The 55,889-nt window shown below is 71.9% G+C and carries 57 protein-coding genes and 1 riboswitch (1 of these 58 cut by a window edge); of the genes, 24 read left to right on the top strand and 33 right to left on the bottom strand.

Annotated elements, in window-relative coordinates:
• Window positions 1–17 precede the first annotated feature (17 nt).
• Both IL992_RS08570 and IL992_RS08565 read left to right on the top strand, forming a co-directional pair.
• The gene (locus IL992_RS08570) at window positions 18–782 is read left to right on the top strand and encodes an alpha/beta hydrolase (protein ID WP_193202786.1); all 765 of its coding nucleotides are present in this window, start codon (window positions 18–20) and stop codon (window positions 780–782) included.
• 12 nt (window positions 783–794) lie between these two features.
• Window positions 795–1,301: a hypothetical protein gene (locus tag IL992_RS08565; protein ID WP_193202785.1), complete on the top strand. Its 507-nt coding sequence runs from the start codon at window positions 795–797 to the stop codon at window positions 1,299–1,301.
• Between the two features lie 84 nt (window positions 1,302–1,385).
• Here the strand turns inward: IL992_RS08565 and IL992_RS08560 are convergent, their stop codons facing one another.
• The 7 genes from IL992_RS08560 to IL992_RS08530 form a co-directional block, all read right to left on the bottom strand.
• On the bottom strand, window positions 1,386–2,585 hold the full coding sequence (locus tag IL992_RS08560) for a beta propeller repeat protein (protein WP_193202784.1): 1,200 nt from the start codon (window positions 2,583–2,585) through the stop codon (window positions 1,386–1,388).
• A gap of 138 nt (window positions 2,586–2,723) precedes the next feature.
• A complete protein-coding gene (locus tag IL992_RS08555) occupies window positions 2,724–3,476 on the bottom strand; it encodes an endonuclease/exonuclease/phosphatase family protein (RefSeq protein ID WP_193202783.1) in 753 nt (250 codons plus the stop codon).
• A gap of 4 nt (window positions 3,477–3,480) precedes the next feature.
• A complete protein-coding gene (locus IL992_RS08550) occupies window positions 3,481–4,422 on the bottom strand; it encodes an ROK family glucokinase (RefSeq protein ID WP_193202782.1) in 942 nt (313 codons plus the stop codon).
• Between the two features lie 332 nt (window positions 4,423–4,754).
• Window positions 4,755–5,195 (bottom strand): DUF5304 family protein, encoded by a 441-nt coding sequence (locus IL992_RS08545; protein ID WP_193202781.1) that lies wholly within the window; start codon window positions 5,193–5,195, stop codon window positions 4,755–4,757.
• Complete coding sequence (locus tag IL992_RS08540) at window positions 5,192–6,352, bottom strand: ArsA family ATPase (RefSeq protein ID WP_183539471.1); 1,161 nt, start codon at window positions 6,350–6,352, stop codon at window positions 5,192–5,194. Before IL992_RS08540 ends, IL992_RS08545 begins: the two co-directional genes overlap by 4 nt.
• On the bottom strand, window positions 6,349–6,786 hold the full coding sequence (locus IL992_RS08535; RefSeq protein ID WP_193202780.1) for an SRPBCC family protein: 438 nt from the start codon (window positions 6,784–6,786) through the stop codon (window positions 6,349–6,351). The genes IL992_RS08540 and IL992_RS08535 overlap by 4 nt, the downstream gene beginning before the upstream one ends.
• A gap of 14 nt (window positions 6,787–6,800) precedes the next feature.
• Window positions 6,801–7,568: a metallophosphoesterase family protein gene (locus IL992_RS08530; protein ID WP_193202779.1), complete on the bottom strand. Its 768-nt coding sequence runs from the start codon at window positions 7,566–7,568 to the stop codon at window positions 6,801–6,803.
• A gap of 237 nt (window positions 7,569–7,805) precedes the next feature.
• On the opposite strand from IL992_RS08530, the gene IL992_RS08525 reads away from it, so the two are divergent.
• From IL992_RS08525 to IL992_RS08510, 4 genes are all read left to right on the top strand, one after another.
• A complete protein-coding gene (locus IL992_RS08525; protein WP_193202778.1) occupies window positions 7,806–9,605 on the top strand; it encodes an AMP-dependent synthetase/ligase in 1,800 nt (599 codons plus the stop codon).
• Between the two features lie 304 nt (window positions 9,606–9,909).
• Entirely contained in the window at window positions 9,910–10,743 is an 834-nt protein-coding gene (locus IL992_RS08520) for an SAM-dependent methyltransferase (protein ID WP_193202777.1), read from the top strand.
• Between the two features lie 257 nt (window positions 10,744–11,000).
• Window positions 11,001–11,900 (top strand): manganese catalase family protein, encoded by a 900-nt coding sequence (locus IL992_RS08515; protein WP_193202776.1) that lies wholly within the window; start codon window positions 11,001–11,003, stop codon window positions 11,898–11,900.
• A gap of 227 nt (window positions 11,901–12,127) precedes the next feature.
• Complete coding sequence (locus IL992_RS08510; RefSeq protein WP_319018429.1) at window positions 12,128–13,414, top strand: Nramp family divalent metal transporter; 1,287 nt, start codon at window positions 12,128–12,130, stop codon at window positions 13,412–13,414.
• A gap of 12 nt (window positions 13,415–13,426) precedes the next feature.
• Here the strand turns inward: IL992_RS08510 and IL992_RS08505 are convergent, their stop codons facing one another.
• From IL992_RS08505 to IL992_RS08485, 5 genes are all read right to left on the bottom strand, one after another.
• The gene (locus IL992_RS08505) at window positions 13,427–14,536 is read right to left on the bottom strand and encodes a glycosyltransferase family 4 protein (protein ID WP_193202775.1); all 1,110 of its coding nucleotides are present in this window, start codon (window positions 14,534–14,536) and stop codon (window positions 13,427–13,429) included.
• Between the two features lie 150 nt (window positions 14,537–14,686).
• Entirely contained in the window at window positions 14,687–15,595 is a 909-nt protein-coding gene (locus tag IL992_RS08500; RefSeq protein ID WP_193202774.1) for a gluzincin family metallopeptidase, read from the bottom strand.
• A 103-nt stretch (window positions 15,596–15,698) separates the two neighbouring features.
• On the bottom strand, window positions 15,699–16,259 hold the full coding sequence (locus IL992_RS08495; protein ID WP_226872566.1) for a C40 family peptidase: 561 nt from the start codon (window positions 16,257–16,259) through the stop codon (window positions 15,699–15,701).
• Between the two features lie 74 nt (window positions 16,260–16,333).
• Window positions 16,334–16,488, bottom strand: a riboswitch (cyclic di-AMP (ydaO/yuaA leader).
• Window positions 16,489–16,802: 314 nt separating this feature from the next.
• Window positions 16,803–17,765 carry a C40 family peptidase gene (locus IL992_RS08490; protein WP_193202773.1) on the bottom strand — a complete coding sequence of 321 codons (963 nt, stop codon included), beginning with the start codon at window positions 17,763–17,765 and terminating at the stop codon, window positions 16,803–16,805.
• A 136-nt stretch (window positions 17,766–17,901) separates the two neighbouring features.
• Window positions 17,902–19,218: an NYN domain-containing protein gene (locus tag IL992_RS08485; protein WP_193202772.1), complete on the bottom strand. Its 1,317-nt coding sequence runs from the start codon at window positions 19,216–19,218 to the stop codon at window positions 17,902–17,904.
• A gap of 376 nt (window positions 19,219–19,594) precedes the next feature.
• Between IL992_RS08485 and IL992_RS08480 the strand changes: the two genes are divergently transcribed.
• From IL992_RS08480 to IL992_RS08470, 3 genes are all read left to right on the top strand, one after another.
• Window positions 19,595–20,164 (top strand): GNAT family N-acetyltransferase, encoded by a 570-nt coding sequence (locus tag IL992_RS08480; RefSeq protein ID WP_193202771.1) that lies wholly within the window; start codon window positions 19,595–19,597, stop codon window positions 20,162–20,164.
• 78 nt (window positions 20,165–20,242) lie between these two features.
• Entirely contained in the window at window positions 20,243–21,964 is a 1,722-nt protein-coding gene (locus IL992_RS08475) for a DEDD exonuclease domain-containing protein (RefSeq protein WP_319018428.1), read from the top strand.
• Between the two features lie 66 nt (window positions 21,965–22,030).
• On the top strand, window positions 22,031–22,318 hold the full coding sequence (locus tag IL992_RS08470; protein WP_079313341.1) for an Lrp/AsnC family transcriptional regulator: 288 nt from the start codon (window positions 22,031–22,033) through the stop codon (window positions 22,316–22,318).
• Window positions 22,319–22,470: 152 nt separating this feature from the next.
• Here the strand turns inward: IL992_RS08470 and IL992_RS08465 are convergent, their stop codons facing one another.
• The 3 genes from IL992_RS08465 to IL992_RS08455 all read right to left on the bottom strand — a co-directional run bounded on the left by IL992_RS08465 (window position 22,471) and on the right by IL992_RS08455 (window position 25,158).
• On the bottom strand, window positions 22,471–23,274 hold the full coding sequence (locus tag IL992_RS08465) for a sensor histidine kinase (protein ID WP_193202769.1): 804 nt from the start codon (window positions 23,272–23,274) through the stop codon (window positions 22,471–22,473).
• A 98-nt stretch (window positions 23,275–23,372) separates the two neighbouring features.
• Complete coding sequence (trpD, locus tag IL992_RS08460; RefSeq protein ID WP_193202768.1) at window positions 23,373–24,422, bottom strand: anthranilate phosphoribosyltransferase; 1,050 nt, start codon at window positions 24,420–24,422, stop codon at window positions 23,373–23,375.
• 340 nt (window positions 24,423–24,762) lie between these two features.
• Window positions 24,763–25,158 (bottom strand): response regulator transcription factor, encoded by a 396-nt coding sequence (locus tag IL992_RS08455; protein ID WP_079313344.1) that lies wholly within the window; start codon window positions 25,156–25,158, stop codon window positions 24,763–24,765.
• A 111-nt stretch (window positions 25,159–25,269) separates the two neighbouring features.
• Between IL992_RS08455 and ctaE the strand changes: the two genes are divergently transcribed.
• The 4 genes from ctaE to qcrB are packed head-to-tail and all read left to right on the top strand — an operon-like array spanning window position 25,270 to window position 29,469.
• On the top strand, window positions 25,270–25,938 hold the full coding sequence (ctaE, locus tag IL992_RS08450; RefSeq protein ID WP_449843665.1) for an aa3-type cytochrome oxidase subunit III: 669 nt from the start codon (window positions 25,270–25,272) through the stop codon (window positions 25,936–25,938).
• Window positions 25,939–25,955: 17 nt separating this feature from the next.
• A complete protein-coding gene (qcrC, locus tag IL992_RS08445; RefSeq protein WP_193202767.1) occupies window positions 25,956–26,765 on the top strand; it encodes a cytochrome bc1 complex diheme cytochrome c subunit in 810 nt (269 codons plus the stop codon).
• Window positions 26,762–27,841: a cytochrome bc1 complex Rieske iron-sulfur subunit gene (qcrA, locus tag IL992_RS08440; RefSeq protein ID WP_193202766.1), complete on the top strand. Its 1,080-nt coding sequence runs from the start codon at window positions 26,762–26,764 to the stop codon at window positions 27,839–27,841. Before qcrC ends, qcrA begins: the two co-directional genes overlap by 4 nt.
• A complete protein-coding gene (qcrB, locus tag IL992_RS08435) occupies window positions 27,838–29,469 on the top strand; it encodes a cytochrome bc1 complex cytochrome b subunit (RefSeq protein ID WP_193202765.1) in 1,632 nt (543 codons plus the stop codon). The genes qcrA and qcrB overlap by 4 nt, the downstream gene beginning before the upstream one ends.
• A 98-nt stretch (window positions 29,470–29,567) precedes the next feature.
• Here the strand turns inward: qcrB and IL992_RS08430 are convergent, their stop codons facing one another.
• Window positions 29,568–30,221: a response regulator gene (locus tag IL992_RS08430; RefSeq protein ID WP_193202764.1), complete on the bottom strand. Its 654-nt coding sequence runs from the start codon at window positions 30,219–30,221 to the stop codon at window positions 29,568–29,570.
• Window positions 30,218–31,417, bottom strand: a complete 1,200-nt coding sequence (locus tag IL992_RS08425; protein WP_193202763.1) for a sensor histidine kinase — start codon at window positions 31,415–31,417, stop codon at window positions 30,218–30,220. The genes IL992_RS08430 and IL992_RS08425 overlap by 4 nt, the downstream gene beginning before the upstream one ends.
• Before the next feature lie 109 nt (window positions 31,418–31,526).
• Between IL992_RS08425 and IL992_RS08420 the strand changes: the two genes are divergently transcribed.
• Together IL992_RS08420 and IL992_RS08415 are read left to right on the top strand one after the other, a co-directional pair.
• A complete protein-coding gene (locus IL992_RS08420) occupies window positions 31,527–32,621 on the top strand; it encodes an alpha/beta hydrolase (protein WP_319018427.1) in 1,095 nt (364 codons plus the stop codon).
• The gene (locus IL992_RS08415; RefSeq protein ID WP_226872564.1) at window positions 32,611–33,777 is read left to right on the top strand and encodes an acyltransferase family protein; all 1,167 of its coding nucleotides are present in this window, start codon (window positions 32,611–32,613) and stop codon (window positions 33,775–33,777) included. Before IL992_RS08420 ends, IL992_RS08415 begins: the two co-directional genes overlap by 11 nt.
• Here the strand turns inward: IL992_RS08415 and IL992_RS08410 are convergent.
• The 4 genes from IL992_RS08410 to ctaC all read right to left on the bottom strand — a co-directional run bounded on the left by IL992_RS08410 (window position 33,734) and on the right by ctaC (window position 37,862).
• Window positions 33,734–34,903 carry a L,D-transpeptidase gene (locus tag IL992_RS08410; protein ID WP_319018426.1) on the bottom strand — a complete coding sequence of 390 codons (1,170 nt, stop codon included), beginning with the start codon at window positions 34,901–34,903 and terminating at the stop codon, window positions 33,734–33,736. The two genes, IL992_RS08415 and IL992_RS08410, sit on opposite strands and share 44 nt — an antisense overlap.
• 141 nt (window positions 34,904–35,044) lie before the next feature.
• Window positions 35,045–35,440 carry a cytochrome c oxidase subunit 4 gene (locus IL992_RS08405; protein WP_193202762.1) on the bottom strand — a complete coding sequence of 132 codons (396 nt, stop codon included), beginning with the start codon at window positions 35,438–35,440 and terminating at the stop codon, window positions 35,045–35,047.
• Window positions 35,437–37,101, bottom strand: coding sequence for an aa3-type cytochrome oxidase subunit I (gene ctaD, locus IL992_RS08400; protein ID WP_319018425.1), 1,665 nt, complete (start codon window positions 37,099–37,101; stop codon window positions 35,437–35,439). Before ctaD ends, IL992_RS08405 begins: the two co-directional genes overlap by 4 nt.
• Window positions 37,098–37,862, bottom strand: a complete 765-nt coding sequence (ctaC, locus tag IL992_RS08395; RefSeq protein WP_449843664.1) for an aa3-type cytochrome oxidase subunit II — start codon at window positions 37,860–37,862, stop codon at window positions 37,098–37,100. Before ctaC ends, ctaD begins: the two co-directional genes overlap by 4 nt.
• 253 nt (window positions 37,863–38,115) lie before the next feature.
• Here ctaC and IL992_RS08390 point away from each other — a divergent pair, with 253 nt between their 5' ends.
• Together IL992_RS08390 and IL992_RS45935 are read left to right on the top strand one after the other, a co-directional pair.
• Entirely contained in the window at window positions 38,116–39,249 is a 1,134-nt protein-coding gene (locus IL992_RS08390) for a cysteine desulfurase family protein (RefSeq protein ID WP_193202759.1), read from the top strand.
• Window positions 39,250–39,341: 92 nt separating this feature from the next.
• The gene (locus IL992_RS45935) at window positions 39,342–39,563 is read left to right on the top strand and encodes a sulfurtransferase TusA family protein (protein ID WP_225898452.1); all 222 of its coding nucleotides are present in this window, start codon (window positions 39,342–39,344) and stop codon (window positions 39,561–39,563) included.
• A gap of 10 nt (window positions 39,564–39,573) precedes the next feature.
• Here the strand turns inward: IL992_RS45935 and IL992_RS08380 are convergent, their stop codons facing one another.
• Window positions 39,574–40,560, bottom strand: coding sequence for a carbohydrate kinase family protein (locus tag IL992_RS08380; RefSeq protein ID WP_193202758.1), 987 nt, complete (start codon window positions 40,558–40,560; stop codon window positions 39,574–39,576).
• A gap of 179 nt (window positions 40,561–40,739) precedes the next feature.
• Window positions 40,740–41,093 (bottom strand): iron-sulfur cluster insertion protein ErpA, encoded by a 354-nt coding sequence (gene erpA, locus IL992_RS08375; protein WP_036321717.1) that lies wholly within the window; start codon window positions 41,091–41,093, stop codon window positions 40,740–40,742.
• 195 nt (window positions 41,094–41,288) lie between these two features.
• Here erpA and nadA point away from each other — a divergent pair, with 195 nt between their 5' ends.
• Complete coding sequence (gene nadA / locus IL992_RS08370) at window positions 41,289–42,443, top strand: quinolinate synthase NadA (protein WP_319018424.1); 1,155 nt, start codon at window positions 41,289–41,291, stop codon at window positions 42,441–42,443.
• On the opposite strand, the gene IL992_RS08365 is transcribed toward nadA, so the two are convergent.
• Window positions 42,440–43,435, bottom strand: coding sequence for a LysR family transcriptional regulator (locus IL992_RS08365; protein WP_193202756.1), 996 nt, complete (start codon window positions 43,433–43,435; stop codon window positions 42,440–42,442). The two genes, nadA and IL992_RS08365, sit on opposite strands and share 4 nt — an antisense overlap.
• 112 nt (window positions 43,436–43,547) lie before the next feature.
• Between IL992_RS08365 and IL992_RS08360 the strand changes: the two genes are divergently transcribed.
• Complete coding sequence (locus IL992_RS08360) at window positions 43,548–44,468, top strand: zinc-binding dehydrogenase (RefSeq protein ID WP_193202755.1); 921 nt, start codon at window positions 43,548–43,550, stop codon at window positions 44,466–44,468.
• A gap of 90 nt (window positions 44,469–44,558) precedes the next feature.
• Entirely contained in the window at window positions 44,559–45,002 is a 444-nt protein-coding gene (locus IL992_RS08355; RefSeq protein WP_193202754.1) for a nuclear transport factor 2 family protein, read from the top strand.
• Between the two features lie 62 nt (window positions 45,003–45,064).
• Here IL992_RS08355 and IL992_RS08350 read toward each other — a convergent pair whose 3' ends face one another.
• The 5 genes from IL992_RS08350 to IL992_RS08330 are packed head-to-tail and all read right to left on the bottom strand — an operon-like array spanning window position 45,065 to window position 48,360.
• Window positions 45,065–45,817, bottom strand: coding sequence for a maleylpyruvate isomerase family mycothiol-dependent enzyme (locus IL992_RS08350; RefSeq protein ID WP_193202753.1), 753 nt, complete (start codon window positions 45,815–45,817; stop codon window positions 45,065–45,067).
• 15 nt (window positions 45,818–45,832) lie between these two features.
• Window positions 45,833–46,381 carry a PspA-associated protein PspAB gene (gene pspAB / locus IL992_RS08345; protein ID WP_193202752.1) on the bottom strand — a complete coding sequence of 183 codons (549 nt, stop codon included), beginning with the start codon at window positions 46,379–46,381 and terminating at the stop codon, window positions 45,833–45,835.
• Window positions 46,382–46,394: 13 nt separating this feature from the next.
• Window positions 46,395–47,285, bottom strand: coding sequence for a zinc metalloprotease HtpX (htpX, locus tag IL992_RS08340; RefSeq protein WP_193202751.1), 891 nt, complete (start codon window positions 47,283–47,285; stop codon window positions 46,395–46,397).
• Window positions 47,285–47,563: a PspA-associated protein PspAA gene (pspAA, locus tag IL992_RS08335; RefSeq protein ID WP_193202750.1), complete on the bottom strand. Its 279-nt coding sequence runs from the start codon at window positions 47,561–47,563 to the stop codon at window positions 47,285–47,287. Before pspAA ends, htpX begins: the two co-directional genes overlap by 1 nt.
• Window positions 47,560–48,360 carry a PspA/IM30 family protein gene (locus IL992_RS08330; RefSeq protein ID WP_204046826.1) on the bottom strand — a complete coding sequence of 267 codons (801 nt, stop codon included), beginning with the start codon at window positions 48,358–48,360 and terminating at the stop codon, window positions 47,560–47,562. The genes pspAA and IL992_RS08330 overlap by 4 nt, the downstream gene beginning before the upstream one ends.
• 147 nt (window positions 48,361–48,507) lie before the next feature.
• On the opposite strand from IL992_RS08330, the gene IL992_RS08325 reads away from it, so the two are divergent.
• Window positions 48,508–49,143, top strand: coding sequence for a DUF3043 domain-containing protein (locus IL992_RS08325; protein WP_193202748.1), 636 nt, complete (start codon window positions 48,508–48,510; stop codon window positions 49,141–49,143).
• A gap of 28 nt (window positions 49,144–49,171) precedes the next feature.
• On the opposite strand, the gene IL992_RS08320 is transcribed toward IL992_RS08325, so the two are convergent.
• Entirely contained in the window at window positions 49,172–50,332 is a 1,161-nt protein-coding gene (locus tag IL992_RS08320; RefSeq protein WP_193202747.1) for an SMI1/KNR4 family protein, read from the bottom strand.
• A 65-nt stretch (window positions 50,333–50,397) separates the two neighbouring features.
• On the opposite strand from IL992_RS08320, the gene IL992_RS08315 reads away from it, so the two are divergent.
• Window positions 50,398–51,396: an aldo/keto reductase family protein gene (locus tag IL992_RS08315; RefSeq protein ID WP_193202746.1), complete on the top strand. Its 999-nt coding sequence runs from the start codon at window positions 50,398–50,400 to the stop codon at window positions 51,394–51,396.
• A 97-nt stretch (window positions 51,397–51,493) separates the two neighbouring features.
• On the opposite strand, the gene IL992_RS08310 is transcribed toward IL992_RS08315, so the two are convergent.
• Window positions 51,494–51,700 carry a hypothetical protein gene (locus tag IL992_RS08310; RefSeq protein ID WP_193203047.1) on the bottom strand — a complete coding sequence of 69 codons (207 nt, stop codon included), beginning with the start codon at window positions 51,698–51,700 and terminating at the stop codon, window positions 51,494–51,496.
• A gap of 165 nt (window positions 51,701–51,865) precedes the next feature.
• Between IL992_RS08310 and IL992_RS08305 the strand changes: the two genes are divergently transcribed.
• The gene (locus IL992_RS08305; protein ID WP_193202745.1) at window positions 51,866–52,912 is read left to right on the top strand and encodes a bifunctional adenosylcobinamide kinase/adenosylcobinamide-phosphate guanylyltransferase; all 1,047 of its coding nucleotides are present in this window, start codon (window positions 51,866–51,868) and stop codon (window positions 52,910–52,912) included.
• Window positions 52,913–53,191: 279 nt separating this feature from the next.
• A complete protein-coding gene (locus IL992_RS08300; RefSeq protein WP_193202744.1) occupies window positions 53,192–54,133 on the top strand; it encodes an adenosylcobinamide-GDP ribazoletransferase in 942 nt (313 codons plus the stop codon).
• Between the two features lie 18 nt (window positions 54,134–54,151).
• Here the strand turns inward: IL992_RS08300 and IL992_RS08295 are convergent, their stop codons facing one another.
• Together IL992_RS08295 and IL992_RS08290 are read right to left on the bottom strand one after the other, a co-directional pair.
• On the bottom strand, window positions 54,152–55,081 hold the full coding sequence (locus IL992_RS08295; RefSeq protein ID WP_226872562.1) for a CPBP family intramembrane glutamic endopeptidase: 930 nt from the start codon (window positions 55,079–55,081) through the stop codon (window positions 54,152–54,154).
• On the bottom strand, window positions 55,081–55,889 hold the 3' portion of the coding sequence (locus IL992_RS08290) for a DUF1648 domain-containing protein (RefSeq protein WP_193202743.1). It continues 205 nt past the right edge of the window; 809 of the gene's 1,014 nt are visible here — the last part of the coding sequence; the start codon falls outside the window, past its right edge — the gene reads right to left on this strand; it ends in the stop codon at window positions 55,081–55,083. The genes IL992_RS08295 and IL992_RS08290 overlap by 1 nt, the downstream gene beginning before the upstream one ends.

Raw genomic sequence — 55,889 nt, 5'->3', positions numbered from 1 at the left:
TTTCACGGAGGTCACCCATGCCAGTGCTGCCCGGCGCGGAGCCGTACCACCACGAGGGCGGCGATATCGGCGTCCTGCTCTGTCACGGGTTCACCGGCTCGCCGCAGTCCCTGCGGCCGTGGGGTGAACACCTGGCCGGGGCGGGGCTGACGGTGTCCCTGCCGCGCCTTCCCGGACACGGAACGACCTGGCAGGAGATGAGCCGCACGCGCTGGGAGGACTGGTACGCCGAGCTGGACAAGGCGTTCGCCGACCTGCGCGGACGCTGCGCGGAGGCGTTCGTGATGGGCCTGTCCCTCGGCGGCTGCATGGCGCTGCGCCTGGCCGAGGTTCACGGTGACGCCGTCTCGGGCGTCGTGGTGGTCAACCCGTCCGTCGTCAACGACGTGCCGCTGCTGCGGCTGGCCCCGGCGCTCAAGTACGTCGTACGCTCGATCCCGGGGGTGGCGGGCGACATCAAGAAGGAGGGCGAGAGCGAGCTCGGCTATCCGCGCACGCCCGTCCGGGCCGCCGCCACGCTCCCCCGGCTGTGGAGGCTCGTCCAGTCCGACATCGCCAAGGTGACCCAGCCGGTGCTGGTGTTCCACAGCAGGGACGACCACGTGGTAAAGCCGGGGAGCGTCGCGTTCCTTCGGGCGAGAATGGGAAACAATCTGGAGGTCCGGGAGCTGGCGGACAGCTACCATGTCGCCACCCTCGACAACGACGCGCCTGTGATCTTCGAAGGGAGTCTGGAGTTCATCCGCTCCCACGCCTCGGTACCCTTGACGAAGGACTTGTGACCCGGGATCGACGTGACGCCGCAAAGTGACGAGGACGAGGTCTGGCGCCAGATCGTCGCCTCGTTCAACGAGACAGCCGAGGACGCCTCGGCCGAACAACCATGGCCTGACCGGGAGAACGTCACCGAGGAGGCCGACGCGGGCGACGGCGACGCCACCCCCGGCGGCGGGGCTCCCGGCGGCACAGCTCCCGGAGACAAGGCTCCCGGAGACGGGGTCCGGAACGACGACCGGACCGGCGAGGAGCAGGCTCCCGCCCCGGTCGGCGACGACGACCACTACATTCCGCCGCCCCCTCCGCCGCTTCCGCACGGCGACGCTCTCAGCCGGGCCTCCTGGCTGGCGCTGTTCGGCGGCCCCGCCTACCTGCTCCTGGCCGCTCTGCTGCACTGGCCCATGGACGGCTGGATCGTGTTCGCCGCGGTGTCGGCGTTCATCGCGGGGTTCGTGATCCTCGTCGTGCGCATGGGCGACGGCCCGCCTACCGACTCCGGCTGGGACGACGGCGCGGTCGTCTGACTCCCGGCGCACGCCCCCCGGCGCCGCACCCCGATCCGGCCGCGTCCACGCCCGGGGCTCGCCATGCTCGACGCCCCGCTGTTGTCACTCGGCTTCCGGGGCCGCCTTCACCGTGCCGCCGTCGGCGGGAGGCGGGCCGAACCGCTCCACGAGGTCGGTGTAGCGGCCCTTGTCGTCCAGCGTGTGGCCGACGGCCAAGGTGAGGTCGCCGACGTGCGCGACCGCCTGAAGCCGCACCGTGCGGTCCTCGGCCGGCGCCGGGCCCCGCAGCGTGGTCCAGCGCGACCCGTCGTAGCGGAGCAGGAAGCCCTCCGCCTCGTGCCTCGGGTCGTACCCGGAAATCCAGAACACGCCGTCGCCGTCCCCGGTGACGCCGTACAGTTCGGCGCGCCGCCCCGGCGGCGTCACCCGCTTCCAGTTCCTGCCGTCCCAGGCGAGGACCAGCGGGGCGATGCCGCCGTCGCTCTGGTAGACGCCGCCGACCGCGACCGCGCTCTTGCGGCCGTCCGCGTACACGTCCCGCAGGAAGCCGCCCTTGATCTCCGGCAGGTCGGCCTGCTTCCACCCGCTGCCGGTCAGGCGCATGGCCAGGGGCCCCGAGCCGGTGTCGCCCACCGCCCAGCCGTCCGACCGGCCCGCGAGCGCCACGCCGTACATCGCGCCCTCGGGGCCCTGGCCGGTCTTCCAGGTCGTGCCCTTGGCGGCGCCACTGCTGCTCATCAGGAACGCCTTGCCGTCCCGGCTGCCGACCGCGACCACCCGTCCGGACGACGCCGCGACCCCGCCGAGCCAGTCCCCCACGCGCAGTTGCGGCACGCCGACGCGGTCGAACCCGTCGCGCGAGCCCTTCGCGACGTACGGCAGGCCGTCGTGGCCGTCGCCGACGGCCCAGATCTCGGTGGCGGAGGCGGCGGCGACCGACCGCAGGTGGCCGGCGCCGGTGGCGTCGCCCCGGATCGGCACCTCGCTCCAGGAGGAGCCGTCCCAGTGGGTGATGATCCCCTGGTTGCGCCAGAAGTCCCAGGCGTTCTGCTGGCCCACGGCCCAGATGTCCTTGGCCGACAGGCCCGCCACGTCGGACAGCGAGCCGTCGGGCTGGAGCCGTCCGGTGGAGGAGCCGGCGTCCTGGGCGACCTCGTCCCCCGACGGGCTGCTCTCCGCCTGGGCGCGGACGGTCCCTGCGTGCGCGTGCGCGACCGATGTGGCGCGCGGGAGGAGTCCGGCCAGCAGGCCGGCGGACAGCACACACAACGGCACCGCACGCCGTATGAGGCGGCGGGTCATGAAACGATCGTACGGGGGATCGGGCACTCCCCGTCACACAGGTCGCGAATCCGATTACCTAGAGATGCGGGGACGCGACCGTATCGGCCGTCTCCGGCCGGCCGCAAACCGGGGCCGCCGCCCGGCCCGCCGGCGGCGTCAGGCACCTACGGACGGCGTGAAGGCGATCTCGGCGACGACCGGCCGGTGGTCGCTCGCGGCGGCCAGGTCCTCGGCCGGGACGTCCGCGCCGCCGTACGACACGACGGTCAGGCCCGGGCCCGTGAAGATCGCGTCGATCCGCACGCGGGGGGCGCGGGCCGGGAACGTCGCGCCGCCCCCGCCGTCGTCTCCCTCCGCTCCGATCCGGGGCTCAGCGCCCCGCACGGCGGAGAGACCGTCCGTGTAGCGGCCTGCGAGCAGACGCCAGACCGGGGCTCCGGGGGTCTCATTGAGATCACCGGCGAGCACCGGCGCGGCCCCGTACTGCCGGGCCGCGCGCTCCAGAAGCGGCACGATCTGGGCGGCGTGACTCAGGCGCGCCCCCGCATGGAGGTCGAGGTGAGCCGAGCACACGGCATACCTCTCGCGGTCCTTCTCCACCGTCTTCTCCACGACGGCGAGCGCGATGGAGCGCCATTCCAGCCCGGCGAACCACCGCAGCCGGTGCCCGCGCCCGCGCAGGAGCCGTACGGCCGGGGCGATGAGTACGGCGGTGCCGCCCACCCGGCCTCCGGCCGCCACGGACAGGCCGGCCGCGCGGGCCAGCGCCCGCCGCTCCCGCCGCCAGCCCGGCAGGCGGGGTGCCTCCTGCAGGCACAGCACGTCGGGCCGCAGGGCGCGGATCACCCGGACCAGCGCCCGCCGGTCGTCTTTCAGTCCCCGGACGTTGTAGGTCGCGACCCGCAGCACGCCGTCAGCGCAACCTCGCGAGGTCACCGGCTCCCACCAGCCCGGCCGCAGGGCCCATCTCGGCCACCCTGATCTCGGCGAGCGGGCGGTGTCCCCGGCCGGTCAGCCGCGCGGCGAACTCCTCGCGCACCCGGTCGACGAACAGGTCCGCCGCGCCGGAGACGCCGCCGCCGATGATGAAGCACCCGGGGTCGAGGACCGCGGCCATGTCGGCCAGCCCCTGCGCGAGCCATCCGGCCAGCGACTCGAAGGCGGCCAGCGCCGCCCGGTCGCCCTGGCGCGCCGCCTCGGTCACGTGCTCGCCCTGGATGCCCTCGACCGAGCCGCCGAGCCGCAGCAGGTGCGCGGCGCCCGCCGGATCGGCCTGCGCGTTGTTCCTGGCCTCCATCAGCAGCGCGCTGCCGCTGGCGTACCGCTCCCAGCAGCCGCTGTTGCCGCAGCCGCAGGCACGGCCGCCCGGCACCGCCTGCATGTGCCCGAGCTCGGCGCCCATCCCCCACCGTCCGCGGTAGAGCTCACCGCCGAGCACGATGCCGCCGCCGATGCCCGTGCCCACGGTCACGCACACGACGTGACTTTCGCCCCGGCCCGCGCCGAAGCGGTACTCGCCCCAGGCCATGGCGTTGGCGTCGTTCTCGACGACCACCGGCAGGCCGACCAGCTCGCCCACCTTCTCGCGCAGCGGCTCCTCGCGCCAGGCCAGATTGGGGGCGAAGCGGATGATCGATCGGGTCTCGTCGACGAAGCCCGCCGCGCCGATGCCGACGGCCTCGACCGAGTGCCGGGCCGCGAGCTCGGTCACCGCATCGGCGATCGTGAGCGCCATCTTCTCGGGGCTGCCCGCCGGGCTGTGCCGCAGACCGCGCTCGAGGATGACGCCGTGTTCGTCGACGACACCATACGCGATCTTGGTACCGCCCACGTCCACGCCGATGGTCAGCGCCATGCCGTCTTCCTTCCGCCCGATCCGCTTCCGCCCGGGTCACCACCGCCCGAGCCACACGCCGCGCCGATTGAAGCCGATCGAGCCGGGTTGTGGCAATCCCGCCGTCGCCCGCGCCCAACCGGCCCGTCAACCCTTGGTCGTGCCCGACAAATCAAGCCCTGTTGCGCGTGGCCCAGGCGGCGCCTCGCTGCGTTGTCGCCCCACCCGCGAAAATCCCTCGCAGGCTCGGGATTTCCGCGGGGCCCGGGAAAGACGCCCATAGCTCCGCTATGGGCTCCTCCTCCGCCTTGCGATGCATCCACCCGGATCCACGCTCGCAAGGGCAGCCTTTGTCAGGCACTCCCCAGGTCGATGTGCTCGACCTTCGGCTCGCCGGATCGCCGCTCCCCGGTCGAGCGTGACGAGGGGCGCTGCAGGGCGTCGACCGCCTCGCGGAACGCCGCGAACAGCTCTCCGCCCGCCGCGATCAGGTGGCCGGTGACGTCGCCGCCGGCCTCGCGGCGTGCCGCGATCACCCGGCACACCGGGCAGGCCCGGCAGACGTACTCGTCGTGCTCCTCGGAGACGGCCTCGCTCCACACGTCGCCGCCCCGGCCGCTCGCGCCGGAGCCGCCGAAGGCGGATCCGAAGCCGCTCACGCCGCCCTTCACCAGTCCCTTGCCGAACTCCCGGCCCATCCGCCGCTGTACGGCGTCCAGCAGCTTCATCGCCTCCTCCGCGGCCGACCCGAGCGGGTCCTGGCTGCGCGGAGTGGTGTCGTTGGAATCCGTCATTTCGCCCCTCCTGCCTCGAACCGTACCCGGAGCCGGCCGTCCCGGAGCGCGGCCGAGGAGATCTCACGCCGGGCGAGGGCTGCGGGCAGGGCGATCACGCGCCGGTAGGACCCGGCGGTGACGATGATGTCGTCCCCCTTGCGGGCGAGGTCGAGGTCGTCGCGGTCGGCGAGCGGCAGGGACAGCGCGAGCTCGTCGGTGGTGAACCTCAGCGGCGGCTCGACGTCGGGGCGCGCGAAGGGATCCCGGTCTCCGTACATCCGCGCGGCGAGGCCCGAGAGGGCGGCGGTGCCGACCGGCTCCGCCGGAAGATAGGGGACGGTGAGGACGGGCAGCGGCGCGAACGACTCGTGCACCGTGGCGAGCTGCCTGGCCTGGGCCTCCACCCAGCCGAGCCGCCACTCGTCGGCGCCCTCGGCGGGGAAGACCCGGTTGGCGATCACCGCGTCGACGCGGTAGCCGTACAGGCTGAGCGAGGTGAGGGTGCGGCGGGCCTCGGCGACGACCACGGCCTCGGGGGTCAGCACGAGCCGCACGGACGCGTCGTCGCCGGTGAGCAGCGCGCGCACCTCCAGCAGGCCGCGGTGCAGCCGCTCCCCCGCCGAGACGACCTCGCCCTCGGGCACGCTCACCTTGGCGACGTGCCGGATGACCGGCGACAGCGCCCTGAGCATCCGCCTGCCCGTGGGAAGCAGGCGGTTGACGTGCCAGTCGAGCGCCTCCGGCAGGGCGAGCAGGCGCAGCGTCTCCGCCGTCGGCGCGCAGTCGACGACGATCACGTCCCAGCGGCCGGTGCGGGCCTGCTCGCGCAGTTCGAGCAGCGCGAGGATCTCCTCGGCCCCCGGCAGCACGGTGATCTCCTCGGCGGTGACCTCGTCGAGGCCGAGCTCCGCCAGCACGTTGCCGGCGTAGTCGCGTAACTCGCCCCAGTGCCGCTCCAGCGACTTCTGGGTGTCCACCTGCTGCAGGTGCAGGCCGGGCGCGGCCTCGACCGGCTCGGACGAGGGCGGCACGCCGAGCGCGTCGGCGAGCGAGTGCGCGGTGTCGGTGGAGACGACCAGCGTCTTGTTGCCCCGCTCGGCGGCGAGCGTGGCGGTCGCGGCGGCCGCCGTGGTCTTGCCGACCCCGCCCTTCCCCGTGAAGAGGAGGATCCTCATCGGCTCTCGACGCGCCGCTTGAGCCCCTTCAGCGCGGTGTCGACGATGACCTTCTCGGCCTTGCGCTTGATCATGCCGATCATCGGGACCTTCAAATCCACGGCGAGGTCGTAGGTGACCTCGGTGCCGCCGCCGTTCTCGGTCAGGCGGTAGCTGCCGGTCAGGCCCGAGAGCATCTTCCCGGCCTCGACCATCCGCCAGCTCACGCCCGCGTCGTCGTCCCAGTCGTACCCGAGGACGTACTCGTCGCTGATCACGCCCGCGTCGAGGACGAAGCGGACCCGGGAGGCGCGGCCGTCGGCGCCCGTCTCCAGGACCTCGGCCTTCTTCACCTGGCCGGCCCACTCCGGATAGGCCGGGAAGTCGGCGATGACGGCCATGATTGTCGACCGGCCGGCGCCGATCGTGATGCTCGACGAAGTGCGATCAGCCATGCGCCCACCGTACTTCACCATTCCAGGGCGAAAGGCGTGCCACGGCCGCGGAAGTGGCCGACGTTGACGCATTCCGTGCGCCCGACACGGGTGCGGCTGACCAGCGGCTGGTGGACGTGGCCGAACAACGCGAAGCGCGGCTGCGTCCTCCTGATCGCCTCCAGCGTGGCCTCGCTCCCCCGTTCGAACCTCCGGGCCACCACGTCGTACAGCAGGTCGGGGATGGCGGGCGGGATGTGGCAGCACAACACGTCCACCTCGCCCACCGCCTCGACCTTGCGCGCGTACTCCTCGTCGTCGATCTCGTACGGCGTGCGGTACTTCGTGCGCAGGCCGCCGCCGACGAACCCGAAGGTCAGCCCGCCGATCTCGACCACCTCGCCGTCCAGGACCCGCTGCCCGGGCCGCAGGTGGTCCGCCCACAGGCGCGGCAGGTCCACGTTGCCGTACGTGAGATAGGCCGGCGTCGGCATGGCGGTGAAGATCCGCTCGTACTGGCGGCGGACCGCCGCCTCCATGAGGTCGCGGGGGTCGCCGTCGAGGGATGCCCACAGACCGGCGGACAGTTGCCGCGCCTCGTCGAATCGGCCCGCCGTGCGCAGTTCCACGTACTCGCTCGCCTTCTCCGCGCCGAACAGGTCGGGGAAGATGCCCTGCGAGTGGTCGGCGTAGTCGATGAACAGGAGCAGGTCACCGAGGCAGATGAGGGCGTCGGCCCCGTCGCCCGCGCGGGCGAGCGCGCCGGCCCGGCCATGGACGTCGCTGACGACGTGGATGCGCATGCGGACATGGTAACGGCCGCTTTACCTAGCATCCGCTTGGGTAACGGAAAGGTGTCGGGCCCGCCGCGCGGGGGACACTGATAGCGTCGATTTGTCCCTGGATAACGCCTGGGTGACGGACCTACCCATGCGTAACTTCGCGCGGTAGCGTCCGGTGAGACACGAAGAGTTATGCCCGCAACGCGGTCCCCGCCCTGCGCTCCGGGGATCGCGCGGCCGTGCGCGAAGGAGTGACCCGTGCGCGAGTTCAGCGTTCCCGTGCTGGTGGACGTGCCTCCGTCCGCGAACTGCACCGACGTGGTGTTCCAGCGCGGCGTGGACGAGCCGGACGCCGTCGTCATCCGGCGCAAGGAGGGCGAGGACCCGGCCGCGCCGTGGACGCCGGTCACCGCCGCGCGATTCAGGGACCAGGTGGCGGCCGTCGCCAAGGGACTGATCGCCGCCGGGATCGAGCCCGGCGACCGGGTCGGGCTGATGTCGCGCACCCGTTACGAGTGGACGGTCGCCGACTACGCCATCTGGGCGGCGGGCGCGGTCGGGGTGCCGATCTACGAGACCTCCTCCGCCGACCAGGTCAAGTGGATCCTGACCGACAGCGACGCCAAGGCCGCGTTCGTGGAGACCGCCGCGCACGAGGAGACCGTCCGCGAGGCCGTGCCCGACCTGCCGCTGCTGTGGCGCGTCGGCGACGGCGGGTTCGCCGAGCTGGAGCGCCTCGGCGCGGACGTGACCAACGACACGCTCGCCGAGCGCAGGGCGAGCCGCGGCGGGCGCGACCTCGCCACGATCATCTACACCTCCGGCACCACCGGCATGCCGAAGGGCTGCCGCCTGACCCACGACAACCTGCTGTTCACCGCGCGCAACGTCTCCCACGGGCCGCTGGAGACACTGTTCGACGTGGAGGGCCGGGCCGCGCTGCTCTTCCTCCCCCTGGCGCACAGCTTCGCCCGGCTCATCCAGATCGTCCTGATCGAGACCGGCACGGTGCTGGCGCACAGCCCGAACATGAAGAACGTGGCCCCCGACCTGCGGGAGTTCAAGCCCACGTTCCTGCTGGGCGTGCCGCGCGTGTTCGAGAAGGTCTACAACGCCGCCGAGCAGAAGGCCAACGCGGAGGGCAAGGGCAAGATCTTCCACGCCGCCGTACGGGCCGCGATCGAGTGGAGCAAGGCCGAGAGCTCCGGCGGGGCCGGCCTCGGCGCCCGGCTCAAGCACGCGGCCTTCGACAAGCTCGTGTACGGCAAGCTGCGGGCGGCCACGGGCGGCGCGCTGACGGCGGCGGTCTCCGGCGGCTCGGCCCTCGGCGAGCGGCTCGGCCACTTCTTCCGGGGTGTCGGCATCGAGGTGTTCGAGGGCTGGGGGCTGACCGAGACCAGCGCGCCCTCGACCGTCAACATCCCGGGCGCCAACAAGATCGGCACGGTCGGCAAGCCGTTCCCCGGCGTGAGCATCCGCATCGCCGACGACGGCGAGATCCTCGTGAAGGGCCGCCACGTCTTCGACGGCTACTGGAACAACGAGCGCGCCACCAAGGAGGCGATCGACCCGGAGGGCTGGTTCCACACCGGGGACGTCGGCCGGTTGGACGAACACGGCTACCTGAGCATCACCGGCCGCAAGAAGGAGATCCTCGTCACCGCAGGCGGCAAGAACGTCGCGCCCGCGCCGCTCGAGGACGCCATCCGGGCGCACCGCCTGATCAGTCAGGTCATGGTCGTCGGCGACGGCAAACCGTTCATCGGGGCGATCGTCACCCTCGACCACGAGGCGATGGAGCAGTGGAAGGAGGCCAACGGCCGCTCCGGCGCCTCCACGGCCGAGCTGTGCTCCGCCCCGGAGGTCGTCGCCGAGGTGCAGCGGGCCGTGGACGACGCCAACCGGATGGTCTCCAAGGCCGAGCAGATCAAGAAGTTCAGCATCCTCGACATCGAGCTGAGCGAGGAGACCGGCCACGTCACGCCGAAGCAGTCGATCAAGCGGCACGTCGTGGCCCGCGACTTCGCCAAGCAGATCGACGAGCTGTACGGCGGCTGATCGAGCGGGCGCGCCGAAACGTGTCGGAAGTCTCGGAAAACTTTCGGTCGTCTCGGCGCGCCGTTCCGACGCGGCGGTGCGCGGGCGCGGATACCGACCGGACGGCCTGGGACTTGCGGTGATTGGGGCGACCGGATCGCAGTGATTGGCGCGGATCTTCTGCGCGGCCGGGCGGAGACGACGTGCGTCGATGCCTGATCGACCTCGTAGACCGCCGAAAATATCGCGAATGGTCCGCAATATTGCGCTTCGCTTGGTTATGCTCCAGACGCATCCATGATCGATGACTGGAGAAGGGCGGGCGATGGGCGACAGGGTCGGCAGCTGGAACCGGACGCACCGCGACCCCGACTACCTCCCTCCGGAAATCGACACGACCAAGCCCAGCATCGCCCGGGTGTACGACGCGTTCCTGGGCGGCAAGGACAACTTCGCGGTGGACCGCGCGGTCGCCATGGAGGGGATGCGGCACTTCCCCGACCGCGGCGAGGGCGCCCGCAACAATCGGGCCATGCTGTTCCGCGGCGTGAAGTACATGGCCGAGCAGGGCATCGACCAGTTCCTCGACATCGGCTCGGGCCTGCCCACGATGGACAACACCCATTCGGTCGCGCAGCGGATCAACCCCGCCGCGAAGGTCGTCTACGTGGACAACGACCCCATCGTGCTGGCCCACGCGCGGGCGATCCTGCAGACCGACGAGCGCACCCGCGTGATCACGGCGGACATGCGCGAGCCCGAGGTGATCCTCAGCCACCCCGAGGTCGAGGGCTTCCTCGACTTCTCCCGTCCCGTCGGCCTGCTGCTGGTGGCCGTGGTCCACCATCTCGCCGACGCGGAGGACCCGAACGGCCTGGTGGACACCTACAAGGCGCGCCTGGCCCCGGGCAGCTACATGCAGCTGACCCACTTCTGCTCCTGCGCGCCGGAGATGCGCGAACTGGAGGCGGTGCTGCTGCAGATGCTCGGCACCGGCCGCGCCCGGGACATGTCCGAGATCGTGCGGTTCTTCGACGGCCTCGACCTGGTCGAGCCCGGCGTGGTCCACGTGCCCGAGTGGCGTCCCGAGGAACCCGTGCGCTACCCCCTCGACCTCGGCGGCGTCTGCGTCGCCGGCGGCATCGGCCGCAAACCCTGACCCACTCCTTTTCCCCGGCCCGCTCGCGCATGCCGGTGTGTCGCATATGCGCGGACAGCGGGTTCTTCAGACCCAATCGCGGTGTGGGGCGGCGCCTGTCCATCTATTGGACCCTTCGTTAGGTGTCACTCCTGTGGTCCCGTTGCGGCACGTGTTGGGATTTATGCGTGACCCCCCCGCCACATGTACCAGCGGGGTCGCGCCCTTAGCCCGCGTAAGGCCTGCGGCTCCCTGTGGTTTTCTACGCAAGGAGTCATATGTTCCGGCACAACCGCCGCCTGCAGTTCGAGGCCAAGCCCGAAAAGCCCGACCCGGTCTACGCGCGCAAACTCCAAGAGCTCATCGGCGGCGCCTTCGGCGAGATGACGGTCACGATGCAGTACCTGTTCCAGGGCTGGAACTGCCGGATGCCCGGCAAGTACAAGGACCTGATCATGGACATCGCGACCGAGGAGATCGGGCACGTCGAGATGATCGCCACGATGGTCGCCCGTCTCCTCGAAGGCGCGCCCTCCACCGCGGTCACGAAGATGGCCACCGCCGACCCCGTGCTCGGCGCGGTCCTGGGCGGGATGGACCCGCAGCAGGCCATCGTGGCCGGCGGCGGCCCCCTGCCCGCCGACAGCAACGGCTATCCCTGGAACGGCCGCTACATCGTCGCGAGCGGCAACCTGCTGGCGGACTTCCGGGCGAACGTCGCGGCCGAGGCGCACGGCAGGCTGCAGACCGCCCGGCTCTACCACATGACAGACGACCCGGGCGTGAAGGACATGCTGAAGTTCAACCTGGCCCGCGACACCCTGCACCAGAACCTGTGGCTGAAGGCGATCGAGGAACTTCAGGCAGACGGCCTGGAGGACGTCGTCGTGCCCAACGCGCTGTTCGACGAGGAGTACGCCGAGCACGCGGAGACGATCTGGGACCTGTCCGACGGCGCCGAGGCCCAGGCGGGCGGCTGGGCGAGCGGGCCGCAGCCCGATGGCCGCCACCAGTTCGCCTATCTCCTCAACCCGGAGCCGCTCGGGGACCTCGCCATGGCGCCGCCGCCCGACCCGAAGCTGTACGACACCTACGACGGCAGCATGGGCGAGCCGAAGAGCCCCGCCCTCGGCACCGAGGTGGGCCCCGTGGGCAAGCTCAAGGACAAGCTCACCTGACCGAGCCCCGCCGAGGTGGTGAGCGCACGCGGAGGCCGGTCGGACACCGGCCTCCGCTCTTTCCACCGCGCCACGCTCACCCCGCGGCACCTGCGCCGTTCCGCGTGTGCCGTACTCGCGTCGCGGGGCTGCCACCGCCGGCCGGAGAACGCGCCCAGGCCGGCATTGTGCGCCGCCCGCCGTAGACCTCTTGTCTGTGAGGCTTTCGTGTTTCCTGTGAGGCTTTCGTGCTCGACTCCCGCCGTCCCCTGAACGGGCCCGCGCCCGCCGTTCACGCCGGGGGGCGGGCTACGCCGGGCCGCCTGGCACGGCTGGCCGGCCTGTGCGGTCCCGCCTTCGTCGTCTCCGTGGCGTACATCGACCCGGGCAACTTCGCGACCAACATGGCGGGCGGCGCGCAGTACGGAACGATGCTGCTGTGGGTGATCGCCCTCGCGAACGTGCTGGCCATGTTCGTGCAGGCGCTTTCGGCCAAGCTCGGCATCGCCACCGGCCGCAACCTTCCCGAACTGTGCCGCGACCACCTGCCGCGCCGGGTGAGCCTGCCGCTGTGGGTGCAGGCCGAGCTGGTCGCCGCCGCCACCGACCTGGCCGAGTTCATCGGCGGGGCGATCGCCCTGAACCTGCTGTTCGGCGTGCCGCTGCTGCCGGCCGCCGCCATCACCGCCGTCGTCTCCTCGCTGCTTCTCATGCTCGCGCCGCGCGGACGCCGCCGGTTCGAGGCGACCGTCGCGGCGATGCTCGCGGTGGTCCTGGCCGGCTTCGCCTACCAGGTGCTGCTGTCGGGGTCCCTCGCCGGTGTGGCTGGCGGTTTCGTGCCCCGCCTGGCCGGGACCGACAGCCTGCTGCTGGCCACCGGGATCGTCGGGGCGACCGTCATGCCCCACGTCGTCTACCTGCACTCGGCCCTCACCCAGCACCAGGGCGCGCACGGCGGGCCCGAGGAGGATGTGCGCAGGGAGGATGTGCGCAGGGAGGCCGTGCGCGCCAGCCGGATGGACATCGCCGTCGCCCTCGGCGCCGCCGGTCTGGTGAACATGGCGATGCTGACCGTGGCCGCCGCCGCCTTCGGCGGCGGCGATCCCGGCAGCCTCCAGGCCATCCACGCCGGTCTCGGGCAGGTCCTCGGCCCCGGGGCGGCCGTCGCGTTCGCGCTCGCCCTGCTCGCCTCCGGCCTGGCCTCCTCCAGCGTGGGGACCTACGCCGGGCAGGTGATCATGGCGGGGTTCCTGCGCCGCCGCGTACCGCTCCTCGCGCGGCGGCTGGTCACGATGCTCCCGGCCATGGCGGTCCTGGCCGCCGGGGTGGACCCCACGCGGGCGCTCGTGCTGAGCCAGGTCGCGCTGTCCTTCGGCATCCCGTTCGCCCTGGTCCCGCTCGTGGCGTTCACCAGCAGCAGGAAGCTGATGGGCGACCTCGTCAACCGCCGCCTCACCACCGTCGCCGGCGTCGTCGTCGCCGCCGTGATCAGCGCGCTGAACGGCTTCCTGCTCGTGGAGGTGTTCACCGGCTGAGGCGGCCTCGCGTCACAGAAGTGCGGCGAACCGGGCCGCGACGAGGTCCCAGCGCCACTCCTCCTCGATCCAGGCCCGGCCCCGCTCGCCCATCGCGCGGGCGCGGGCCGGGTCGGCCAGCAGGTCGCACAGCGCGCGGGCCACCGCCGTGTGCGACGCGCCGTCGACCACCAGGCCCGTCTCGCCGTGCCGTACGGCGTCGGGGGCGCCACCGGAGGACCCCGCGACCACCGGCAGCCCGGTCGCCGACGCCTCCAGGTAGACGATGCCGAGGCCCTCGACGTCGAGCCCCCCGAACCTGCTGCGGCACGGCATGGCGAACACGTCGCCCGCATCGTAGTAGGCCGGGAGGGACGCCCAGGGGACGGACCCGGTGACGACCACCGAGCCGGTCAGGCCGGCCCGGGCGGCCGTACGCTCCAGCGACCGCCGGAGGGGGCCGCCGCCGACCAGGAGCAGGACCGCGCCGGGAACCCGCCGCAGGACGAGCGGCCAGGCCCGCAGCAGCACGTCCTGGCCCTTGCGCGGCACCAGCCGGGAGACGCACACGACCACCGGCCGGTCGCCCAGGCCGAGCGACGTGCGGACCCGGTCGCCGCCCGCCCCCGGGTGGAAGGCGGCGGTGTCCACGCCGGGCGCGAGCCGTACGAGCCTGGAGGCGGGGACGACCCGGGCGATCCGGCGGCGCGTGTAGTCGCCGAGGTAGGTCACGACGTCGGCCCCCGCCCCGATGCGGCGCAGCAGGGCGCGCGCGCCCGGCAGGCGGGCCCACGACGCCTCGTGCCCGTGGGTCAGCATGACGATCCTGGCCGCGCCCGCGGCGCGCAGGACGGGGGCGAGCAGCCCCAGCGGCGCCGCCGCCCCGAAGACGACGGTGGCGCCGTCCTCGACGAGTTCCGCCGCCCTTCTCGCCACCGAGCGCGTCGGCAGCATCAGCGAGGAGGGATGACGGACCACCTCGTACGGCTGGCGGGCGTCGAACTCCTCGCATCCCTTCCAGCGCGGGGCGTACACGACCACAGAGCCGGGCGGCCTGCGCGAGGCGAGGCCGTGCACGAACGCCTGGATGCCGCCCGGTCTGGGCGGGAAGTCGTTCGTGACGATCAGCGTCCGCTTCGTCATCCTCACCCCCGCTGCCGGCGTGGTCGCGCGGTCCGCCCGCGCGCCGCCCGGGAACGCATTGTCGCAGCCACGGCCGCCACCGTCGCGCTGTGCAAATCAGGCGCCCTGCGCAAATCAGGCGCCCTGTGGAGATCGGGCGCCCTGTCGTGATCAGGAACGGGCGAGCCGCTCACGCGCGTACGACCGCCATTCGCGGGTCAGGCCGTCGGCGGTCAGCCCGAGCACCTCCCGTAGGGCGGCGCCGATCTCCTCGCGCAGCGCGGCGCGGTAGAGGGCGACCAGCCTCCGCTCGCCGAACCTGGCGGCGATGTAGCGGCAGGCCAGCCACGCCTCCTCGTACGCCTGGGCGGGCCTGGCGGCGAAGTCGGCGGGCCCCGGCAGGGCGTTCAGCGCCGCCCTCCCGGCCGCCACGTCGGCGGCCAGCTCGGCGGCGACCGCACGGACCGGCAGCCCGCTGTCCAGGTAGCCCACGTAGTCGGCGAAGCCCTCCATGAGCCACATCGGCACGGCGCGGCCACCGGCGGTCGCCACGTGCGTCAGCTCGTGGGTCACGACGACCAGGCGGCCGGTCGCGGACAGGCGGGCGAACGCGGCCGGCTGCACGATCACGCGGCCGCCGGTGGCCACGGCCGCCAGGCCGTCCACCTTCGCCGGCGCGGCCAGCACGGCGGCCTGCTCCTCGGTGCGCGGCACGAGGACCACCGCGCCGCCGTACCCGCCCCAGATCCTCGTCACCGTACGGCCCGCGCGATCGGCCAGCGCGGCGATCTCGGCGACCAGCGGCCGGGGCGACCCGACGACGACGGCGCGCTCGCCGCGGGCGACGGAGGCGCCGGTCCACATGCTCGGTTGCTCCCGTACGGCGGCCCGGGCATCCAGCCGCAGGGCGAGCAGCGGGTCGGGCGGCGCCGCGGCGGCGGGCCCGGCGAGCAGCGCGGCCAGCGCGGCGGCCACGGCCGCGATCCGGCCGACCCCGTGGGGCGGAACTTCAGGCCGGCGCCGATCGGCCTCGGCGCGCACGCCGGGCACGCCCCCGGGCACGCCGCTCGTGGCAGTCACGCCGTGCATGCTAGCCAGCACGTGTCACGGCCCCGTCCACCTCGGCGAGGTGGACGGGGCCGTGAGGACGGCGCCGGTCGAGGGGGCTGGTGACCGGTGCCCGTCAGACGCCGGGGCGGACGGCACCCACGAAGGTGCTCCTCCGGTAGGCGTCCAGCTTGTCGATCCGGACCCGCGTGCCGCTGTGCGGAGCGTGGATCATCTTGCCGTGCCCGACGTACATGCCGACGTGGCCGCCGCCGCTGGTGAAGATCAGGTCACCGGGCTTGAAGTTCCCCCAGGACACCTTCTTCCTGACCGCGCTGCGGATGGACCACGTCGTGCGCGGCAGCCGTACGCCCGCCTTGCGCCAGGCGTACTGGACCAGGCCCGAGCAGTCGAACGCGCCCGGTCCCGTGGCTCCGTAGCGGTAGGGGTCGCCGATCTGCTTCTCGGCCACCTTCACCGCGCGCTGGGCCTTGGCCCGCTGGAGCGCGGCCCTGGTGACCTTCCGCTTGGCGGCGCGCTTCTTGGTCTGCTGCTTCTTCGCGGCGGCCTTGCGGGCGGCGCTGTTCGCGCTCTTCGCCGTGGCCGTCTTCGTGGCTGTGGCCGTCTTGACGACCGTGACCGTCACCGTGTCGGCCGCCGCCGGCTGTGCACCGGCGACCCCTACGGATGCCGTCAAAGCGGCACCACCAAGGGCAATTCGGGCAAGACGGGACAGGCTAGCGGGGGTGGTAGACAGGATCTCTCCTCGGGTCTTCCGCTCACGCCTACCGGGTTAGCTGACGGGTTCGGGCGGGGAAGTCGCCCTACGGCGCGCGATGCGCCGATTCACCCCGGACCTTCGCGTGAAGGTCGATGGTTCCCCGGCTCCGTGCCTCCTGACTGCACGGACTCGGCAGGCCACCGGCGCCGGGGGATCCCGCGAGGGGGAGGGTGATGGAGAGCGCCGGTGACGGTGGATGACTGCGCGACCGGCCGGCCGGACCGGGAGCGCGGCGGCGAGGCGTGCTCGCCGCGGCCCAGAAGCTACCGAGGACTCGCCGCGTTCGGCAAAGTCCTCCAGCCGGATAAAGATCGGATAACGAAGGCGGCGGAGAAGAAACCGCAGCTTACCCGCATCGCAAAGGGCTAAGTGTGACTCTGCTCACAATCTCGGCAACAACGGCTAAACCAGGTCACACAAGTCACAAAAGGCACAAAGATCACAGAGACGGCCTGGCCCTCAGGGACGGACGGCTCCGATCGCGTGATACTCGGCGAGTGTGACAATCTTCACAACATCGCCGGTCTGCGGCGCGTGCACGACCTTGCCGTCGCCGGCGTAGATGCCGACATGCCCGTATCCGGCGTGCCAGAGCAGGTCGCCCGGCTGGAGCTCGTCCAGCGAGACCCTGCGGCTCGCGCCCCAGGCCCACTGCTCGTAGCTGGTCCGCGGCAGCGTCACGCCCGCCGCCGCCCACGCGGCCTGCACGAGTCCGGAGCAGTCCCAGGCGTCCGGTCCTGTGCCCCCGTAGCGGTACGGCTTGCCGACCTGCTTGTAGGCGAACTGGAGGGCCGACAGCGCGTTGCCGGACGCCGGCCCGGTGTAGACGACGCCGGCGCTGTTGGGATTGCCGGGGTTGTACGTCCCGAGCGAGCGCAGCAGCTTCATCTGCTCCCTGACGAGCTTGTCGACCTTCTCCTTCTCGTCGGCGAGCTCGCTCTTGACGTCGGCGGCCTCCTTGTACACCACCTTGCTCTGGTCGCGGCGGTCCTTGAGGTCCTTGATGGCGCCCTCGTACTCCCTGAGCCGCCCGGCCCGCTCGGCCGACATGTGGTTGAGCGTGGCGAGGCCGCTGAGCATGGCGTCGGGGTTGGGGCTGTAGAAGACGCCGCCCCACGACCCCATCTCGCCGACCTGGTAGCTGCTGACGGCCATCGAGACCAGCCCGGAGCGGAGCGCCTCGACCCGGACGTTCTGCTTCTTGTAGTCGTCGTTGATCGCGAGGTACTTCTGCCTCGCCTTCTTCCACTTCTCGTTGGCCGCGTTGTAGCGGTCCACGAGCTTGTCGGCCTGCTCGTTGAGCTTGTTCAACTTCGCCTTGGCCTGCGCGACTGTGGGCTTCGGATCCGCCTGCGCGCCCGTCACCGGCGTCAGCAGGACCACGGCGGCCAGACTGGCGGCCACCGGCACACGCCCTCGCACTGAGGCCCCCTTTAGATCAACGAAACCTGCGGCGCGACTCTATCTAGGCGATCTTGAAGCTTCAACCTATTCGCAGGTATTCGCGGCAGTCATCACTCACGGTGACGACGCCGGGCCGGAGCGCGCGTACGGCGCTTCAGCCGCGGCCGAGACGGCGCAGCAGCAGGAGCGAGGGCACCGGCCGGGCGCCCATGCGGCGCACCGACTCGGCCACCTCCCGGTCGGAGGAGACCACCGCGATGGCCCGCCCCGGCGGCTCCGCGCGCACCAGCGTGCGGATGAGGTCGTCGGCGATCTCCCCGGGCGCGCTGAACATCACCCGCACCCCGCGCGGCGCGGACACCTGGACGGGCCCGTTCAGCTCGGCGCCGTCGAACACGCACGTCACCTCCGCCCGCGTCTGCACGGCGAGCCCGCCGAGCCCGGTCAGCAGCCGGGCCCGCTGGTCGGCGAGGGTCAGCGACGGATAACCGGTCTTGGTCACGTTGTAGCCGTCGACGATCAGGTGCAGATGGGGGATGGCCAGGAGCTGGTCGAGGAGCTGGGGGTCGTCGTTGGCCAGGGCCCGCGCGGGCACGGCCGTCACGCCCGGCTCGCCCGGCAGCACCGCGTTCACGTAGTCGGCCGGCCTGCTGATCGTCGTGGGCAGGCCGAGTTCCTTGCGCAGCCCGGCGGCGGCGTCCTGGAGCGCGTCCAGCAGTACCCGCACCCGGGCGTCCTCGATGCTGCGACCCTCGCGGGCGGCCCTGCGGCTCGCCTCCAGCTGGCGCTCGGCGTCCGCCAGGCGCTCCCTCAGCCGGCGCAGCTCGGTCTCGGCCGCGCCGTTGGCGCTCGCGACCCTGGCCCGCGCCTCGGCCGTCTCCGCCTCCAGCTCGGCCGCCCTGGCCTCGGCGGCCCTGACCCGCTCCCGGGCGTCGTGCAGCTTGCGCCGCAGGTCGGAGTTCTCCGCGCGGGCCGCCTTGAGCTGCTCGCGCACCCGGTCGATCTCCTCCTTGGCGGAGGCGCGCTGCGCCGCGAGCTGCTCACGCAGCCGCGTCTCCGCCTGCTCCCGCTGGGTGCCCGCGGCGGCGGCCTGCTCCAGGTCTGTCCGCGCCTGCTCGACCAGATCCGGCCAGCCGGGCGGGCGGGTCAGGTAGGCCGCAGCCGCGACCAGCACCGGCTCGGCCGCGGGGGGCACCGTGCCCTCGGCCAGGCTCGCCACGAGCTCGGGCCAGGCGGTCTCCACCGTCTCGGCCACCCGCTCGCGGAACTCCTTGTCGTTCTCCAGCTGGGCCGCGATCGGCGCGCTGCCCAGACGGGCGCGCTTGCGCGGGTCGAACTTGGCGATGTTGCGCAACGGCGGCGGCACGGCCGCGGCGGGCATCGAGCCCAGCACCTGCGCCGCGACCTCCACCACGTGTAAACGGACCTGCTCGGGCAACGGACGAGACAGGCCTTCTCCGGCTGAACTCATCTCGTCGCTCCTCGGTCGTGTCCTACAGATCTTCTGCTCACTGCGGTCGCCCCGGCGGCGCCTCGCGGTGCTGTCGCCCCCGAGTGCGAGAACGTCCCCGATGCCCGCCGTCCGCGAGGCGTGAGCCTCGCGGCGCGCCCACCGGACCGCCCTCACACGGCAAGATCTGCGAGACACTCCCTTGTTCTTGTCTTCCTTCAAGGGTACGGCCGTCGCACCGTGTCCATGTCGCGTTCATGATCTGTGACCGTGCTCGCGGCGGCGGCGAGACCGGGCCGGGCGCGGCGGGGCACAACCCGTTGGCGGGCGTCCGGCTCCCGTCCCTACGCTTGGCGGCGTGTTCACGCGTCCGGCTCCCGTCCCTACGCTTGGCGGCGTGTTCACCCCTCCGTACCCGATCACGACCCCCCGGCTGGTCCTGCGCCCGTTCACCGAGGCCGACCTCGACGACCTGTACGCCTTCCACTCCCTGCCGGAGGTGACCAGATACCTCTACTGGGACGCCCGCACGCGGGAGGAGACGAAGGCCGCGCTCGACCGGAAGATCGCCTGCGCGTCGCTCGGGAAGGACGGCGACGTGCTCAGCGTGGCCGCCGCGCTGGCCGGCGGCGGGCCCGTGATCGGTGACCTCACGCTGTTCCTGCGCAGCCGCGAGCACCGCCAGGGCGAGATCGGGTTCGTCTTCAATCCGGCGTACCAGGGCCGCGGCCTGGCCACCGAGGCGGCCCGCGAGATCCTCCGGATCGGGTTCGAGGGCCTCGGGCTGCACCGTGTGCACGGCAACTGCGACGCGCGCAACACCCCCTCCGCCCGCCTCATGGAGCGGCTCGGCATGCGCCTGGAGGCCCGCCTGGTGGAGAACGAGTTCTTCGCCGGCGCGTGGAGCGACGAACTGATCTACGCGATGCTGGCCCGTGAGTGGCGGGCCGGAGCGGCCTCCGCGTAGCCGCTCACTTGACCGTCGCTTTGCCTCCGCCCAGGGCGGGGGCGGCAATTGTCGGTCGGGACTTCTATGGTCATGGGCGTGGATGCGGTACAGGGCACGTTGGACGAGCTCGGCACTCCCCTGCGGGAGGTGACGTTCGTCGTCTTCGACCTGGAGACCACCGGCGGGTCGCCCGCGGAGCACGCCATCACGGAGATCGGCGCCGTGAAGGTGCGCGGCGGCGAGGTGATCGGCGAGTTCGCCACGCTGGTCGACCCCGGCGGCCCCATCCCGCCGTTCATCTCCGTGCTGACCGGCATCACCGACGCGATGGTCGTGGCCGCGCCGAAGTTCTCCGAGGTGCTGCCGAGCTTCCTGGAGTTCATCGCCGGGGCGGCGCTGGTGGCGCACAACGCGCCCTTCGACATGTCGTTCCTGAAAGCGGCGTGCCAGGTCAACGGTTACCCGCCCCCGGCCAACCCGGTGGTGGACACGGCCGATCTCGCGCGCCGCGTGCTGACCCGCGACGAGACCCCCAACTGCAAGCTGGCCACCCTCGCGCGGGTCTTCCGCAGCTCCACCGAGCCCTGCCACCGGGCGCTGGCCGACGCGCAGGCCACGGTCGACGTCCTGCACGGCCTCATCGCGCGGGTCGGGTCGCTCGGCGTGCACACGCTGGAAGACCTGCGCGGCTTCGTGCGCGCCCCCACGCCGGAGCAGCAGCGCAAACGCCACCTCGCCGACGGGGTGCCCGGCGCGCCGGGCGTCTACGTCTTCGAGGACGCCAAGGGCGAGGCGCTCTACATCGGAAAGAGCTCCAACCTGCGCAACCGGGTGCGCAGCTACTTCACGGCGAGCGAGACGCGCTCCCGCATCCGCGAGATGGTCGGCATCGCCGAGCGGGTCAGGACGATCGTCTGCGCCACCGCGCTGGAGGCGGAGATCCGCGAACTGCGGATGATCGGGGCGACCAAGCCGCGCTACAACAGACGGTCCCGCTTCCCCGAGCGGGCGGTCTGGCTCAAGCTGACCGACGAGCCGTTCCCCCGGCTCAGCGTCGTGCGCGAGGTGAAGGACGACGGCGCGGCCTACCTCGGCCCGTTCGGCAGCAGCCGCACCGCCGACGACGCTCGGACCGCCATGCACGAGGCGCTGCCGCTGCGTCAGTGCACCGAACGGCTGTCGGCCCGCGTGCGGCGCCCCGCCTGCGCGCTCGCCGAGATCGGCCGCTGCGGCGCGCCCTGCGAGGGCCGGGAGAGCCAGGAGGGCTACGCCCGCCACGTCCGCCGCGCCCGGCACGCGATGGAGCTCGACGGGGAGGCGGTCTTCTCGGCGATGGAGGCGCGCATGCGGCGCCTGTCGGCCGAGCAGCGATACGAGGAGGCGGCCGTCGACAGGGACCGGCTCGCGGCCTACGTCAGGACAGCCGCGCGCATGCAGCGCCTGCGTTCGCTGACCGGCATCCCGCAGATGGTCGCGGCCAGCCCCGCCTTCGACGGCGGCTGGGACATCCACGTCATCCGGCACGGCAGGCTCGCCGCGGCCGGGGTGATGCCCCGGGGCGCCCACCCCACGCCGTACGTGGACGCGCTGGTCGCCACGGCGGAGACGGTCGTCCCCGGTCCCGGCCCCACCCCGGCCGCCAGCGCCGAGGAGACCGAGTGCGTGCTGCGCTGGCTCGACTCCCCCGGCGTGCGCCTCGTCCAGGTCGACGGCACCTGGAGCCTTCCCGCGTACGGCGCGGGGCGGCTGGTCGAGCGCATCGAGCGCGCCTACCGGCACCAGCGCGGCGACCGCCGTGAGGGACGGCCCCTGCGGTGACGCGGCGCGAGTGGCACTAAGGTCGGGGGCGACAGAGCCGAGCCGCGAGACAGCAGGAGAGAGCGAATGGTCACCGCGATCGTCCACATCAAGGCGGACGTCGACAGGATCCCCGAGGTCGCCGAGGCCATCGCCGAGATCGAGGGCGTCAGCGAGGTGTACTCGATCACCGGCGAGTTCGACCTGCTGGCCATGGTCAGGGTCGGCCGCTACGACGAGGTGGCCGAGGTCGTGCCCGGCCGCGTCAACAAGGTGCCCGGCGTGCGCCACACCGAGACGCACATCGCCTTCCGCACCTACTCCCGCCACGACCTGGAGGCGGCCTTCTCCATCGGCCTCGCCGACGCGGACTGATCCCGCCCGGCCACGCGGAGCGGGCGGCCAGGCAGGGCGGAGCAGGCCAGGCAGTGCGGAGCAGGGGCGCAGCAGGCCAGGCAGGACGAGGCCGGTCGGGCGAGGCCGGGGCAGGCCAGGCGGGGGGAGCACGTCGCGTGCGGGCGTGCGGATCAGGCCGGGCGCAGCAGCCGGACGCGGACCTCGAACCCGCCGGGGAGCGGGTGCGCGGCGACCGAGCCGCCGAACAGCGCCGCGCGCTCCCAGGTGCCGACGAGCCGGTCGCGGGGCAGCCCGTCGTCGTGGACGACGACCTCAAGGACGGCGGGCAGCCACCGCAGCGTGACCGTCGCGGTGCGGGCCATGCCGTACCACAGGGCGTTGCCCAGTGCCTCCTCCACGATGCGGTATGCCGACAACTCCAGCGTGGGGCCGCTCCCCCGGGCGCCGGCCTCGGTGAACGAGACGGCGAGCCCGCTCGCGCGGAAGTCGTCGATCAGCCCGGGCAGGTCTCCCAGACCCGGCTGGGGGCCGCGGCGCTGCCCGTCCATGCGCAACAGGCCCATCATCCGGCGCAGGTCGGACAGGACCCGGCGGCCCGACTCCTCGGCCTCGCGGAACGTCTGCCGCGCCCGTTCCGGGTCCTTGTCCATGATCACCCGGCCCGCTCCCACGCCCAGTGTCATCACGCTCAGGTCGTGGGCCACCAGGTCGTGCAGTTCCGAGGCGATCCGCAGGCGTTCCCAGACGACGTCGTCCTCGGTGGCGGAATGAGCGGGACGCCCGGGCCCCGCGCCGTTCCCCTCCTCCGCCCGAGCCTGCCGTCCGTCCCTGCCGCGGTCCCGCTCCGGGGAGACCGCGCCGGGGCGCGAACCGGTGAAGGGCGCACCGCGGAGACCGGCGGCGAGCATGGCCATCCCACCGCGGGCCAAGGCGGCCCAGCGGTGGAAGGCCCGAAGGGCGAACAGGCGCATCATGGCGGGAACGGTACGGCTCAGGCCGAACCCGGCACGTCCCCATCAAGGCGGACGCGTGATCCCTCCCGCGATGGAGGCGATCCGGACCAGGAGCGCGATCAGGCCGTGGAGCCGAGCGCCCGGCTGATCTCGATCCAGCGCTCCAGGGTCTGCGCGGCCCTGCCCGAGTCGACCGCCTCGCCCGCGCGGGCATACGCGGCGCGCAGGTCGCCGATCAGGTCGTCGCCCGGGCCGTCGTAGGCGACCAGACCGGCCGCCGCGTTCAGCAGCACCGCGTCACGTACCGGCCCGGTCTTGCCGCGCAGCAGGTCGCGGACGGCCGCCGCGTTGAACTCGACGTCGCCGCCGCGCAGGTCGCCCGGCTGGGAGCGGGGGATGCCGAGGTCCGCCGGGTCGATCGTCGTCTGGGTCGCGGTGCCGTCCCGGACGACGAAGACCGCCGACGGGGCCGCGGTGGACAGTTCGTCCAGGCCGTCGTCGCCCCGGAAGACCAGCGCCGACACGCCGCGCTCGGCGAAGACCCCGGCCATGACCGGCAGCATGCGCGCGTCGAACACGCCGATGGCCTGGGCGGCGGGACGCGCGGGGTTGGCCAGCGGCCCGAGGAAGTTGAACACCGTCGGCACGCCGATCTCCTTTCGCGGCGGGCCGGTGAAGCGCAGCGCGGGGTGGTAGACGGGCGCGAAGCAGAAGGCGATGCCAGCCTCCACGGCGACCCTGGCGGTGGTCTCCGGAGACAGGTCGAGGGCGACGCCCAGGTGCTCGAGCACGTCGGCCGCGCCGCACAGCGAGGAGGCGGCCCTGTTGCCGTGCTTGACGACCCGGGCCCCGGCCGCCGCCGCGACGATCGCGGCCATCGTCGAGACGTTGACGGTGTGCGCCCGGTCGCCGCCGGTGCCGACGATGTCGACCACCGGCCCCTCGACCGTGAGCGGGGTCGCGCGCTCGAACATGGTGCGGACGAGGCCCGTCACCTCGGCGACGGTCTCGCCCTTGGCCCGCAGGGCGACGGCGAAGGCGGCGATCTGCGCCGGGGTCGCCGCCCCCGACATGATCTCCCCCATTACCCAGGCCGTCTCGTCGGCCGTCAGGTTCTCGCCCGCCAGCAGGGCGTTCAGCGTGGAGGGCCAGGTGGTGCGCGTGTCCATGGTGGGCTCCGCGGGTTTCGATGTGGGGTCGGATCGACGGGTCGGCCTTGCGGTGCGGCCGGGCGTCGCCGGCGTGCCTGGGTGAAGCGAGAGCCCGGTGACCCCCGGCCGCCGGGTGGGCCTGGTGACGCGTGAGCCCCGGGCCGGGCGCACCCGGTTCAGTGCGCCCGGTCTGGTGCTCCGGGCTCAGTGCTCCGGGCTCAGTGCGCCCGGTCTGGTGCTCCGGGCTCAGTGCTCCGGGCTCAGTGCGCCCGGTCTGGTGCTCCGGGCTCAGTGCGCCCGGTCTGGTGCTCCGGGCTCAGTGCTCCGGGCTCAGTGCGCCCGGTCTGGTGCTCCGGGCTCAGTGCGCCCGGGTGAGGCTGAGGCGGCGCCGCATGAGGTCGGCCACGGCCTCGGCGAGGACCACCGGGTCGATGGGCTGGGCGACGACGGCGTCGGCACGGGACCAGTTGGCCAGCCAGCGGTCGTCCCTGCGGGCGATGAGCAGCAGGATCGGGGGGCAGTTGTGCACCTCGTCCTTGGCCTGCCTGCTGACTCCCATGCCGCCGGCCGGCTGCGCCTCACCGTCGAGGACGGCGACGTCGATGTCGCCGGAGTCGAGGTGCTTGATCACGGCCGGCTGGGTCGCGCACTCGACGATCTCGACGAGGGGCACGTCTGCGGCGGGGCGCCGCCCGATGGCCAGCCGCACCTTCTCCCGGGTGCCTGCGTCGTCGCTGTAGACGAGAACCCTCATTTCACGCTCACTGTCGAATCGCGGGGTATGGTCATCGTGATGCTACCGGCGCGGCTGCAGGGCTCGCAGCCCCGGGGCGATTGCCGTGACATGCCCGTTTCGTGGGCGCGTATGGACCCTAGCGGGGGGTCGTGGGGCGACCCGACCTGGGGAGCCGCAATAATGCTGGGCGTGGCGACAGCATCCGCAATTACTACGACGACGAGACCGCACGGGTCCAGCCGGCCGAACCTGGTTCAGGTCGGGACCATCGTGTGGTTGTCCTCTGAGCTCATGTTCTTCGCGGCGCTGTTCGCGATGTACTTCACCATCCGGTCGGTCAGCCTCGGACAGGGCACGCACTGGCCCGAGGCGCACCTCGAAGTCCCGTTCGCGACCTTCAACACGACCGTTCTGGTCCTGTCGAGTGTCACGTGCCAGCTGGGCGTGTGGGCTGTGGAAAGAGGCGACGTCAAGAAGCTGCGATTCTGGTATGTCGTAAGCTTCCTGATGGGCGCCTTCTTCGTGGGCGGACAGCTTTACGAGTACGGGAACCTGGCGCGCGAGGGCCACGTCCTCTCGCACTCCCCGTACGACTCGGTGTTCTACCTGACCACGGGCTTCCATGGCTTGCACGTGACGGGTGGTCTGATCGCGTTCCTGTTCATCCTGGGACGCACGTACGCCGCGAAGCGCTTGACGTATGAGCAGCAGACCAGCGCGATCGTCGTGTCCTACTACTGGCACTTCGTCGACGTGGTCTGGATCGGCCTTTTCGCGACCATCTACATCATCAAATGATCGGAACGGGGATTTCGGTGAACTCCATCACCGCCCGACGGCGCCATCCCCTCGCGCGAGTCGCCGTCGTGGCGCTCGCGCTTGGCCTGCTCGGCGGCGGCTACGCGCTCGCGGCGCCGAACGGCAGCACCGCGGACGCCGCGATCGCGTCCGGCAAGGCCGACGACGTGGCGCAGGGCAAGAGCCTCTTCGTGGCGCACTGCGCGAGCTGCCACGGCATGAACGCCGAGGGCACCAAGAAGGCTCCCACGCTCATCGGCGTCGGAGCCGCCGCCGTGAACTTCCAGGTGAGCAGCGGCCGCATGCCGGCCGCCGACGCGGGTCCCCAGGCTCCGCGCAAGCCGCGTGCGGAGTGGGCGACCGACCAGGCCGTCGACCAGCTCTCGGCGTACGTCCAGTCGCTGGGCGGCGGCCCGACGGTGCCCAGCGCCGAGCAGGTCGACCCGGCCAAGGGTGACCCGGCCAAGGGTGGCGAGCTCTTCCGCGCCAACTGCATCCAGTGCCACAACTTCGTGGGCGCCGGCGGCGCGCTGACCTACGGCAAGTACGCGCCGCCGCTGAACCCGGCGACGCCGACGCAGATCTACGAGGCGATGGCCACCGGCCCGCAGGCGATGCCGGTGTTCAACGACTCGACGATCACGCCGGAGCAGAAGCGCGACATGATCGCGTACATCACCCACGTGCGGTCGCAGGTCGACCCGGGCGGTTCGGGTCTGGGCCGTATCGGCCCCGTCACCGAGGGCCTTGTAGCGTGGGTCGTGGGTCTCAGCCTCCTGATCCTGGCCTCCATCTGGATCACAGCGAAGAAGCGACGGGCGGCATGACAGAGCAGAACGAGTACCCCGAGAGCGGCCGGGTGCGGACGCGCGTCCTCGGCACGCCGCCCGCGGACGCGCCGATCGTCGACTCCGACCCGATCCACGCGCCCGAGGGCGTTCCCGGCGTGATCCCTCAGGACCCCGTCAAGGCCCGCAAGGCCGAGCGCCTCGTCGCGCTGCTGTTCCTGATCACCTTCCTGGCCGGGGCCGGCTTCATCGCCTCGTACGTGATCTTCCAGGTCGGCACGATCGACAAGACGGCCACGTCGAACCTCGCGCTCGGCGGCACCCTCGCCCTGGCCCTGCTCGCGCTGGCCGCGGGCCTCACGGTCTGGGTGCGGCAGATCATGCCGAAGTACAACCTGATCCAGGAGCGCCACGAGATGCGCTCCGACGACGGCACGCGTGAGTACGTCAAGGAGACCTTCCTCCAGGGCGCCGACGAGAGCGGGTTCGTCAAGCACAAGCTGCTGCGCCGCACGCTGCTGCTGGCCGCCGCTCCGCTGGGCCTGCTCCCGCTGGTGCTGCTGAAGGACCTCGGCCCGCTCCCCGGGACCGCGCTCAGGCACACCGTCTGGGGCGAGCCCACCAAGAACGGCAAGCCGCGCCGCCTCGTGGTCGAGGGCTCCGGCCAGCCGATCCGCGCGGCCGACTTCAACTCGCCCGGCGGCATCCTCTCCGTGGTCCCGGAGGGCTACGAGGAGGACCTGAACGCGCTGGCCAAGGCGACGCTGATCCTGCTCAAGTTCCGTCCGGAGGAGCTCAAGTCCGGCACGAACCTGAACTGGACGCACGACGGCATCGTCGCCTACTCCAAGATCTGCACCCACGTGGGCTGCCCGGCGGCTCTCTACGAGCAGACGACGCACCACATCCTCTGCCCGTGCCACCAGTCGACCTTCGATGCGGCGGACGGAGCGAGGGTCGTCTTCGGCCCCGCCGCCCGGCCGCTGCCGCAGCTCCCCATCGGAATCGACGAGGAGGGCTACCTCGTCGCGAAGTCCGACTTCAAGGTCCCCGTCGGTCCCAGCTTCTGGGAGCGTGGCGACGCTGAAGCCGAAGCTAGGGAGAACGCAAAATGAACGCTCCCCCGAAGGCCATCGCAGGCGTCTCGACCTTCGTCGACGACCGCATCGGCGCGGGGAACTTCCTCAAGCGCAACCTGAGGAAGATCTTCCCCGACCACTGGTCGTTCCTCCTGGGGGAGATCGCGCTCTACTCGTTCATCATCCTGCTGCTGACCGGTACGTTCCTGACGTTCTGGTTCAAGCCGAGCATGGGCGAGGTCACGTACACGGGTAGCTACGCCCCGCTGTACGGCGTGAAGATGTCGGAGGCCTACGCTTCGGCGCTGAACATCAGCTTCGACGTCCGTGGCGGTCTGCTGATGCGGCAGATCCACCACTGGGCGGCGCTGCTGTTCGTGGGCGGCATGACCGTGCACATGCTCCGGATCTTCTTCACCGGTGCGTACCGCAAGCCGCGCGAGCTCAACTGGATCATCGGCATCCTCCTGCTCTCGCTGGCGCTCTTCGAGGGCCTCACCGGATACTCCCTCCCTGACGACCTGCTCTCCGGCGCGGGTCTGCGGATCACCCAGGGCGTCGCACAGTCGATCCCGATCGTGGGCACCTACGTCTCGTTCTTCCTGTTCGGCGGCGAGTACCCGGGCCACGACGTCATCTCGCGGTTCTACTCGATCCACATCCTGCTGATCCCGGGCATCCTGCTCGCGCTCGTCTCGGCGCACATGATCCTGATGTGGGTGCAGAAGCACACGCAGATGCCGGGCAAGAACAGGACCGACAAGAACGTGGTGGGCGCTCCGTTCTACCCGGCCTTCATGATCAAGTCGGGCGCGTTCTTCCTATTCACGTTCGGCGTCATCGCGCTGCTCGGCACGTTCGCCCAGATCAACCCGATCTGGTTGTTCGGGCCGTACACGCCGGCGGACATCTCGGCCGGCTCGCAGCCCGACTGGTACATGGGCTTCCTGGAGGGCTCGCTCCGTCTTATGCCGTCGTGGGAGATCAACTTCCTCGGCCACACGGTCACGCTGAGCGTGCTGATCCCGGCGCTGGTGCCGCTGGGCATCGTCATGACGGGCCTGGCGCTGTATCCGTTCCTGGAACAGTGGATCACGGGCGACCGCCGCGAGCACCACGTCGCCGACCGGCCGCGCAACAACCCGCACCGCACGGCCATCGGCATCTCGGGCATGACGTTCTACGGCATCCTGTGGCTGCTGGGCGCCAACGACGAGATCTCGGCGAACTTCCACGTCGACCTGTACACGACGACCTGGTTCGGGCGGATCGCCGTCTTCGTCGGCCCGGCCATCGCGTACTGGATCACCTACCGGATGTGCATCGGCCTCCAGCGCAAGGACGCCGAGGTGCTGTCCCACGGCGTGGAGTCCGGCGTCATCAAGCGGCTGCCGAACGGCCAGTACATCGAGGTCCACACGCCGCCGGCGGAGGACATCGCCGAGCACATCCGCGGCAAGAAGGAGATCCCGGTTCTCGAGAGCGCCGAGGACGGCGAGGGCATCCCGCCCAAGGGCGCCCGCAGCGCGATCGGCCGGCTCCGCGCCAAGATGAGCCAGGCGTACGGGACCGACCGGGTCCCGCTGACCGACGGCCACCACGAGGAGGCCCACGAGGAGGAGCACGCGGGCGTCGGCGCCGGCGACCGCAAGGAGCTCCACTGACGGGCGCCTGACTGACCGGCACGAAACGGCCCGGCAGGAGGGGGAACCACTCCCCCTGCCGGGCCGCTGTGTTTCCCGCTTCGCTTATCGGGACCCGCTCAGCCGGTCGGTGCGACGAGGCCCGTCTCGTAGGCGATGATGACGAGCCGCACGCGGTCACGAGCATCCAGCTTGGCGAGCAGCCGCGTCACATACGTCTTCACAGTGGCGGCGCTGATGAACAGCTCGGCGGCGATCTCCGCGTTGGACAGGCCGCGCCCCACGAGGGTCAGCACCTCGGCCTCCCGCTCGGTGAGCCCTGTGACCCGCCGAGGCCGCGGGCCGGGCACGGGACGGCCCGCGAACTCCTCGATCAGCCGGCGGGTGACCCGCGGGGCGATCAGGGCCTCCCCCGCGGCGACCACCCGGATCGCGGCGAGGATGTCGTCCAGGGCCATGTCCTTGACGAGGAACCCGGACGCCCCGGCGCGCAGCGCACCGTAGACGTACTCGTCGTCGTCGAAGGTCGTCAGGACGAGGACCTGGGCGCCACAACCCGCGGTGATCAGCCGGGTGGCCTCGATGCCGTCCATGCCGGGCATGCGGATGTCCATCACCACGACGTCGGGCTCGACGTCCTCCGCCATCCGTACCGCCTCCGCACCGGTGCCCGCTTCCCCGGCCAGGTCGAGGTCGGGCGCGTCGGCGATGACCATCTGCAGGGCGGCGCGGACCAGAGGCTGGTCGTCGGCCAGCAGCACGCGGACGGTCATCGGACTCCCGCGGGCACGGGCAGGCGGGCCTCGACCCGGAAGCCTCCCTCGGGACGCGGCCCCACGTCGAAGGTCCCGCGCAGGACGCCGACCCGCTCGCGCATCCCGATCAGGCCGTAACCTCCGCCGGTGTCACCGCCGCGCCCGTCGTCGAGAACCTCGATGCGCACCTCGTCGTCCCGGTAGTCGATGCGCACCTGGCACGACGTCGTACCGGCGTGACGCACCACGTTGGTGACGGCCTCCTGGACGATGCGGTAGGCCGACACGTCGATCTCCGGCGGCAGTGGACGGGGCTCCCCCGACCGGCGTACGTCGACTCGTACGCCCGCCTGCGTGGTCGTGGCGGCCAGCCGGTCGACGTCGGCGAGGCCGAAACCCGGCTCCAGCGGTGCGGGCGGCGCCGGACGCTCCTGCTCGGGGCTGCGCAGCGCGCCGACCATCCGGCGCAGCCCCGACAGCGTCTCCCGGCCGGCCGTCTCGATCTCCCCCAGCGCGTCCCGTGCCCGCTCCGGTTGGGTGTCGATGACCCGCCGGGCGGCGCCTGCCTGCAGCGCGATGACGCCGATGCTGTGGGCGACCATGTCGTGCAGTTCGCGGGCGATCCTGAGCCGCTCGTCGGTGACCGCCTGGGTCGCGGCGCTGGCGCGCAGTTGCTCGGCGTGCTCACGGGACTCGCGCACCGAGTCGCCGAGCAGCCAGGCGATGACGGTCGTCAGGGCCACGGCCGTCTCGGACGACATCGCGATCGGCCACCCGCACAGCAGCCGGACAGCCAGATAACCGCCCAGCACGGCGAGGCTCGTGCCGACGGCGGCGACGCCGGTCGCACGCGGCCGTCCGACGGCGATGAAGAACACCGCGACCTCGGCCGCGAGGAACTGGGGCAGCGGAATCTCCGCCACGCCCAAGGGCACCGTCCCGAGAGCGGACGCGGCGAGCAGCAGGGCCAGAGCCGGCAGCGGCCTGCGGCGCAGCAGAACGCCCCCGGCCAGCGCGCATACGGTGGCCGCCGCCATGGTGACCAGACCCTCCCACCGGAAGAACTGCGCCGCCGGGCGCGCGGCGGGGTACCACTCGCCGGGCAGCCGCATCCGCATCAGGAACGTGAACGCCATGCCCCCACACCAGGCGAGGACAACCCAGGCCCCGGGCGGCAGGCGCTCCAGAAAGGGACTCGGGCGCGCGACCTGCATGACCAGAGCGTACTGGCGTGCCCCTTTTGCGGGCATCCGACCAGAGGTCTACGTCCACGGTCGACCGGTGCCGCGGCGAATGTGACTTACGGTCCGATGCGGTGGGGACGTGCCGCACGGCACCGTGAACCGGGTGATCGACACCGCACAGCCGCCGGAGGCCCACGACCGGCCACCGGCGCCGCTCCCCCTTCCCCGCGGCGGCACGGGCGCACGCCGCGGCCCGCTCGCGCTCCTTCGGCGCAGTCCGGCCCGCGGCCGCCTACGCCGGAGGCTGCTCGCCACGCTCGTCGTCGCCGCGCTCGCCGTTCCGGTGACCGGCGCGGCACGTCCCGAGGCGGTCCCCGCGCCCGTCCCGCCGCCCCTGCCCCCGCTACGGACCGCGACCACCGCGAGCCTGGCCGGGCGGTACGCCGCCACCCGCGGCGCCGTCGAGGCGGCGATGCGGACCGCCGTGGCGGCCGGTCATCGATGGCGGGCCGCGATGCTGCGGGCGATGGCCGACCCCACCCGGCACTTCCTGTCCTTCGACGGCCGCGACGGCGGCCGGGCCGCCGAGGTGTTCGGCGACCTGGCCGCCGCCGACCGGATCGCGGTGATCGTCCCCGGCTCCGGCACCGGCCTTGACACGTACGGGCTTCTTCGGGGCGGCTCGATGCGGCTGCAGCGGGCACTCGGCCCGTGGGGGGCCGTCGTCGCCTGGCTCGGATACCGGACTCCGAGCACCGTGAGCCTCCAGGCGATGACCCCCGGCCGCGCGGACGAGGCCGTCCCCGCACTACGCGCCTTCGTCCGCGACCTGGCCCGGCTCAAGCCCGCCGCCCGCATCAGCCTGCTGTGCCACTCGTACGGCGGCGTGGTGTGCGGCCGCGCCGCGCCGGGCCTGGACGTCGCGGACATCGTCCTGTACGGCAGCCCCGGCGCGGGAGTGGACGACGCGGCGGCGATGCGCACCCGGGCGGCCGTGTGGGCCGCCCGGGGCACCGGGGACTGGGTCGCCGACCTGCCGCACGCGGCGCTGCGCCTTCCCTTCGGCACGATCGGGCTCGGGGAGGATCCCGTGGATCCCCGGTTCGGCGCCCGGATCTTCGCCGCGGGCGACGGCGGGCACAGCGACTATCTGAAAGACGGATCGCCCGCGCTGGCGAACATCGCCCGGATCGTCTCCGGGCATGTTCCCACCGAGGTGAGCCGTGATTCATGACCTCGTCCGGCGCGCCGAGGAGGCCACTCCCGTCCGGCGCGACCGCGCCGTCGACGCGCTGCGTGCCCTCGCCATCGCCGGTGTGGTGCTCGGCCACTGGCTGGTGACCGCACCTGTCGCCGACAGCGGCGTCCTGCGCGTCACCAGCCCGCTGAAGTACATGCCGCAGCTCGCGCCCGTCTCCTGGCTGTTCCAGACCATGGCCGTGTTCTTCTTCGTGGGCGGGCGGGTGGCCGTCGAGAGCCACGGTCGCGCCCGAGTCGGGGGCGTGGGCCACGGCCGGTGGGCCGCCGCCCGGATGGCCCGCCTGTTCCGCCCGGTCGTGCCCCTGGTGGGGGTGTGGAGCGCGGCGGCGGTCGCGATGCTCGCCTGGGGAGCCGACCCGGGGACCGTGTACGCGCTGGTCAAGCTGGTCTGGGCGCCGATGTGGTTCCTGCTGGTCTTCGCGGCGCTGACGGCGGTGACCCCGCTCGCCGCCCGGCTGCACCCGGTGTGGCCGCTCGCCGCGGTCGCGGTGGCCGATCTCGTGCGGTTCGGCCTGGACGGGCCGTCCTGGGTCGGGTGGATCAACGTGGGGACCGGCTGGCTTGTGCCGTACTGCCTCGGCGCCCTGTGGGCGGGCGGGCGGCTGGGCGGCCGGGCGACCGGGTGGGCGCTGCTGCTCGGCGGGACCGCGGCCACCACCGGTCTCGTCCTGTGGGCCGGCTATCCGGCGTCCATGGTCGGCGTGCCGGGCGCGCCGGTCTCCAACCAGTCACCGCCCACACTGGCGGCTGTGGCGTTCGGACTGGCCCAGTGCGGGGCGGCCCTGCTGCTGTCCGGGCCGCTGCGGCGGGTGCTGCGCCGTCCCGCCGCCTGGGCGCTGGTGGCGGTGGCCAACCTCTCCGCGATGACGATCTTCCTCTGGCACCAGACCGCGATGATCGCGGTCACGGCGGCGGCCCTGCGGCTCGCGGGCCGGGCACTGCCCGGCCTGCACACCGTCCCCGGCGATCCCGGCTGGGTGGCCGCCCGACTGGCATGGCTGCCGGCGTTCGCGGCGGCCCTGGCGGTGTGCTGGGCGGTCTTCCGCCGCCACGAGACACGCCGGCCGCCCGCTGGTCGGAGGCCGCTCAGAGGGTCTCGGAAGGAGCGGCGCGCAGACGGCTCTGCTTGAGCCAGGCAGGCCAGGAGTCCTGCCAGTAGCTCCAGCCGTTGGTCGCCTCCAGCCTGCGCGGCGTCCCGGTCACGATGATCGGGTCGCCGATCAGGGTGTTGTTCTTGAACCACTTGGCGTTCTCCGGGCTGATGTTCACGCAGCCGTGGCTGACGTTGGAGTTGCCCTGGTCGCCGACAGACCACGGAGCACCGTGGACGTACTCGCCGGTGTTGGAGATGCGGACGCTGTTGTACACGGTCGTCTCGTAGTAGCCGGCCTGCCCCGGCGAGGCGTCCGGCGAGGTCATGACCGTGACGTCCTCCCTGGACATCGCCACATGGATGCCGCTGGTGGTGTGGTGGCGGAGCACGTCGCCCATGCCCGCGCTGATCGGCATGTTCTTGATCTGCTTGCCGTCCCGCTCGATCTTCATGTAGTGGGTCTGGGTGTTGGCCACGCTGATCTGCGAACGGCCGATCTCGAAGTCCCGGACGTAGTCCTGCTTGCCGTACATGCCCTCGCCGCCCCTGATGCCGGCCAGGCGTGCGGTGACGCGGACCTTGGTGTACGTCGGCCAGTACTTCTCCGGGCGGAAGACCACGTTCTTGTCGTCGAGCCAGTGCCAGGCGCCGTCGATGGGCTTGGACGCCTGCACGATCAGGTTGCGCTCGACGGACACGCGGTCGGTGATCGGCTTGTCGAAGGTGATGATGATCGGCATGCCGACGCCGACCGTCAGGCCGGTGTCCTGCTTGTTGGGCAGCAGAGTGGAGACGCCGAAGGTCTTGGTGGCCTGTTTCGTGGCGAATCGGACGGTCCTGGTCGTCGAGCCGCCGGGGCCCGCGGCCGTCGCCTCGACACTGTAGGCCGTCCCCGGGGCCATGGGACGCTCGCTGCGCCACTGGGTGCGGTCGGGGCTGAACACGCCCGCGACGGGCTTTCCGCCAGCCTGTACGGCCACGTGGGTGAGCTTGCCGCCGGCCGCGCCGATCAGGATCGGAAGCTCGGGCGGCAGGTCGGCGGCGCCGTCGAGCGGGCTGATGCTGATCGCCGTCCCGGAGCCTCGATCCTCGTCCCGTCCGCCCGACGTGGAACACCCGGCAACCATCACGAGAAGGGCCAGCACCCCCGCACCAGCACGCACGTCCGTCCCCCTAGCGTCGCTTTCCGGGGGTTATTCCCTGTTCACGTACCGTTCGGGCAGTCCGGGGACCGGGTGCCGGCAAAGAACGCGGACGGCCGGTCGGCGAGATCGCCGACCGGCCGCCCAGCGGGGTTCACGCGCTCAGTGCGAGAAGTTGCCCCGGTAGTACTGGAACACGAACCCGATCATGCTCATGATCGTGCAGAACAGGCCGATGAAGAACAGCCACCAGCCGACCGCGAAGCCGAAGAAGGTCAGCGCGGCCGACAGGCACACGAACAGCGGCCACCAGCTGTGCGGGCTGTAGAAGCCGATCTCGCCCGCGCCGTCGCTGATCTCGGCCTCCTTGTTGTCCTCCGGCTGGTCGCCGATGCGGCGCGCCGTGAACAGCAGGTAGTAGCCGATCATGAGGGCCAGGCCGACGGAGATCGCCATCGCGGTGGTGCCGGTCGGCTCCTTGGACCAGAACCAGTAGACCACGTCCGCGGCGGCGAAGAAGACGCCGCAGAGCAGGAACATCCATCCCTGGATCTTCATCGGGACTCCTCCACCAGCTCAGGCTTGGCGGTGATGTGCGGGTACTTGAGGTCGAACGCCGGGCGCTCGGACCGGATCCGCGGCAGCGACGTGAAGTTGTGCCGCGGCGGCGGGCAGGAGGTCGCCCACTCGAGCGAGCCGCCGAAGCCCCACGGGTCGTCCACGGTGACCTTGGGCGCCTTCCGCCACGTCACCCACACGTTGTAGAAGAACGGCAGGGTGGACAGGCCCAGCAGGAGCGCACCGGCCGAGGAGACCATGTTCAGGTCGGTGAAGCCGTCGGCCGGCGAGTAGTCGGCGTACCGGCGGGGGAAGCCGATGACGCCCAGCCAGTGCTGCACCAGGAAGGTCAGGTGGAAGCCGAAGAACAGCAGCCAGAAGTGGAGCTTGCCGATCTTGTCGTTGAGCATCTTGCCGGTGAACTTGGGCCACCAGAAGTAGAAGCCCGCGAACATCGCGAACACCACGGTGCCGAAGACCACGTAGTGGAAGTGCGCGACGACGAAGTAGGTGTCGCTGATGTGGAAGTCCAGCGGGGGCGACGCCAGGATGACGCCGGTCAGACCACCGAACAGGAAGGTCACCAGGAAGCCGACCGCGAACAGCATCGGGGCCTCGAACGACAGGTGACCCCGCCACATGGTGCCGATCCAGTTGAAGAACTTCACACCGGTCGGCACGGCGATCAGGAACGTCATGAACGAGAAGAACGGCAACAGCACCTGGCCGGTCACGAACATGTGGTGGGCCCACACGGTGACCGACAGGCCCGCGATGGCGATGGTCGCGCCGACCAGGCCGATGTACCCGAAGATCGGCTTACGGCTGAAGACCGGAAGGATCTCGGTGATGATGCCGAAGAACGGCAGCGCGATGATGTAGACCTCGGGGTGCCCGAAGAACCAGAACAGGTGCTGCCACAGCATCGCCCCGCCGGTGGGCGAGTCGAAGATGTGCGCGCCCAGCTTGCGGTCGGCCTCCAGGGCGAGCAGCGCGGCCGCCAGGACGGGGAAGGCCAGCAGCACCAGGATGCTGGTCAGCAGGATGTTCCAGGTGAAGATCGGCATCCGGAACATCGTCATGCCGGGGGCGCGCATGGTGAGGATCGTGGTGATGAAGTTCACCGCGCCGAGGATGGTGCCGAGACCGGACATCGCCAGGCCGAGGACCCAGAAGTCGCTGCCGAGGCCGGGCGACGTCACCGCGTTCGACAACGGCGCGTACGCGGTCCAGCCGAACGAGGCGGACCCGCCCGGGGTGAAGAAGCCCAGCACGGCGATCGTGCTGCCGAACAGGTAGAGCCAGTAACTCACCATGTTCAGCCGGGGGAACGCCACGTCGGGGGCGCCGATCTGCAGCGGCATCAGCTCGTTGGCGAAGCCGGCGAACAGCGGCGTCGCGAACATGAGCAGCATGATCGTGCCGTGCATCGTGAACAGCTGGTTGAACTGCTCGGTCGACACCATCTGCAGCCCCGGCTGCGCGAGCTCGGCCCGCATCACCAGCGCCATGAGGCCGCCGATGAGGAAGAACACGAACGACGTGATCAGGTAGAGGTGCCCGATCACCTTGTGGTCGGTCGAGGACAGCCACTTGGCGATGACCGTGCCCTTGGTGTACGGCCGTGCGGCGATGCCGGCCGGTTCCTGGATGGCGGTCACTGCGCACTCCCCGCCTGGCTCTTGATGTACTGGTCGAATTCGGCCTGCGGGACGAGCTTCACGGAGAACAGCATCTTGCTGTGGTCGGTGCCGCACAGCTCGGCGCATCGGCCGACGAAGACGCCCGTCTTGTCGAGCGTCGTGATCTGGAAGCGGTTGTGCACGTTGCCCGGGAAGACGTCCTGCTTGAACAGGAACGCCGGCACCCAGAACGAGTGGATGACGTCGGGCGAGTGCAGGTCGAACTGCACCTGGGTGTTGACCGGCAGCACGAGCTGCGGACCCTGCGGGTTCTCCGCGGTCTGCTTGCTGAGATCCACCGGCACGCCCGCGACCACGGCCTTCTGGCCCTGGTATTCGGTCGTGAAGCGCCAGCTCCACTGGTAGCCCTCGACGGCCACCTTGACCGGGGCGTCCTTGGTGATCCGCGTGATCTCGGTCTCGTCACGCGCCGTGAAGTAGAAGAAGACCGCGACCATGATGACCGGGACCACCGTGTAGAGGATCTCGATCGGCAGGTTGTAGCGCACCTGCGGAGGCAGCTGATCGGGGCTGTTCTTCTTCTTGCGGTGGAAGATGCACGCCCACAGGATCAGTCCCCAGACGACCACACCGGTGGCGAGAGCCGCGATCCAGCTCCCGTTCCAGAGCGTCTGGACGATGCCGGCCTGCTTGGTGACACCTTCCGGCATGCCCCCACGGGACCACTGATCGATCGCCTGGTTGCTACACGCCGTCCCGGACGCCACCAGCAGCGCCACGGCGGCGGCTCCGGGCAACCGGCGGCGTGCCCACGGTCGCCGTGTCGTACGGCGGGTCGGACTCACGGATCGCCTACCCCACAGATGAAGCCCAAGAGTTCCTCTCCTGGGCGGTTTTTCCAATTGACCCTTGGGTGAGACCGGCACGAACCTTGCGGCCGGTCTGCCCTTTACTTGGTTGAGTTCACGCTGGGGGACACATTAGCGCGGACCGGCGCCGCCCCTCTGAGCAGCCCCCGTTAATGTCCTAACTGTGGCCTACCTGGACGCGGCTTCGACCGAACCTCTCCATCCCGCGGCCCGTGACGCCTTGCTGGCGGCGATCGACGCCGGCTGGGCCGATCCCGCCCGCCTGTACGGCACGGCGCGCCGCGCCCAGATGTTACTGGAGCGCGCGAGGGCAGAGGTAGCCGAACTGATCGGCGCCCGGCCCGACGAGGTGTCGTTCACCTCGTCGGGGACGCAGGCCGTCCACCTGGGGGTGCTCGGCACGCTGGCGGGTCGCCGCCGGGCCGGGACGCGCCTGGTGGCGGGCGCCGTCGAGCACTCCAGCGTCCTGCACGCGGGCGCCCTCCACGAGCGCTCCGGCGGCGAGGTGGAGATCGTGGGCGTGAGCCGTACGGGCCGGGTGGACGCCGGCGCGTTCGCCGAGGCCGTCGCGCGGCCCGGCACGGCCCTGGCGTGCCTGCAGACGGCCAACCACGAGGTCGGGACCCTCCAGCCGGTCGAGGAGGCGGCGCGGGCCTGCCGGGAGGCGGGCGTGCCGCTGCTGGTCGACGCCGCCCAGTCGGCGGGCCGACTGCCGGTTCCCGAGGGCTGGTCGGTCCTCACCGCGAGCGCGCACAAGTGGGGCGGTCCGGCCGGGGTGGGCGTGCTGGCGGTGCGCAAGGGCGTGCGCTGGCGCTCGCCGCTGCCCGAGGACGAGCGGGAGCGGCGGCGCGTGCCGGGGTTCGAGAACGTGCCCGCGATCGTGGCCGCCGCGGCGGCGCTGCGCGCCAGGACGGAGGAGGCGGAGGCCGAGGGGCGGCGGCTGTCCGCCCTGGTCGACCGGATCCGCGCCGAGGTGCCCCGCCTGGTGCCCGACGTGGAGGTCGTCGGCGACCCGGTCCTGCGGCTGCCGCACGTCGTGACGTTCTCCTGCCTGTACGTCGAGGGCGAGGCGCTGCTGACCGAGCTCGACAAGGCCGGTTTCGCCGTCTCGTCCGGCAGCTCCTGCACGGCGAGTACGCTTCGTCCATCGCACGTTCTGGAGGCAATGGGCGTGCTTACGCATGGGAATGTGCGGGTATCGCTGCCCCGTGGCGTGTCCGAGGACGACATCGATCGTTTCCTCGCGGTGCTCCCGGACATCGTGCGGCGGATCCGGTCGAGCTTGGGGGTGCACTGATGTGGCGCAGACGGACGGGCGGCGCCCGGCGGTCTCCCGAGGCGGCTCAGGCCGAGCCCGCCGAGCCGGTCCAGCCGGCGGAGCCGCCCGCGCTGACCATCGACGCGCTGGGCCGCAAGTGCCCGATCCCGATCATCATGCTGGCCGAGCGGATCAACCAGGTGGCGACGGGCGGCGTGGTCGCCGTACTGGCCGACGACCCCGCCGCGTTCACCGACGTCCCGGCCTGGTGCCGGTTGAAGTCACACGAGCACGTGGGGAGCTACGAGCTGCCCCAGGGCGGCTGGTCCATCCACGTGCGCCGCAACTACTGAGAGCCTGTTCTCACGCGTAGTGGCAGCGGACGTGCCCGGCGACCTCCTCGGCCGCGTCGGGGCCGTACGCCGCGGCGAACCGCTCCAGGAAGACCCGCTGGCCCAGCTCGTACTCCTGGCCGCCGACCCGCTCCAGCACGTGCGTGGCGGTGAGGTTGCCGATCTGGCCGCAGCGCTCCAGCGACAGCCCCCAGGCGAGGCCGGCGAGGAACCCGGCGCGGAAGGCGTCGCCGACGCCGGTCGGGTCGGCCTTGCCCAGCTCGGGCGCCGGCGAGACGTGCAGCGACGGCTCGCCCTTGCGGTCGATCCTGACGCCCTTGGGGCCGAGGGTGGTCACCCGGACGCCGACCCGGTCGAGGATCTCCTCGTCCGACCAGCCGGTCTTCTGCCCGATCAGGCCGAGCTCGTAGTCGTTGCCGAACAGGTACGCCGCGCCCTCCACGAGCTGGCGGATCTCCTCACCCGGCATGCGGGCGAGCTGCTGCGACGGGTCGGCCGCGAACGGGATGCCCCTCTGGCGGGCCTCGTCGGTGTGCCGCAGCATCGCCGCCGGGTCGTTGGGGCTGATCAGGACGAGGTCGAGCCCGCCGAGACGCTCGGCGATCGGGCCCAGCTCGATCTCCCTCGCCTCGGCCATCGCGCCGGTGTAGAACGAGGCGATCTGGTTGTGGTCCTCGTCCGTGGTGCACAGGAAGCGCGCCGTGTGGTGCAGCTCGGAGATGTGAACCGAGTCGCAGTCGACGCCGTGGCGCTCCAGCCAGGAGCGGTAGTCGGCGAAGTCGGTGCCGACGGCGCCGACGAGGATGGGGGTGAGCCCCAGGCAGCCCATGCCGAAGGCGATGTTGGCCGCGCATCCGCCACGGCGGATCTGCAGATCGTCGACGAGGAACGACAACGACACCCGGTCGAGCTGCTCGGCGATGAGCTGGTCGCCGAAGCGGCCGGGGAACGTCATCAGGTGGTCGGTGGCGATGGAGCCGGTGACGGCGATGCGCACGGGGTCATTCTCCTCGTTGTCAGCATCAGGGAGACAGGGGCGGGGACGTTGATCCCGCCGAACCTACTGAGCGTACCGTCTCGCGACATGACGACGCCCCGCACGGAGGAATCCGCACGGGGCGCCCGATGCATGCTCCATCGCACGCGGGCCCGGCGTCGCCGGACGCGCGCTCGCCGTCAGTTGAACGAGTCGCCGCAGGCGCACGACCCGGTCGCGTTGGGGTTGTCGATGGTGAAGCCCTGCTTCTCGATGGTGTCCACGAAGTCGACCGTGGCGCCGACGAGGTACGGCGCGCTCATCCGGTCGGTGACGACGTTCACGCCGCCGAACGTGGAGACCACGTCGCCGTCCATCGACCGGTCGTCGAAGAAGAGCTGGTAACGCAGGCCGGAACAGCCACCCGGCTGGACGGCCACCCGGAGCTGCAGCCCTTCCTCGCCCTGCTGCTCGAGCAGGCTCTTGACCTTGGCGGCGGCCGCGTCAGTCAGGATCAGGCCCTGCTGCGTGGTCTCGCTGCTCTCAACCGTCATGTGCTGACTCCCGCGTCTGCGCCAACCGCCCTTCGGGGCGGTCGATTGGTTCTGACGTCCTACCTAGACGCTACCAACACCAGTGAAGCCCTACACATTCCACGTGCCTCACGGGCAACCGCGCGACGAACCAGGCGATGTGATGTGTAATGATTAGTCGTCAGTTAGACGATAAGTCCCCGAGGGGGTGTGGTCGTGACGATCACCGAGACCGGCCTTCCGCTCTTCATCCTCGGCCGGGACACCGACCCGCACAGCGAACGCGGCGTCGACTGCCCGGGCGAGCTGCCTCCCGCGTCCGATCCGACCCTCGTGGAGCGCGCCCGCGTGGCCAAGGAGCGGCTAGGCGACCGGTTGTTCGTGCTCGGTCACCACTACCAGCGTGACGAGGTCATCCAGTTCGCGGACGTGACCGGCGACTCGTTCAAGCTCGCCCGCGAGGCCGCCGCCCGGCCCGAGGCGGAGTACATCGTGTTCTGCGGCGTCCACTTCATGGCCGAGTCCGCGGACATCCTGACCAGTGACACGCAGAAGGTGGTGCTCCCCGACCTGGCCGCCGGCTGCTCGATGGCCGACATGGCGACCTTCACCCAGGTCGAGGACTGCTGGGACGCCCTGGAGGACGCCGGCATCGCCGACCGGGTGGTGCCGATCACGTACATGAACTCCAGCGCGGACATCAAGGCGTTCTGCGGACGGCACGGCGGCGCGGTGTGCACCTCCTCGAACGCCAGGCGCGCCCTCGACTGGGCCTTCGAGCAGGGCGAGAAGGTGCTGTTCCTGCCCGATCAGCACCTGGGCCGCAACACGGCCGTGCTGGAGATGGGGCTGTCGCTGGACGACTGCGTGGTCTACAACCCGCACCGCCCGAACGGCGGCCTCACCCGGGAGCAGCTGGAGAACGCGAAGATGATCCTGTGGAAGGGCCACTGCTCGGTCCACGGGCGCTTCTCCGCCGCGTGCGTGGACGAGGTGCGGGCCCGCATCCCCGGGGTGAACGTGCTCGTGCACCCCGAGTGCCGCCACGAGGTCGTGACCAAGGCGGACTTCGTCGGCTCGACCGAGTACATCATTCGCAAGCTGGAGGAGGCCCCGGCCGGGTCCTCCTGGGCCGTCGGAACGGAGCTGAACCTGGTGCGCCGCCTGGCCGACCGGTTCCCCGACAAGACCATCACGTTCCTCGACAGGACCGTGTGCTACTGCTCCACCATGAACCGCATCGACCTGCCGCACCTGGTCTGGGCGCTGGAGTCGCTGGCCGACGGCGAGGTCGTCAACCAGATCACGGTCGACGCGGACACCACCCACTGGGCCAAGGTCGCCCTCGACCGCATGCTCGCCCTGCCCTAGCCGTAGCGGACCGCGGCCGTGCCGGCACGGCCGCGGTCCGTCTGACGAGCCGCGAAGCTCGCATGGTCGGTGTCGGGGAGCCAGTCCCGGCCGGGTGTGTATTCCAGCCAGCGCCGGGCTCGCCCGGCGTCGGCGAAGCCGCGCAACAGGGCGTCGAGCAGCGGGTGACCGTAGGACTCGCGCCAGGCCAGCGACCACGCGTACAGCGGGGTCGGCGCCGTGAGCGCGATCGAGCGCAGGCCCGCGTGATCGGGCAGCGGCGCGTCCGCCGGGAAGAGCGTGAAGCACGAGGCGTCGTCGCGGATCCGCCGGACGAGGTGGTCCAGGCCCAGGTTGGGGCCGTCCTGCCGCCGGATGATCCCGAACTCGTCACCGAAGCGGCGGAGGAAGTCCAGGCGGCTCAGCTCCGCCGGGCACCACAGTGTGCTGTCGCGCAGGTCGGCCGGGCGCAACGCGTCGGCTCCGGCCAGCGGATGGGCCGCGCTGACCACCGCGTCGACGGGCTCCAACCGCACCAGTCGCTGAGTGAGACCCGCGTCGCCGCCGTCCGGCAGCGGATGCACTCGCCCGAACCCCAGGTCGGTGTCACCGTTCAGCAAGGACCGTGCGACCGACGGCCAGTCCCGGCCCGGGCCTGGTTCCAGGCGCACCCCGCCGAGCGCCTCCGCCGCCTGGGCGACGGTCCGCATCGGCGCGTACAGATGACCCCACGTGTCGATCCGTACGACGGGCGGAGCGCCCGTCACGGCCGCGACCGCGTATTCGCCCGCCGCGAGCGCCCGCCGCGCGGCGGGCAGAAACCGTTCCCCGGCCTCGGTCAGCCGGACGCCCCCCTCACGCTCGAACAGACGTACGGCCAGCAGCGTCTCCAGGCGCGCGATGCGCTTGGACAACGCCTGCTGGCTGATGCCGAGGTGTTCGGCGGCACGCCCGAAATGCAGCCTGTCCGCGGTCTCGGCGAACGCACGGACCAGGACGAGGTCAAGATCCATGCCGCTGAGCATAGGTGACAACCCGGCGTTGTCGGGCGCGAGGACGCGTTGTTGGTCCGGCCTCCGTCCCAAGCGGTGAAGTTGCCTCAGACGCCACGAGGAGGCAACAACGATGAAGGCATACATCCCGACCGGGGACCCCGCCGAGCCAGTCGTGCTCGCCGACGTCCCCGAACCGACTCCGGGTGCGAACGAGGCGCTGGTGAAGGTCGAGGCGTTCTCTGTCAACCGGGGCGAGACGTTCAAACTGGAGGCGCCCGTCACCGGCGGGGTGCCCGGCAAGGACATCTCAGGGCTCGTGGTCCAGCCGGCCGCCGACGGGAGCGGGCCCACCGGCATCACCCGCGTCGTCGGCCACCCGATGGCGGGCGGCTGGGCGGAGTACGTGGCGGTGCCGGCGGACGCGCTCGCCGTGCTGCCGGACGGCGTCTCCGCGATCCAGGGCGCGGCGCTGCCGCTCGCCGGGCTGACCGCGCTTCGACTGCTACGCGCGGCCGGACCCGTGCTCGGACGGCGCGTACTGCTGACCGGCGCGTCCGGCGGGGTGGGACACTACGTGACCGAGCTCGCGGCCGCCGCCGGGGCCGAGGTCACCGCGGTTACCCGGAACGCCGAACGCGGCGCCCGGCTGGCCGGACTTGGCGCGGCCGAGATCGTGCACGACGTCGCCGACGCGCGCGGGCCGTACGACATCGTGCTGGAGTCGACCGGCGGCGCGTCCCTTCCCATCGCCCTGGCGCGGCTCGCCAGGCGTGGCGTGCTCATCTGGTTCGGGCAGGCCAGCCGCACCCCGGCGACGCTCGACTTCTTCGACTTCTTCTCCGGGCCGGAGTCGGCCGTCATCCGCCACTTCCACTATCTCGACGCCGGCACCCCACTCGGCGACGACCTCGCCACGCTCGTCCGGCTGACCGCTGACGGCCGCCTGCACCCCGAGATCGGCCGCGTCGCGGACTGGGCCGACACCGCCACCGCCCTCACCGACCTACGCGACCGCCGCATCCGCGGCAAGGCCGTCCTCACCCTTCCCTGAATCACTCCGGCCGCCCGAATTCCGGCCGCCTGAATCCCGGCCACCCAAATCACTCCGGCCACCGAGAAGAACGAGCCAAGGAGCAGGACCATGACCACCACCGACCCCAGGGCAGTCGTCATCCGCTACGTCGAGGCCGTCCGCGACGGCGACGCCGACGTCATCTACGACAGCTTCGCCGCCGACGCCACCTGGCACTACCCGGGCGACCTGCCCATCTCCAAGACGTGGCACGGCCGCGACGCGATCGTCAACGACTTCCTCGGCGGCATGGGGCCGATCCTCGTCCCGGGCAGCCTGACGATCGAACTGGTCGGCACCATCGCCGAAGGAGACCGCGTGGTCGCCGAGTGGACGTCCAAGGCGGACACCGTTTTCGGCACCGTCTACGACAACCGCTGCATCGGTGTCTACACCGTCCGCGACGGCAAGATCACCTCCGTCGTCGAGTACAGCGACACCCGGCATGTCGCCGCGGCGCTCTTCCCCGGCCATGGGGCCCCCGTGCTCGCCCGCTCGGTCCAGGCCCCCTGACCGGGCACACCCGTGCCCCGACCGGCAAGGTTCCGATCGCCGGGAGGGGCACCGGACCCGCGCTAGATGCGGGCGCGCTCGCGCCAGAACCACAGCAGCTCGTCGTCGCCGTGGACCGCGTCGGGCTCGAGCCGGTTCCACAGGGTCAGCATCAGGTCCCCGGCCGTCGGCGCGCGTACGATGACGTCGGCGGGGCCTTCGGACCTCTCGTAGGTGAACCCCTTGGGAGTGAGCCGCACGAGCCAGGCGAGACCGGTTCCGGTCCGCCAGGAGATCGCCTCCCCGTCGCCCCGCAGCTCGGCGAGCAGGGGCCGCCACCGGGCGTACGGCAGCAGGTCGAAGAACTCCTCCACGCCGTCGATCGCGACGTCTTCGTCCATCTCCGGGGCGATCCCGAGGGCGATCTCGGCGTCCACTCGGTGGACGACGGTCTCGTGGAGCTGGCGGCGGGACCAGAACCGAGCCCGGCGGGACCTGTCTCCCGCCCAGCCCCACACCTCGGTGTCCGGGTCGCGGCTCTTCAGCGCCTCGGACAGCTGAACGGCTCCCGCCTCCAGCCAGTCGGCGTGGCCGGCGAAGTCCTCGGGGAACCCGTGGTCCATCCCGGCGCGATCGTATCGGCGGTCGGCGGCGTCCCGCACCATCGCGGCGGCCCACCGGTGCACGGCGCCGGTGTGCTCGACCAGCTCCCTGAGGTCCCATCCCGGGCAGGTCGGCACGGGCGTCGTGCCGTCCCGTCCCCGCACGACCTCGGCCATCCGGCCGATCTCCGCGGCCGCGGCCTCGGTGTGCCGCAGGTGGGTCCACTCGGTCATGGGGGCTCCTGTAGGTCAGAGGCCGGGGGCGCCCCAGACGGGAAACCAGCTCGCGAGCTCGGGCTCGATGGTGAGCTCGCGGTCCAGGACCCCGCGCACCTGCAGTTCCAGCGTGTTGTCGCGGCGCGGTTCGCCGAGGGGGGCGAAGGGGTAGAACGTGCCGCGCTTGTAGAGATACACGATCGCCAGCCTCCTGTGCGAGGGGTCGGCGAAGGTGACGAGCGAGCACAGCAGCGACGGGCCGAACCCGGCCGACTCCAGGGACGAGTTGGCGGCGTGCAGGTCGGTCACGAGCCCGGCGACGTCGGGGTTGCGCACCTGCAGCCAGGTGTAGCCGTAGGAGTCGCGGGAGACCTCGACCCTGCCCATCAGGGCCTCGATGTCCTGTTCGAGCCGGGCGAAGGCGCCGCCCTCGGCGGCGCGGAAGCACACCGAGCCGGTTCCCGCCGGGGCGAAGCCGGTGGCGGCCTGCAGCGTGACGGCGGCCGACGGCAGGGCGAACAGCGCGTCCAGGTCGGGTCTGGCGGGCTTGGAACGGCCGAGCAGGGCGTCGAACCAGCCCATCAACGCCCCCTCATCAGCGGCCCAGCGCCGCGGAGATCCGGGCGAGCTGGTCCAGCCGGCGCTCCAGCGACGGGTGGGTCGACAGCAGCGAGGCGACGCTCTGGCCCGACAGGGCGGGCGCGAAGAAGAAGGCGTTGAACGGCTGCGCCTCACGCAGGTCCCTGGTCGGGATCCTGCCGATGTCGCCGCTGATCTTGACAAGGGCGCTGGCCAGGGCGCTCGGCTGCTGCGTGAGCAGCGCGCCCGCGCGGTCGGCGGCCAGTTCGCGGTAGCGCGACAGCGCCCGCGTCAGCAGGAAGCTGACGGCGTAGACCAGGCCGGAGACCGCGAAGATGATCAGGCCGATCGGGGGGCCGTTGTCGTTCCTCCGGCCGCCCAGACCGGTGTAGAGCGCGAAGCGCGTCATCAGGCCGGCCACGACCCCCAGGAACGAGGCGATCGTCATCACCGCCACGTCCCGGTGGGCGACGTGGGACATCTCGTGGGCCAGCACCCCTTCGAGCTCCCGCGCGTCGAGCCTGCGCAGGATGCCGGTGGTCACGCAGACCACCGAGTTCTTCTGGTTGCGCCCGGTGGCGAACGCGTTCGGGATGTCCGAGTCGGCGATCGCCACCCGCGGCTTCGGCATCCCCGCCATCGCGCTCAGCCGGTCGATGATCCCGTGCAGCTCGGGGGCCTCCTGCTGCGAGACCTCCCGCCCGTGCATCGCGAACAGCGCGATCTTGTCGGACAGGAAGTACTGCGCCAGCAGGAGACCCCCGGCGATCACGAGCACGGTGACCGCACGTACGCCCACCGCGACCAGGACGGCCACGAACGCGACGTAGAGCAGCCCGAGCAGGAACATCGTCACGGTCATCCGGACGGTGAGGCCGCGATCAGGGGCGAACCGCGTGGAGGCCATCAGCCAGGGATGAGCCCGGTGTCCCCGAGCATCTCCCGCACTTCCTCGATCGAGGCGTCGGCCGGCGGCAGGATCAGCTCGGACGGCTCCAGGGAGTCGTCCGGCAGCGCCTTGCCGACCTGACGCACCTTGTCGAGCAGGGCGTGCAGCTTCGTGCGGAACTCGTCCTCGTCGCCCGACTCGATCGCGGCTTCCACCTCGGTGTCGAGCTCGTTCAGGACGTCGATGTCGGCGGCGCCGATCTCGACCTGTCCCTCACCCATGATTCTGACGATCACAGGCCCTCCCCCGGCTGGCGCAGCTGCTGCGTGTGCTGCTGATTGGACGGGACGGACTGGCCCTGCTGCCCGGCCTCGATGGCGTTCTTGGGCGCGGGGCCCTGGCCGAGCTCGGCCTTCATCCTGGCGAGCTCCAGCTCGATGTCCGAGCCGGCGCCCATGCGGTCGAGCTCCGCCTGGATGTCGTCGCGCTGCCCGGTGAAGTCGTCCAGCGCGCCGCTGGCCAGCAACTCGTCGATCGCGCCCGCGCGCGCCTGCATCTGCGCGGTCTTGTCCTCGGCCCGCTGGATGGCCAGGCCGACGTCGCCCATCTCCTCCGAGATGCCGGAGAACGCCTCGTTGATCCGCGTCTGGGCCTCGGCCGCCGTGTAGGTGGCCTTGATGGTCTCCTTCTTCGTACGGAAGGAGTCGACCTTGGCCTGGAGGCGCTGGCTGGCGAGGGTGAGCTTCTCCTCCTCGCCCTGCAGGTTGTTGTACTGGATGCGCAGGTCGGCGATCTGGGCGTTGAGACCGTTGCGGCGGGTCAGCGCCTCGCGGGCCAGATCCTCACGCCCAGCCGACAGGGCCTGCCTGCTCTGGTTCTCCAGCTTCGTGGCCTGCCCTTCGAGCTGGTTGATCTGCAGCTCCACCCGCTTGCGGCTGGTGGCCACGTCGGCCACGCCCCGGCGGACCTTCTGCAGCAGCTCAAGTTGGCGCTGATAGGAATAGTCCAGCGTCTCCCGCGGATCCTCCATCTTGTCCAGGGCCTTGTTGGCCTTGGACTTGAAGATCATGGAAAGTCTCTTCATCACGCTCATGCGCGTCGGCCGTCCCCTTCTCCAAGGTTGTGCGTGGGTGACCCCAGCCGTCTCAAGCCCCTTGTCAGGCGGCGTAGCCGCCTGGGTTCACCCTACGCATAACGCGCGAGGGCGTCACTAAGTTGCACTCCCGGTAGGCTGGGCGACGTGTTCCGACGTCGCACCCAGACCTCCGCGGAGGACTCCCCCGTCCCTGTAGAGGATCCTAAGCCCCACGGCACCCCGGGGAAGGGCCGTCCCACCCCGAAGCGGAGCGAGGCGCAAGGCCGCCGCCGCTCCCCGGTGACCGCTCCGGCCAACCGCAAGGAGGCCTACCGCCTGGCGCGCGAGCGCGACAAGGCGCTGCGCGTCAAGCAGCGCGAGGCCCTGCTGCGCGGCGACGAACGGGCGCTTCCGGCCCGCGACCGCGGCCCGGTGCGCAAGTTCGCCCGCGACTGGGTGGACTCGCGGCGGCTGCCGGGGCAGTACTTCCTGCCCGTCGTGTTCGTCATCATGCTGCTGTCGATGGTGCCGTTCCCGATCCCGATCCGCTCGGCCGTCATGCTGATCTACACGGCGTCCCTGCCGGTCGTGATGGTGCTCGTGCTGGCGAGTTCCTTCTACGTGGCCGCGAAGGTGAAGAAGGAGGCCGCCGCGAGGTTCCCGGGCGAGGACCTCAAGGGCGTGGGCTTCTACGCGGCGATGCGTTCGTCCCAGATGCGCCGCCTGCGCTTCCCCAAGCCCGCGGTCCTGCCCGGCGGCATCCCGGTCGCCCTCAAGAACACGGCAACCACGAAGAAGTGACCCGCACGGCCGCCTGACCTCGGCTGCCTCACTTCCACCCCAGGACGCCCTCGCGCACCACGGGGACCGACCCGTCCACGGGGCGATCGCCGGCGAGGGCGTCCGCGGTGCTCTTGAGCAGCGCGTAGTACGACGACCACTCGTCCTCGAAGTACGGCAGCTCCCAGTCGGCGAAGCCCACGCCGCCGGTGGCGGAGTTCGTCACGAGGTAGTCACCGAAGTCGGGTTCGTAGGCGAGGGGGATGCCTCCGCCCATCTCGCAGGCCTCCGGCCAGGACACGACGAGTCCGCGCGCACCCATGATCGCGTGCTTCGGCGGAAACCGGAACGCCGCCGCCCCTCGTGCGCCGTCGTGGCGCAGCAGTGAGGCCCGCAGCGAGTCGGGGATGGGCCTCCCGATCCTCGCCTCGGCCTTGGCCACCAGCCGGGGCCCGGCTGGCTTGTTCAGCGAGGCGTACGTCCTTGGCGCGTGCGCCTTCAGCCACTTCTCTATCCGCCGCCACTGGCGGTTCACCGCGGCTGTCACCCGGCGGGAGATCGGCCGTACGACAGGAGTCGTGGCCTTCTTCCGGACCGCGCACGTGGGAGCTGGGGACGGCGCCGGCCCTCCTGGCGCGGCCTCCGCGCCAGCGGGACCGGCGGACGGCGCGGAGTCCCACCCCACACCGCAACCGGACGGGAGACAGGACTCGTCGGGCCGGCCGGACGGCACGCGGCTCCCCGCCACCGGGCAACCGGCCGGGAGACAGGGCTCGGCGTGGTCTCGCACGTACGCCGTCCAGCCGAACGACGCCCCGGGCTCCGGGCCGAACACGGCGTTGTCCAGCATCTGCGCGCCGAGGGCCAGCAGGCCGAGCACGACGAGCGCGGTCGTCAGGCGGCGCGCCTTCCTCCCGCGCGGCCGCTCGATCCGGGGAAGCCCGTCGAGAAGCCGGGCGATGGGCGCGCCGCCCTCCGGCCGGTCGTACCTCTCGAGGTCCTCGCTCGTGGGCCATCCGAGCACGGGCTCAGGACCGGGCCGGACCGGGTCCGCCGGGCTCTCCCGCAGGGGGGCCGTGCGCGGCCCGGAAGGCACGGGCACGCCGGCATGGCGCCGGCGGGCGGCGACGACCAGCCCGGCGGCGACACCGGCGACCAGCGCAACGGCCAGAGCCAGCCGTACGGGGCGAGAAGTGATCAACCGGCGCACGCCGGGCACCCTACCGCGAACCATCCGGGAGGAGTGACGCGATGTCATGACCTAGGGTCGGACCCATGGAATACCGTCATCTTGGCCGCAGTGGCCTCATGGTCAGCGAGATCAGCTACGGCAACTGGATCACCCATGGGTCGCAGGTGGAGGAGGACGCCGCCGTCGAGTGCGTCCGCGCGGCTCTCGACGAGGGCGTCACGACCTTCGACACCGCCGACGTCTACGCCGGGACCAGGGCCGAGGAGGTCCTCGGCCGGGCGCTGAAGGGCGTGCGCCGCGAGTCACTGGAGATCTTCACCAAGGTCTACTGGCCCACCGGCGAGGGCAAGAACGACCGGGGCCTGTCCCGCAAGCACATCATGGAGTCGATCAACGGATCGCTCCGCCGGCTGCAGACCGACTACGTCGACCTCTACCAGGCGCACCGCTTCGACGTCGAGACGCCGCTGGAGGAGACCCTGCGGGCCTTCGACGACCTCGTACGGCAGGGCAAGGTGCTGTACGTCGGCGTCAGCGAGTGGTCCGCCGACCAGATCGCCCGGGCCTTGAAGATCGCCGACGAGATGGGCTTCGACCGGCTGGTGTCCAACCAGCCGCAGTACTCGATGCTCTGGCGCGTCATCGAGGCCGAGGTCGTGCCGCTGTGCGAGAAGGAGGGCCTGGGCCAGATCGTCTGGTCGCCGATCGCGCAGGGCGTGCTCACCGGCAAGTACCTGCCCGGCCAGCCGCCGCCGGCCGGGTCCCGCGCCACCGACCCGTCCGGTTCGGGCTTCATCGGCCGGTTGATGGACGACGACCTGCTGCGCCGGGTGCAGGACCTCAAGCCGATCGCGGCCGACCTCGGGCTCTCGATGGCCCAGCTCGCCGTGGCGTGGGTGCTGCAGAACCCGAACGTGTCGTCGGCCATCATCGGGGCCACCAAGCCCGAGCAGGTGCGCGACAACGTCAAGGCCTCGGGCGTGAAGCTCGACGCCGAGGTGCTGAAGAAGATCGACGACGTGCTCGGCCCGGTCGTCGAGCGTGACCCGGCCAAGACCGTCAGCCCGTCCGCGCGTCCCTGACACCGCCCCCGGTCCCGCCGGTTGTCTCCGGTCCGGCGGACCGGTGTCGTCGCGGGGGTCGCGACCGCACCCGTCGCGGTCCCGGCCCCCGCCCGGCTCACTCGGCGCGCAGGGACATCCCCGAGTATTCGACCCGCTCGTCCTCCATGAGCGTCACCTGCTCGACACCGGCCTCGAGCAGCTCGCGCCAGCTCTCCCCCAGCCACGACTCCGCGTCCGACTGGCTCGAGAAGATCTCCCGGGGCAGCGGCCGGTCCGTGATCTCGCCACCGTTCGCGTCCTCGTAACGCCACCGCCAAATCATCCGCACCCGCTCCTTCGGTTCCTCGCCGCGCCCGCACCGGGACTTCACGCCGGGGCCGGTGCGGCACAAAGACCGTGCAGCCGGACCCTATCCTCTCTTCCCGGCGTCCACTCCCCCGCCGGCGCGGGGCCGCCCGGCGACACGGACGCGGAGAGGCAGCGGCACATGGAGATCCGCCTGGAGGGAACCGGCGGCCCGGAGGGCTGGCCCGTCCCCGGCTGTCCCTGCGCGTCCTGCGGCCGGCTCGCGCCCGGCCACCGGCGTCCCACCTCCGTCCTGCTCGACGGCCGCGTACCGCTCGCGGACGCCCTCCTGCCCGACGGCTACCTGGTCCGCCAGTCGGCCGACGGCCGCGAGGTCACCGGGCCCGACGGCGGTCGGCTGCTGTACGCCGTGGGGCCCGCCACCGGCTCCCCCGGGCGAGACGCGGACGCGCCCTTCGACGTGGTGCTCATGGACCTGCCCGACCGGCCGGAGCGGCTGGGCGACCTGCGCCGGCGTGGGCGGGTCACGTCCGCGACGCGGATCATCGCGGTGCACCTCGGCCACCGCGTCCCGGCGGAGAGCGAACTGGCCCGCCGCCTCGAATCCTGGGGCGCGGCGGCCGTCCCCGACGGGACCGTCGTGGACACGGCGAGCGCGGAGGCGGTCCCGCGGGTACGGCCACGCCGGACGCTGCTGCTGGGCGGGTCCCGGTCCGGCAAGTCCGAGGAGGCCGAACTCCGCCTGGCCGCCGAACCCGAGGTGACCTACGTCGCCACCGGGCCCTCGGGCGGTGACGACCCGGCCTGGCTCGCCCGGGTGCGGGCCCACAGGGAACGGCGCCCTGCGCACTGGCGGACCGTGGAGACGACCGACCTCGTGGCCGTCCTGTCCGGTGGTTCGGGGACGTTCCTCGTCGACGGGATCGGCACCTGGCTCGCCGCCGTGTTCGACGAGTGCGCCGCCTGGCCGGACGGCACGCCCGCGGACGGCCACCGCGCCGCCCTCGGCCGGGTGGCGGAGCGGTGCGACGCGCTGACGGCCGCCTGGCGCGGCACCCGCGCCCGGGTGGTGGCGGTGAGCGACGAGGTGGGCCTCGGGGTGATCCCGGCGACCCCCGCCGGACGGCTGTTCCGCGACGCGCTCGGTCGTCTCAACCAGGCCCTCGCCCGCGAGTCCGAGGACGTCGCCCTGGTGGTCTCCGGCCGGGTCGTCCCGCTGCCCATATGACAACTACGATCTGCCCTCGTGCCCGGTGAACCCTCTCGCGTGAGCGAGCGAAGCGAGCGAACCAGCAAGCACAGTGCGATTCGCTCATGCGACTCCGAGCCGCCAGGCGAGGAGATGGCGTGAGCGAGCGAAGCGAGCGAACCAGCAAGCACAGTGCGATTCGCTCATGCGACTCCGAGCCGCCAGGCGAGGAGGTGGCATGAGCGAGCGAAGCGAGCGAACCAGCAAGCACAGTGCGATTCGCTCATGCGACTCCGAGCCGCCAGGCGAGGAGATGGCATGAGTGGCCCCGGCGCGGCCTGGCGGCTCGCGGTCGGGACCCTCACCGTCCTCCCCGTACGGCCGGTGGATGTCGACCGCGCCGTGGCGGGACGCGCCATGTCGCTGGCGCCCTTCGTCGGCGTGCTCCTCGGCCTGGCCGCCGCCGTGGTGCTCGAGGCCGCCGGTGCGGTGTCGGGCTCGCCGCTGCTCGGCGCCGCCCTCGCGGTGGGGGCCCTGGCGTGGCTGACGCGGGCCCTGCATCTCGACGGCCTCGCGGACCTGGCCGACGGGCTCGGCAGCGGCAAGCCGGCCGACGGCGCGCTGGACGTGATGAAGCGCTCCGACATCGGGCCGTTCGGGGTCGTCACCGTCGTGATCGCCCTGCTCGTGCAGGTGGCCGTGCTGTCGCGGGGCGGCACGGCCGCCTGGGTCGCGCTGGTGGCGGCCGCGGCGACCGGCAGGCTGGCCGTCACGTGGGCGTGCCGCGAGGGCGTGCCCGCCGCCCGTCCCACCGGCCTCGGCGCGCTCGTCGCCGGCACCGTACGGCGGGGTGCCGCGATCGGGGCCACCCTCGCGACGGCCGCCGTCGTGGCGGTGCTCGCCCTCGTGGCGGCCGCAGGCCCGTCGCTGCTGGAATACTGCTGGCCGTTCGGTCTGTCGAACCCCTTCGACCGCGCTTATCCCGACTATTCCGCCATAGCCCCCTACTCCGAGGGGACCTACGGGTACACCGTCTACTCGGGCCCGCGGCCCGCCGGGCTGCTGCGTCTCCTGTCGGGTGATCCGTATCTGACCACGGTGGCCGGTCTGCTGCTGGCGATGGCGGCCGGGCTCGGGGCCGCCGCGCTGCTGCGCCGCAGGGCCGTACGGCGGCTGGGCGGCGTCACGGGCGACGTGCTCGGCGCCCTGGTGGAGACGGCCACGACGGTGACGCTGCTGGCCGCCGTCCTGCTGGTGTGACGCTCGTGAACACGGATGTCAGCGCGGCGCGGTGACAGGACGCAGCCGGTAGACGACGAGGACGACCGCCGCGAGCAGCACCCAGCCGACGACCCCGGTGATCCCGGCGAGCGCCGCGTTCGGCGGCGCGGCCGCGTCGCCGAGGAGCAGCGCCAGGCCCGTCACGGCGTTCAACGAGCCGTGTGCGATGACCGCGGGCCACACGCTGCGCGAGCGCAGCCGCATCCAGCCGAGCAGCGCCCCGAAGATGACGCAGAAGCCGACGAACAGCGCCGCCGCCCAGGCGCCGAGCGCCGGGTAGTTGTAGCCCTTCAACGTGAGGGGAGCGTGCCAGAGACCCCAGATCACCCCGGACAGCACCAGCGCGGGCCGCACACGGCGGGGTCCCGGCGCGGACGAGACGGCCGGGTCGCCGAGCAGGCGCGGCAGCAGCCAGCCCCGCCAGCCCCACTCCTCCCCGAGCGCGGGGATCGCGTTGAGGAACGGGGCGATCAGCACGGCCTGCACGAACTGCAGGGCGTACACGACCCGCGGGTCCAGCGGCACCTTGTCGAGGGTCGCGCCCAGTTGCGCGCGGAACAGGCTCAGCCCGGCGAAGTCGAGGCTCACCACGCCGGCGGCGGCGCTGACCAGGAGGGCGACCGCCACGAGAAGCGGCACGCCGAGCAGCGCCGCCACCAGGAGCGCGGCCGTCCCGCCCCGATCCGGTCCGAGCGTGAGCCCGGTCGCCCGCGCCCATTCCCGCAGCGGCGTGCCGCGCCGCCGGGTGAGCCACACGGCCAGTACGCCGAGGGAGGGCGTCAGCATCATCAGCCCCCCGACCAGCGCGAAGGCCGGCGTGCCGAGCCGTACGGCCCCCAGCCATAGGGGCAGCGCGATCAGCCACGAGGCCCCGAACGCGACGAGGAGGAAGAGCCAGACATCGGCGTTGCGCCGGATCACGGTCATCACCTTTCTACGGAGGGGCGCTGCCGCGCGATGAGGGCGTTGAGCAGGGCGGCGCCGGCCTCGGCGTCGTCCACGCTGATGGCGAGCCGCCCGCCGGAGGTGTACCGCACGACCAGGCACTCGCCACCGCGGATCATGATCGTGGCCCGTCCCGGGAGGCCGCGGTAGCCCCATCCGCCCACCTGGGCCGGATACCGCTCCTCCACCCACGCCCGCTCGACGCGTTCCAGCCGCACCGTGCGCGAGGGCCACCGCAGCGGGCCGATCGACACGGTCAGCGCTTCGGGGACGACCCGCACCGAGACCGACGACAGCGCCAGACCGGCCACGCCCACCACGGTGAGCGGCACCACGGCGCTCCAGCCGCCGGGGAGCCGGCCGGACAGGGCCGTCCCCGCGAGCGCCACCGCTGCGGCGAGTGCCACGATCGCGAGCCAGGTCGCCCACGGCGCGGTGGTGGTGGAGACCCACACCGGTCGCTTTCCCGGGTCGAGGTCGATCAGCGGTCGCGCCTGCGGTGGCCCCGATGGGACGTCCGGGCCGTGCCTGCCGGCGAGCCAGCCCAGCGCCCCGAACGCGATCGGCGCGGCGACGACCACCGCCACCTGCCAGTTCAGGCCCGCCGCACGGGTCCAGTGGCCGCGGTCGAGGTTGGCGGCGATCGTGAAGGCCTGCGTGATGAGCATGAACCCGCCCGCCCAGGCCAGCCCGGCGCAGGACCAGGCGCGCGGCACCCGGCGGACCAGCGTGCGGGCCCGCGCCGTGACGCCTGTGCCGATCCCCGCGACGACGACCCACAGCACGACCA

Origin of the sequence: Microbispora sitophila (genome assembly GCF_014892245.1) — a bacterium.
GTDB classification, from domain to species: Bacteria; Actinomycetota; Actinomycetes; order Streptosporangiales; family Streptosporangiaceae; genus Microbispora; species Microbispora siamensis.
Note: the sequence above shows the minus strand (reverse complement) of the source record. Positions and strands in the feature narration are given on the sequence as shown.

Coding starts and splice junctions, on each gene's coding strand:
- IL992_RS08570 (WP_193202786.1), top strand. CDS start 18: ATGCCAGTGCTGCCCGGCGCGGAGCCGTACCACCACGAGGGCGGCGAT.
- IL992_RS08560 (WP_193202784.1), bottom strand. CDS start 2,585: ATGACCCGCCGCCTCATACGGCGTGCGGTGCCGTTGTGTGTGCTGTCC.
- IL992_RS08550 (WP_193202782.1), bottom strand. CDS start 4,422: ATGGCGCTGACCATCGGCGTGGACGTGGGCGGTACCAAGATCGCGTAT.
- IL992_RS08545 (WP_193202781.1), bottom strand. CDS start 5,195: ATGACGGATTCCAACGACACCACTCCGCGCAGCCAGGACCCGCTCGGG.
- IL992_RS08540 (WP_183539471.1), bottom strand. CDS start 6,352: ATGAGGATCCTCCTCTTCACGGGGAAGGGCGGGGTCGGCAAGACCACG.
- IL992_RS08535 (WP_193202780.1), bottom strand. CDS start 6,786: ATGGCTGATCGCACTTCGTCGAGCATCACGATCGGCGCCGGCCGGTCG.
- IL992_RS08530 (WP_193202779.1), bottom strand. CDS start 7,568: ATGCGCATCCACGTCGTCAGCGACGTCCATGGCCGGGCCGGCGCGCTC.
- IL992_RS08520 (WP_193202777.1), top strand. CDS start 9,910: ATGGGCGACAGGGTCGGCAGCTGGAACCGGACGCACCGCGACCCCGAC.
- IL992_RS08515 (WP_193202776.1), top strand. CDS start 11,001: ATGTTCCGGCACAACCGCCGCCTGCAGTTCGAGGCCAAGCCCGAAAAG.
- IL992_RS08505 (WP_193202775.1), bottom strand. CDS start 14,536: ATGACGAAGCGGACGCTGATCGTCACGAACGACTTCCCGCCCAGACCG.
- IL992_RS08485 (WP_193202772.1), bottom strand. CDS start 19,218: ATGAGTTCAGCCGGAGAAGGCCTGTCTCGTCCGTTGCCCGAGCAGGTC.
- IL992_RS08470 (WP_079313341.1), top strand. CDS start 22,031: ATGGTCACCGCGATCGTCCACATCAAGGCGGACGTCGACAGGATCCCC.
- IL992_RS08465 (WP_193202769.1), bottom strand. CDS start 23,274: ATGATGCGCCTGTTCGCCCTTCGGGCCTTCCACCGCTGGGCCGCCTTG.
- trpD (WP_193202768.1), bottom strand. CDS start 24,422: ATGGACACGCGCACCACCTGGCCCTCCACGCTGAACGCCCTGCTGGCG.
- IL992_RS08455 (WP_079313344.1), bottom strand. CDS start 25,158: ATGAGGGTTCTCGTCTACAGCGACGACGCAGGCACCCGGGAGAAGGTG.
- ctaE (WP_449843665.1), top strand. CDS start 25,270: ATGGACCCTAGCGGGGGGTCGTGGGGCGACCCGACCTGGGGAGCCGCA.
- qcrA (WP_193202766.1), top strand. CDS start 26,762: ATGACAGAGCAGAACGAGTACCCCGAGAGCGGCCGGGTGCGGACGCGC.
- qcrB (WP_193202765.1), top strand. CDS start 27,838: ATGAACGCTCCCCCGAAGGCCATCGCAGGCGTCTCGACCTTCGTCGAC.
- IL992_RS08430 (WP_193202764.1), bottom strand. CDS start 30,221: ATGACCGTCCGCGTGCTGCTGGCCGACGACCAGCCTCTGGTCCGCGCC.
- IL992_RS08425 (WP_193202763.1), bottom strand. CDS start 31,417: ATGCAGGTCGCGCGCCCGAGTCCCTTTCTGGAGCGCCTGCCGCCCGGG.
- IL992_RS08405 (WP_193202762.1), bottom strand. CDS start 35,440: ATGAAGATCCAGGGATGGATGTTCCTGCTCTGCGGCGTCTTCTTCGCC.
- erpA (WP_036321717.1), bottom strand. CDS start 41,093: ATGACGGTTGAGAGCAGCGAGACCACGCAGCAGGGCCTGATCCTGACT.
- IL992_RS08365 (WP_193202756.1), bottom strand. CDS start 43,435: ATGGATCTTGACCTCGTCCTGGTCCGTGCGTTCGCCGAGACCGCGGAC.
- IL992_RS08360 (WP_193202755.1), top strand. CDS start 43,548: ATGAAGGCATACATCCCGACCGGGGACCCCGCCGAGCCAGTCGTGCTC.
- IL992_RS08355 (WP_193202754.1), top strand. CDS start 44,559: ATGACCACCACCGACCCCAGGGCAGTCGTCATCCGCTACGTCGAGGCC.
- IL992_RS08350 (WP_193202753.1), bottom strand. CDS start 45,817: ATGACCGAGTGGACCCACCTGCGGCACACCGAGGCCGCGGCCGCGGAG.
- pspAB (WP_193202752.1), bottom strand. CDS start 46,381: ATGGGCTGGTTCGACGCCCTGCTCGGCCGTTCCAAGCCCGCCAGACCC.
- htpX (WP_193202751.1), bottom strand. CDS start 47,285: ATGGCCTCCACGCGGTTCGCCCCTGATCGCGGCCTCACCGTCCGGATG.
- IL992_RS08330 (WP_204046826.1), bottom strand. CDS start 48,360: ATGAGCGTGATGAAGAGACTTTCCATGATCTTCAAGTCCAAGGCCAAC.
- IL992_RS08315 (WP_193202746.1), top strand. CDS start 50,398: ATGGAATACCGTCATCTTGGCCGCAGTGGCCTCATGGTCAGCGAGATC.
- IL992_RS08310 (WP_193203047.1), bottom strand. CDS start 51,700: ATGATTTGGCGGTGGCGTTACGAGGACGCGAACGGTGGCGAGATCACG.
- IL992_RS08305 (WP_193202745.1), top strand. CDS start 51,866: ATGGAGATCCGCCTGGAGGGAACCGGCGGCCCGGAGGGCTGGCCCGTC.
- IL992_RS08300 (WP_193202744.1), top strand. CDS start 53,192: ATGAGTGGCCCCGGCGCGGCCTGGCGGCTCGCGGTCGGGACCCTCACC.
- IL992_RS08295 (WP_226872562.1), bottom strand. CDS start 55,081: ATGACCGTGATCCGGCGCAACGCCGATGTCTGGCTCTTCCTCCTCGTC.